Here is a 56,661-nt window from a genome sequence, read left to right as displayed (position 1 = left end):
TGACCAGGCTGCCACGCGGCCCGGCAATGCCCACCCACTGCCCCACGAAGGCGCTGGCCGCCCAGTCGGTGGCCGGGCCGGCGTCGTGCAGGGCCACTTCGATGTCGAGCTCGCCTGTGGCGGCATCAAAGCGTGCAGGGGTGTAGTCGCGCAGCACGGGGCGCGGGTCGGGGAAGACCGGGCGGCCGTCCTGCAGCGACGGCAGCGAGGGGCGCTCTTGCCCCGGCTGCGGCAGGATGAGCTTGAGGTGGTCGTCGAAACCCGCGCTCACGAAACCGGCCAGTTCAGGCCCGGCCAGGGTCAGCCGCACGAAGCCGGGGCTGAGGTCGGTGCGCCGCACCACCTGGAGGTGGCGGGCTTGCAGGGTGTGGCGGACGCGCTCGACGGCGAGGTGCGCGGGTGTGGTGATGGGCAGAGGTGTGTTCATGATCTAGAATGTTGACAAAGTCCACCAAATGATCTTCTCATTGGTTGATTTTGTCAACTACACAACACGATGAATTCCCGAACCGCCGCTCCAAAGGGGCCTTCCGACGTCTTTGACGCCATGCACGACCTGCTGCATGTGTACAAGGCGCACATGGTGCGCACCATGGCGTCGGTGCACCCGGAGCTCACGCTCAACGAAGTGCGGGCGCTGATGTTCGTGGGCCGCCACCCGGGCGCCACGCAAAAGGAGCTGGTGTCCCACAGCGGTGCCGACAAGGCGCAGGTGGCGCGCATGGTGGGCATGCTGCAGGACAAAGGCTGGCTGGAGAGCGCGCCCAATGCCGAGGACAAGCGCAGCCGCTGTCTGAGCCTGAGCGCCCAGGGCTTGGCGCTGCACCAGGCGCTGCGCGAGGCCCGCCGCGGCGTGGCGGCCACGCTGCTGCAGGGGTGCGACAGCGCCACGCAGGCCCAGTTGCTGGCCTTGCTGGCGCAGGTGCGCAGCAGTGTCGATGCGCTGGGTGCTTCGGGGTGCGAGGAAGGCCGGCACGGCCGCCGGTAGGGCGCCAGGGTGCGGCCCTCGCCCCACCGCCGCCCACCTCGGCGATTCAAGAAAAAATGTGCTCTACCGCTGGATGAATAACACTTTTCAGCTATACAAAATATAGCGAATTGATTCCCGGGCTCAACGCCCCTGAATCGCCCGCACCGCCTGTGGCAGGGACTGCACGCCGGGCAGGAAGTGGTCGATGGTCGCGCCCAGCGCCACGGCGCAGATAAGTGCGCCGAGCAGCGGCTTCCAGGTCAGCCGCACGGCGGCGCCCAGCCAGCCCTCGCGCTCCACACCCACGGCGGCGCGCGCCGTGGCCACCGAAAACGCGATCTCCACCGCCACGGTCAGCAGCACGTCCCAGCCGAAGAACAGCATGGCCAGCGAGCCCGCGCCCAGGATGAGCGCCGCGCCGATGAGAAAGATGGCCACCACCGGCACGACCACCACGGCCCCTTCGTCGGCACTGCCCAGCGCATCGGCCGCGCCGCTGGCTAGGTCGTCCAGGGCACTGCCGTCGCTGCCGTCGCTGCTGCCGTAGTCCCCCGACGCACCGCCGCCGCCGAAGTTGCCGCCCCCTGTGCGCGGCATCGGAACATGGCCACCACCGGACGGCGAGCCGCCGCCGGGCCAGGACAGGTCGGGCAGGTCCACGTTGGCATCGACGCTGTCCTCTTCCTCCTCGCGCCTGCGCACCAGCCGCGCTGCCCAGGCGCGCAGCACCAGCAGATACCCCAGGTAGCCGACCGACAGCGTCACCGCATACCGCAGCGCCAGCGACTCCACCCCTGCCAGCATTTGCACGTGCGAGGTGCACCACATGAGCAGCAGCGTGAAGCTGCCGATCAGCAGCCCGTGCAGCCGCAGGCTGTAGCGCTGCTGCAGGGTGCGCGCGACGCTGCCGTGCTGCGGCATGCGCACGGAGCGCCAGCTGGAGCCCTTTTTCGGCTGGTTGGGGTTGCCGTGATGGCTGCTGTTTTTGCTGCCATTGCTGCGGTCGCTGCGGGGAGTGGCCATACAAGGAAACGCGTCGTGAAGGTGGAGGCAGGGCCTGCCGCAGTCCCGGTGCAGGACCGCCGCAGGCGCTGGACTGGTGCTGCGGTGTTTTCTTCTTTGCTTTTGCTTTTGCTTTTGCTTTTGCTTTTGCTTTTGCTTTTGCTTTTGCTGCGCAGCGGCGCCCATTTCACACCACTTTCATGCCGTGCCGGCGCTCCGCCCTGCCCGGCCAGCGGCAGGGCCCGTGAACTTGTCGACGAATCCGCGTGCCACAGCCCGCGGGCGGTGCTGGAAAGGCAAGGCAGGACCGGGCGTCAGCGTTCGCCGTCCACCGCCACCGGCACACGCTGGGCCAGCGCGCACATCAGCTCGTAGCCCACCGTCCCGGCAGCGCGCGCCACCTCGTCGATCGGCAGGATTGCGCCGTTGCTGGCCTGGCCCCACAGCGTGACCTCGGTGCCGAAGCCCACCGGCATGCCGCGCTCGACCAGCGGCGTGAGGTCCACCGTGACCATGTCCATGCTCACGCGGCCCACGAGCTGCGTGCGCACGCCGCCCACCAGCACGGGCGTGCCGGTGTCGCAGTGGCGCGGGTAGCCGTCGGCATAGCCGCAGGCCGCCACGCCGATGGTGAGCGGCCCTTCGGCCGTGAAGCGCGATCCGTAACCCACGGTGTCGCCCTTTTGCAGCTGCTGCACAGCCAGCAGGCGGGTGGACAGCGTCATGGTGGGCGCGAGCTGCCAGTGCGCGGCATCGTTCTCGGGGAAGTCCGGCGCGCTGCCGTACAGCACGATGCCGGCCCGCGCCCAGTCCGAGCGCAGGCGCGCGTCGCCCTGGTGGCGCAGCGTGGCCGCGCTGTTGGCCAGGCTGCGCTCGCCGGGCAGGTCCTGCGTGGTCTGGTTGAACACGTCGATCTGGTGACCGATGCCGCGGGGGCCGTCGGCATCGCTGAAGTGGGTCATGACCGAGATCTCGTCCACCTGCGTCAAGGCGTCGAGCCGCGCCCAGGCCGCGCGGTAGCGCTGGGGCGTGAAGCCCAGGCGGTTCATGCCGGAGTTCATCTTGAGGAACACGCGGTGCGGCACCTGCGTCTTGTGCGCGGCCAGCATGTCGATCTGCTCGTCGCAATGCACGGCGTGCCACAGCGACAGGCGCGAACACAGCTCCAGGTCGCGCGGCTCGAACACGCCTTCGAGCAGGAGGATGGGCCCGCGCCAGCCCAGCTGGCGCAACCGCTCGGCCTCGCCCAGGTCCAGCAGCGCAAAGCCGTCGGCGCTGCGCAGGCCCTCGAACACCCGCTCGATACCGTGCCCATAGGCATTGGCCTTGACCACCGCCCAGACCTTGGCGTCGGGGACCGACTGGCGCACGCGCTCCAGGTTCTGGTGCAGGGCGGCGGTGTGGATGGTGGCTGTGATGGGACGTGGCATGGAAAAGGACCTGATGGAGCGAGGGATTTACCGGGGAATACGCGAAGGATTCTGGCATCGTGGCCGTTTATCCGCGTGATATAACCGTCTGTCACTTGCCAGGGTTCCCCACTTTTAACAGGGCATCAGCCGAACTGATGCACCAACAGCCATTCGATGAAGCGCGGTTTCTACACCATCATGTCGGCGCAGTTTTTCAGCTCGCTGGCCGACAACGCACTTTTCGTCGCCGCCGTGGAACTCCTGCGCTCAGAGGGCGCCCCGGAATGGCAGCGCGCTGCGCTGGTCCCCATGTTCGCGCTGTTCTATGTGGTGCTGGCGCCCTTCGTGGGCGCTTTCGCCGACGCCCTGCCCAAGGGCAAGGTGATGTTCGTCAGCAATGCCATCAAGGTGGTGGGCTGCCTGATGATGCTGTTCGGCTCGCACCCGCTCATCGCCTACGCGGTGGTGGGCCTCGGTGCCGCGGCCTACTCCCCGGCCAAGTACGGCATCCTGACCGAGCTGCTGCCCGCGTCGCAGCTGGTCAAGGCCAACGGCTGGATCGAGGGGCTCACCATCGCATCGATCATCCTGGGCGTGCTGTTCGGCGGCCAGCTCGTGGGCCACCACCTGTCTTCCATGCTGCTGGGTCTCGACATTCCGTTCATCGACACGGGTGTGGACACGCCTGCCGAATCGGCCATCGCCGCGCTGATCGCGGTGTATGCGCTGGCCGCCTGGTTCAACACCCGCATCCCGCACACCGGCGTGGAGATGCGCCCCATGCGTGCCGACCCGTCGCGCGGCGTGCTGTCCAACGCGCTCAGCCTGCTGCCGGACTTCTGGGCCTGCAACAGCCGCCTGTGGCGCGACAAGCTCGGCCAGATCTCGCTGTCCACCACCACGCTGTTCTGGGGCGCGGGCGGCAATCTCAAGTTCATCGTTCTGGCGTGGGCCGCCGTGGCACTGGGCTACAACACCACGCAGGCCTCGGCCCTCACGGGCGTGGTCGCCATCGGCACCGCCGTGGGCGCAGTGGTCGCGTCGATGCGCATGCGCCTGGATGTCGCCACCAAGGTGATCCCGCTGGGCATTGCGATGGGGCTGCTGCTGATCCTGATGGTGTTCATCAACAACATCTGGGTGGCGATACCGTTCCTGATCGTGCTGGGCGGGCTGGGCGGCTACCTCGTGGTGCCCATGAACGCGCTGCTGCAGCACCGGGGCCACAACCTGATGGGCGCGGGCCGCTCCATCGCCGTGCAGAACTTCAACGAGCAGGCCTGCATCCTGGCGCTGGGCGCTTTCTACAGCCTGTCGCTCAAGCTGGGCCTGTCGGTGTTTGGCGCCATCACCGCGTTCGGCCTGGTGGTGGCGGGCGTGATGTGGCTGATCCGGCGCTGGCACCAGGACAACTGCATTCACCACCGCGAAGAGGTGGAGCACCTGCTGCACATTGCGCGGCACGACGCGCATCACTGAGAAGCCCCCCTGAGCGGCCGCGCCGCTTCCCCCGGAGGGGGACGCACCCGGTGGACTGGCGGAGCCAGATCCACGGGTGCACCGGTTTTTAGGGCGCACCAGTTTTTGAGGGCGCATCATTTACTATCAATTTCATAGCTGCTTGCGCTTATCTGTGGCGCGGTAGCGGCCCATTCTTTTCTCATGCCATCGCGTCTGCCCTTTGCTGCCCTGCTGTTCAATGCCTTTGTCTGGGGGCTGGCGTGGTGGCCGTTTCAGCACATGCACCGGGCGGGGCTGCACCCGCTGTGGGCCACGGCGTTCATGTATGCGGTGGTGCTGATGGGGCTGCTGGCCTGGCGGCCGGGCATCCTGGCGCAGGTGCGGGCGCATCCTGCGTTGTGGCTGCTGGCGCTGAGCTCGGGCTTGAACAATGTGGCGTTCAACTGGGCCGTGACCATTGGCGACGTGGTGCGCGTGATCCTTCTGTTCTATCTGATGCCCGCCTGGGCCGTGCTGCTGGCCTGGAGGATCCTGGGCGAGCGCCCCACGGCCTCGGCGCTGCTGCGCCTGGCGCTGGCGTTTGCCGGCGTGGTGCTGGTGCTGCTGCCCGAGGGCGCGCCCGCCGCACGGCTGCTGCAGAACCTGTCGCTGGCCGACGGCCTGGCGCTGCTGGGCGGCTTCATGTTCGCGCTGACCAACGTGACGCTGCGCCGCCTGCATGCCGTACCAGGGCCTGCGCGCATGTTCTCGATGTTCGGCGGCTGCATGCTGATGGCGCTGGCCGTGGCCTGCGTGGGGCTGCAATTGGGTGTGGTCGAGCCGTTCCCGGCGGTGAACAGCACCTGGCTTGTCACCGCGCTGCTGCTGGCCGGTGTGCTCATGCTGGGCAACTGGGCCCTGCAGTTCGGCGCCGCGCGCCTGGCGGCCGGCACCACGGCGCTGGTGATGCTGTCGGAGGTGATGTTCGCCAGCGTGTCATCGGCCCTGCTGGGCGCCGCCACTCTCACGCCCCGCACGGTGGTGGGCGGCGCGCTGATCCTGCTGGCATCGCTGCTGGCGGCACTGCAGTTCCGCCGGCCCGGCGCGGCGCCGCACTGAAAGAACTACCATGGTGCGTCTTCCGTCCACCCTCAGGAGCCTGCGCCATGCCCGACCACAGCATCTACGACTTTGAAGCCCAGCAGATGAACGGCCAGACCGTGCCGCTCTCGCAGTACCAGGGGAAGGTGCTGCTGATCGTGAACACGGCCAGCGCCTGCGGCTTCACGCCCCAGTTCGGCGGGCTCGAAGAGCTGCACAAGCAGTACGCTGACCAGGGCCTGGTGGTGCTGGGCTTTCCGTGCAACCAGTTCGGCAGCCAGGACCCGGGCAGCAATGACGAGATCGCCAGCTTCTGCCAGCTGAACTACGGCGTGAGCTTTCCGATGATGGCCAAGATCGATGTGAACGGCGCCAACGCATCGCCCCTGTACCAGTGGCTCACCGCCGAGGCCCCTGGCCTGCTGGGCAGCAAGGCCATCAAGTGGAACTTCACCAAGTTCCTCGTCGGCAAGGACGGCCGGGTGATACGGCGCTACGCGCCGCAGGATGCACCCAAGAAGCTGGCAGGGGATATCGAGGCCGCGCTGGCCTGAACCGGTCCGTCGCCTTCGCTCCCAGTGTGTGGCGTGTCATCCAGGCCAAAGCACAATCTGCTGCCCATCGCTGACCAAACGCCCATTTCAGTTACCGGATGATGCGATGTGTTCGTTTGTGTGAAAGCTGAATCAAGGGGTTGCCAAACGGTCGGTTGACTTCAAAACATCCGGTAACTGCAGCGACACTCGGCGTCGTTTCAGAGTGACACAGATCGCTCACCGCATGTTCTGCTGTTTGGGAAACCCTCTTTCATGTCTGCACCCGCTTGGTGGCGCGCGTGTCTCTGCACGGCGTCGTTCGCATGGGCCTGCGCCGCACAGGCCCACGACTTCGTAACCATTGCCCCGGCCGCCTGCACGCCCGTCGAGCAAGGCATGGGCCTGCCCGCCGACATGGCGGCCTACCGCGCAGCGGTCAAAGTCTGCCCCCTGGCGCAGCCGACCGCCCCGCACACCGCCCAGGCCCAGGTGCGCCTGCTCAGCGTCTTCACCGACGACTACTACAAGGCCCTGCCGGCCGACGCGCCATGGCAGAACTTTCCGCTGCCCATGCTCATCGACGCCACCGGACGCTGCCTGGGCCGCATCGGCCACCTCTTTCCGGCCGACCCGCCGCAGGAGCTCACCATCAGCGCCGGGCGGTGGCAACGCGGCATTCCGCACGAGTTGCGCCTGAAAGTGCGCTCCCCCGCGGTCGGTGGCGACGCCACCCTGCCCAGCCTCCACTGGAATGCCCGCAGCGGCGGCTATGCCGCCAAGAACACCCACCCCTCTCAGGACAAGACCTCGTGCCCACCGACGTAGCAGACACCGCCCCATCCGTCAGCAAGCTCAAGCAGGCGTGCGACGCGGCCTATGCGCTGTACCCCAACTCCTGCAGCCATGCCGTCTGGCATGTCATCAAGCAGTACCTGCCCAACCAGGCCTGGCTGAGCGCCAATGCGCTCGTCGAGCACATGCGCGGACAGGCCCACTGGAAGATCGTGCCAGCGGGCCAGGTCGGACGACTCGCACGCGAAGGCGCACTCATCGTCGGCGGAAAGTCAGAGACGTCCAACGGGCACGTGATCGTCGTGTACCCCGGTCCCGACACGACCGCGGGCGGCTACAGCTACACCCGCGACGGCAAGTCCGAAACCCTGCGCACGCGCGGCAGTTACGCACCGGCGATGTCCACCTCGCTGGGCTCGTGGCCGGGCGCCAAGAGCCGGGGCGACAAGACCATCTGGGACCCTTGGGCCAACGACGCCAAGTTTGCGCAGGTGACCTTCTGGCAACTGGTGCAATGAGCCGGGCCGGGGCCCAGGCCCTGCGGCGGCTCGGCGCCAACCGTGCGCCCCGCGCGCCGGGCTGGCGGCCCTGCTGACAGAGCCTGAGGCGCAGGGTGACCACCTTCCTTGTCCCATGACCGATCAGCAGGCAGAGCGGGTCACCTGCGGGCTTTCATGGCACCACGCCGGGCCGCAGTGCATACCGCCCGTGGCCGGGGTTTTCTCTTTTGTTCTCTTTCTTTGATAGATAGGTATGTCCATGCTTCACACACGCTTTGTTCCCTGGGGTCTGCTCACCGCAGCAGCGCTGCTCCTGGCCGGTTGCGCAGACACACCGGCGCCCGCGCCGGAGCCCGAAGTCACTGCCGCAACGCCCGTGGCGGAGCCACCACCACCGCCGCCCGAAGCAGCGCCCGCACCCGCCCCGGAAGAGCCGCGCCTGCCCGCCGACGGCATCGTCGCGGAGTTCAAGCCGACGCAGGTGAAACTGTCGCCCGAAACCCAGGCCATCCTGACCCGGCTGGCGTCCACGCGGGAGCCCAATGAACGCCTGGAGATCACTGGCTACTGCCACCGCAAGGACGCCCCCGTGGACGCCCGCGAGATCGCCTTGATGCGCGCAATGGCCGTGCGCAACGAACTTGTCAAGCAAGGCGTGCCCGCCAAGTCGATCCGCGTGAAGTTCAACACGACACAGGCGCTGCACGCTGTGAAGATCACTGCGAAGTAAGAGGCAGGCGCGCTGCGGGCCACAGCGCTGCAGCACGAAGGTCCTCGTGGTCAATCGCGCAAGGAGCCCAGGGGATCGGCCGCAGCGTGCGTTCATCAGCGCGCAGCGCCGTGATTTGATTTGCTGGGGAAGGATGCTGCCCCGTGCTGGGGGCCTCCAGCAACCGTAGTTGGCTTGGCCCCCTAGCTGAAAACGACACCCAACACGACTGCCACCAGGATCAAGACGCCTGCGGCGATCCATCCGGACTTCTGGTCCAACCCACCCACTGCGCGCAGCGCTGCATCACGCTCCGGCCCAGCCAGCCCCTGCGCATCGATGCGGCGGATGCAATGGGCCATCCAGCGCAGGTAGGTGTTCTTGTGGGTGAACGACACAAGGATCGCAATCCCCAACGCCCTGGCCGCACCGCTCTCGCCCGGAAACGCGAGATTCAAGACCAGCAACGCCAACAACAGCATGGCCGCCAGCGGGTACATGCGCCTGGACACAGCCCAGCTCACGCCCAGAAAGGGAATGCCCGTCCAGCACGGGCTGAAATGGGCAAACACACCCTTCTTTTCAGTGCTGGTGACCCGGTCCCACAGCGCCCGATATTTGTCAGCATTTGGGCCGATGGCGGTTTCCATGTCCTGCCAAGAGATTCCAGTCCAATCCGTCTTCGCATTGAGTGTGGCTTTGAACTGTTCTGCGAAGGATTCAGAAAAATTCAGATGGGATTTGCTGGTCAAAATTACTCCTGGGGGGGCTTATGAAATTCACGATCGAAGCACTGGCAAAAATTTCGACACGGTCCATTGATCGTGGCTATTTTCGAAATGACTTTGATTCGGAAATTATATCAGCTATATGCTTGTGATCTTCGAATACTAAATTCACAACCCATCAGCACTGATTGCATCGGGCTGCCTCACCCATGAGAACGTTGCCACCCCATTCAGATTTATGACATGCAGGACTCAATGTCAGCCGAAAGAATGGGCACAGATTCTGCCAAGGCGACGTCAATCCGATTCAAATTGAAGAATGGCATCGGCAAGTAATCTGGCACGGAATTATCGTAGGGATTAATGGCTTTTGCAACGCAGAGGTCAACCTTGACGACCCCTCCCACGCCATTCAATTTTAATTTCGGCCAAGTGCCTTGAGACTCAGTATCCCACCCCTTCAATGCAGTTCCAGGCACGATGGATATCTCTTTGATTTTTTCTTGAAAAACATAGGATCCACTTTGGCACACAGGTAATCCTGCAGTAAAAGACATGCTGACCTCATCACTGTCAAGTGAGTTGATCATATAAACCCACGGAGTTATCCCCCAACAAAGGATCATCAATCCAGCATGGAAGAGGTCATTTGCAATCTCGGTAGTTGTGAAACTGTGCAAAATATCGTGTTTGCCTCGCCCTAGTCTTTCGACGATAAAATTATTAAACAGCGCTTCATCCATGCCAACGAAGCCCAGTTGATCATAGCTTTCGTAAATGAATTGACTTGCCTCCAGACTTGGAGTCGCGACACTTTTTCTTTTGCAGAAGGTTAGATGAATAAAGATTATTTCGGAGTAAGCGACCCCTCTCTTCTCATACTCCTCGCTTGTGCAATTCATACCAATCAATGGCACATATCGAGACGCAGAGACATGCAAGTCAAAGCTCCCACCACGCTTAACTGTCAATGGCAAATCGACATCTGCAGTCAGATTGGAAAACGCAATATCCGCCTGCAAATCAACCTCATAATTTCGATAGTAGGCCGGACTACCCTCAATATATTTTCTACTACTTTCCAACAACGAATCAACGCATTCAATGATCAATACGCATCTATAGTCAAAATCAAAACGATTCAGAAAGCCAAATATATCAACAAATTCCATTCGCCCGCCACGCAAAATATCCAATCGCGCTTCAGACAAGTGTTTAGATGATTGATAGAAATAGCTAATAATTTCCATTTTTATATCGGCTTTTTGGAATGCATCACCGCACCGGAATATTTTATAGTACAGCCCAACGTCCATGTCTAGATACTTTCAAAACATCGCCAGGTCCTACTGGAGTGATGCGGTATCGCTCCCCAATTGATACCGGGTTGGCCAGCTGTGCTGAATCTCTTCCCAGCCCGTGCTGCCCATAGCGTGCCAAGCTGCCACTGTAATAGCTCAGCTTGTTTGGCACCGACGTTGCCATCCCCGTCTTAATCAACCGTGTGTCTCTAACGAAAGAGAAACGTTCTGCATAACGTGAGACTTATATATTCAAGAATATCGACCTATTTTTCATGGTCATATCCAAGGTCGAATACAAAACAAAACCCTTAATTTTATTTATTTTAATTTTATCCACAAGCGTTTTGCTTACAACCAACTCCCTGGGCATTTCAGCGCAAATGGCGATATCCAAACCGCCGATTTCATCATAGAGAACCTGATAGTCGAAATCATACTGCGGATTATTCAAATCAAAATTAGAAATAGAATATTCACTGACAGCCATATTTGTGCAACCAACTTTGTTTAGCGCATTAATTGCGTAAAACCCACCCACAGGTTGACTTCCACACCTGATATCGACCTCAAAAAATTCAACCTCGCCTCTCTCCTCTTGCTCCTTAAAAACCTCTTTAAAATCTTGAGATACCAAAGAAGGTCCGGAGCATTCCACATAATGCACTTTTTTTAGTCTATTTAACTTTTTAACATCTTCAATTTCATATGACAAAAACACCCCCTCTCCCATTAAAGATCGCCCTTCTTTGAAGAGAAGATGGTCACTGGAATATTGGTAATGAAAATCAATTAGATCATATGTATTGACTTTACTACAGAGGATGTACAAAATTTTAATCTCCGAGCAACTTTTACGATTAATTATCATTTGACCACCAGCCTCCACAGCTAACTACCCAGTCATCTGATAGCGCCTGAATTTTAGTATGCACCGCCTCTGAATAATATTTTTAACTCTCGAGACCACATTATTCCGCGTACTGCATCGCAGATTCTGCTCTTGTCGGTTCTCCCCCGGGATATCCCCTTGCGTTTGCCCCTGCACCTTCGCCCCGTGCAGGCGGCGCGCTTCCCAGCGCTCTTCTACCGTGCGTCCCCAAGTCTTGTACTGGGCCTGCCAGACCAGTTGGCCTTGAGCGTTGCTCAGCTCTTCGGGCAGGCCCACCTAGTCGGTATGGAAGTAGTACACCTCGCACAGCGAGGCTTGTGCTGTGGGCCCGTGGGTGCCGGTGCCACCGGAGCTTTGCCGTTGCGCCTGGGTTTCCAGCCCAACAGCCCAATGGGGTCCGGCGTCGTAAACGCCCCCAAGTCCGCATCGTGGTACCGGAACGTGTTGTAGTGCAGCCCCGTCTCTCTGTCCAGGTACTGCCCCTGCATACGCAGGTTCTGCTGCAGTGATGCCGTCTGGCTTGCCAGTTGATGATGGGGTCTGCCTGCCGTGTCAAAGCTCTGCCACTGTTCGCTGACCGTGCTGCCCCACGTGGTGTACTGCGCCCGCCACACCAGGTTGCCGCTGTTGTCGCTCAGTTCCTCCGGCAACCCATTGGGCTGGGTGTGGAAGTAATACACCTGGGCGACGTCTTCGCCACCAGCGCCTTGTCGCACATTCGGTGTGTTTGACCCGCCGGGCTCGTCGTTGGCAGCAGCAGCGACGTTGAACCGGTCCGCCCAGTGCGGGTTGGTGATGGGCACGCTGGCTTGTTTGCCTTGTTCCGCATCTCCCCCCAGGGCGTGCGCAGCCGCCGGGTGCGGTTCTACGCTGCCGCTTCCGTCGATGCGCGCCAAGGGCACGTAGCTGCTTGGCTCATAGATCAGCCTTTGCTGGCAGCCGTAGCGGTAGTGCTGTTAAGTGCGTCTGCCTATGCGATTTATATAGCCAATATTAATCAATAAAATCTAAAGCAAGGACATAAAAGATATTTTTACGCAAAACACTTCAACTGAAACTATTGGCAAAAATAAACCCATCCCTCATCATGAAAATAGAATGCCACCTTCTCACGTTCAAAAACCAAGACAGAGTTACCTGATATGCCGTCCAAAATATCCCCCTTCAACGGCACTTCCCCCTCTCTGAAGTCAATGAACACTCCAGAAAGCAGCTTAAGCTCAGAAATTTTTTGCGCAGCAAATTCCATAGCATTTTTCTGAACAAGGACTGTTTTCTTCTGATCAAGCTGATTTTCCAATTGATTTAAATTCTTGCGAACTTTATCCCAACCCCTTGCTCTTAAATAAAACCATCGATCACGATATTGACTTTGAACAAAGTTACTTACAAAAAACTCGAAAATTTCCATTTCCACTCCAACATTTAAGCACGCCGCTTGGCTGCTCGTCCCCAAGTGTGATGATTATTCACAGCATTACTAATAGGCGCCGGCTTTGCGATATCCGGCTTATTGCCCATATGGTAATGAGACTCGGGATGATCGCTTTTCGGGTGGCGATCTGGCTTGCCGTACTTCTGCTGTTGTTCGTACCTCTCTTGTTTAGCTTTCAAAGCTGCTTTTTGTGCATCGGTGGCCGTTTCTGGTAGAGCTTTTTTAGGCTGAGGTAATTTTTCCCTCCATGCGCATGTTCGGCAGCTTCCTTTGCATCTTTACGGGTTGCATGCGTGGTAGTTTTATTCTGTACCTTGCCACAATGGGTCGTGCGATTCCACTCCCAAGGATCAATCCAGCTAATCGGATTCGGCACATATTGATGTAGATTCAGCCCGCCATTGAGCCCAATCGGGTCCGGCGTCGTAAACGCCCCCAAGTCCGCATCGTAGTACCGGAACGTGTCGTAGTGCAGCCCTGCCTGTCTGTCCAGATACTGCCCCTGCATCCGCAGGTTCTGTTGCAGGGTGCCGTCTGGCTTGCCAGTTGATGCTGGGGGCGGCCTACCGTGTCAAAGCTCCGTCACTCCTTGCGGACCGTGCTGCCCCAAGTGGCGTACTGCGCTTGCCATATGCGCTCGGCGCTGTTGTAGCTTGGATAGTTCGATAGCCGAATCAGCTGGGTCCATACGCCCACTGCAGGTTGGCGGCATAAAGGCTCGTATCTTTGGACTATATCTACTTGGAGCTCATGCATTGTCGCAAAGCGCCTAAGCTGCCTTGAGATGCTCGAAAGGCACTAAATCGTCGACGGCAAAATATTTTTATTACTCAAGAGTCAAACTTGAACTTTTTAAAATATTTCTTAAAACATTTAATCTGGCATTAAGACTGCTAAATATTTCTTTGTTTTTAGATATTTCCTGCGTTCTTCGCAAAAGCGAGTTACACGCAACAGTCAACGATTGGCAAAACTCCATAAAATCAAGATCCTTAGTCGTCAAAATCTTTGAATTTTCCCGTAACTCAATAAGGGATTTTTTATTACCAATCATCTTAATTTCGAATGAAAAATCTCCATCCATGAATCTAAAAACCGAACTCCCCCCATTTTCCAACAAACTCACGGCGCCGTCGACCCACCACTCAAGAATAACCTCTGCAAAATCATCCCATCCGCACTCAGGAAAATATTGATCAACGTTATATTGCAAATATATACAAGCAAATACACTATCGGATAATTTGCTTTCGGAAAATCTGACCGAATCCGACTCCAAAACAACTATCATATTAATTCAATTTTTAGGGTAGGCGGTTTCAATTATTTTAGTTCTTGTGTTAACCCACATTTCAATTGTCTTGCCCCCAGATTTACCTTGTACAAGCACTCGCTCCCCTTGAGTTTGAATTCTTTTGCCATTTCCATATGCTTCCTTGAATGAGCGCTCAATTTGCTTAGGCGTCATATTTTCAGGAAAGAGATCCTTTTTACCACTTTGCTGAGCAGTTTTGCCAGTTGCTGTGTGGCGATCAAGAACGTGGGCCATGTCAACTTTAGTTTTTCGAGCACTTGGAAGGCTTACAGGTTTGGGGCGACTTACCTGTTGTCCGCAGTCTTTTGCCCACCCCCAAGGATCAATCCAGCTGATCGGATTCGGCGCATATTGATGCAGATTCAACCCGCCATTGAGCCCAATCGGGTCCGGCGTAGTAAACGCCCCCAAGTCCGCATCGTAATACCGGAACGTGTTGTAGTGCAGCCCCGTCTCTCTGTCCAGGTACTGGCCCTGCATACGCAGGTTCTGCTGCAGGGATGCCGTCTGGTTTGCCAGTTGATGATGGGGCCGGCCAGCCGTGTCAAAGCTCTGCCATTCCTCACGGACCGTACTGCCCCACGTGGTGTACTGCGCCCGCCACACCAGGTTGCCGCTGTTGTCGCTCAGCTCCTCCGGTAGCCCATTGGGCTGGGTGTGGAAGTAATACACCTGGGCGATGTCTTCGCCACCAGCGCCTTCTCGCACATTCGGTGTGTTTGACCCGCCGGGCTCGTCGTTGGCAGCAGCAGCAGCGACGTTGAACCGGTCCGCCCACTGCGGGTTGGTCGTGGGCACACTGCCTTGTTTGCCTTGTTCTGCATCTCCCCCAAGGGCGTGCGCAGCCGCCGGGTGCGGTTCTACACTGCCGCTTCCGTCGATGCGCGCCAGCGGCACGTAGCTGCCGGGCTCGTAGATGTAGGTGCTGGTCTGCGCTCCTCTGCTTTCCTGCAGCAGCCGCATTCCCTCCCACGTGAATGCAGTCGTGCCAAAGCTGTCTGTCTTGGCGATGCGCCTGCCCAGGGCGTCGTATTGGTAGCTGAAGACCTGGCTTTGCGGCTGGCCGTCTTTGCCTGCCCTCACCACTGCCACCTGGGTCAGCCTGTGCTGGTGGTCGTAGCGGTAGTGCTGTTCGGTGTGGCTGCCTATGCGCTTTCTGATCAGGCGGCCAAAGCCGTCGTAGTCGTAGCGCTTGTCCTGCAGCACTTTGACCCGGTTGTTCTGCACCCAGCCTCTGCCTTGGCTGCTGAGATTGCTTTCTTCCAGCGCGTTGATGCGGTTGCCCGCCAGGTCGTAGTGGAAGTGTTCGTTGCGTTCGGGCTGTGTGGCATGCGTGTGGGTGATGCCCGCCTTGGGCGTAGCGGTGCAAGGTGGCGCCTTGTTGACTGTGCTTGACGCCGGTGAACTCGCTGATTTTATCGATTTAAAATCGTATTTTTATTAATTAAATTCAATTTCAACCTAACAAATTTTTATATTTTTTAAAAATTTTTAGTGCTTGCTCATCTCCGTCAATCAAACGCTCATACATATCAAGACTATCAGCCCACTCGCCAAAAACCAGAAATGATTGACAATGACCACCTGAGCCCTCATCCACCACTAACCTCCAGCATCTCGGAAAACTTTCATCGACTACTTCAAAATATTTGTAACATATAGGCTTTGGATAAAAATCGTCATCATATTCATATATATAATAAAATGGGATATTTTTCCAAAAAACTATGGCTTGAACGACATAATATTTTCCAATCTCTATATTTTCATACAAATTTGAAAATGCCAATTCAACTAAATTTTCACTAAAAAATTTATGGTCGACTTCTTGAGAAATTACCTTAACCTTCATAACTAGAGCTATCTAGGCGAATCGCCCGACGAAACTTTTGGTTCAGTTTTTTTAGCATAATTCCCGGTGCTATCAGAAGTTCGTGCTTTGAACTTGAAATCTGCAGTCTTACCCGACTGAGGATTGCGTACATAATGAACTACTGAATCTCGCCCATCTGCAGACTTGACCTTGTACTCCCATTTTTCCCAGCCTTTATATCGCTCATTCTTCATGTTATCCATAATTTTTGTACCGGCCCCTTTTTTAGCGGCCTCCATGGTCATACGATCTTGAATAGACGATGGCGTTTTTATGCGAGGGTCTTTATCAAATCTCCCAGTCCGATCATTTCTATAACGATCAGACTTTGGACAGTAGCTCCACCCCCAGGGATCAATCCAGCTAATCGGATTAGGCGCATATTGATGCAGATTCAACCCGCCATTGAGCCCAATCGGGTCCGGCGTAGTAAACGCCCCCAAGTCCGCATCGTAGTACCGGAACGTGTTGTAGTGCAGCCCCGTCTCTCTGTCCAGGTACTGCCCCTGCATCCGCAGGTTCTGCTGCAGTGATGCCGTCTGGTTTCCCGGTTGCTGCTGGGGTCGGCCAGCCGTGTCAAAGCTCTGCCACTCCTCACGGACCGTGCTGCCCCACGTGGTGTACTGCGCCCGCCACACCAGGTTGCCGCTGTTGTCGCTCAGCTCCTCCGGTAGCCTATTGGGCTGGGTGTGGAAGTAATGTACCTGCGCTGTGTTTGTTCCTGTTGCTGCGCTCCTTGAGTCAGCTTTTGCAGGAACATGGGTTGGCACGTCGTTGGGAGCAGCAGCGACGTTGAACCGGTCCGCCCACTGTGGGTTGGTCGTGGGCACGCTGCCTTGCTTGCCTTGTTCCGCATCTCCCCCCAGGGCGTGCGCAGCCGCCGGATGCGGTTCTACGCTGCCGCTTCCGTCGATGCGGGCCAGCGCGTTGACGCGGTTGCCCGCCAAGTCGTACAGGAAGTGTTCGTTGCGTTCAGGCTGCTGACCCGGGTGTGGGTGATGCCCGCCTTGGTCTAGCAGTGTTAGGCAACGTCCAACAATTCATACTAATGAAGCAGGCCCATTTTTTTGAACAAAGACAATAAGTCTTTCCCTTTTTCTGAAAGCGCAAGTTTTCTCAGTTGAATTTCTATTGCTTCTGACGATTGCTTAAAAAATAACTCGGGGTGCTTAAAATCATCCTCAATATCATCATCCTTAAAAGGTATTTTCGGATTATCAAAATCATCCTCAGAACTTTCTTCATCTTCATCGCAATTTGTTACCAATTTTAGAAAATCTTCAAACGATCTACAAATCAATACCAAATCACAATTTTGCGGTTTATATTTATTGGGCGACGAAGGATCAAAATACAAATCATTCTTATATCTTTGCCACAAATAAATCATTGCCTCCGGACCAAAGCAGGCATAATCAACTTCATTCAACTGGCATATCGCAGAAAATCCTTTGGGGATTCTTTCTTCATACATCTGATTAATCTTTAGGTAATCTTTTTCATCGTCCTTGGATCGTCCCAAAAAGAAGTCAACACTCAAACTCTTTCCATTCAACACTATGCACGAAGGATCTTCAGGCGTTGCTATATTATTTTTTTCAAAAAACGCTAAAAATTTTTCATCTTCGGTGAAATTCTTGAGATGAACAATATAGTCTTCGACACCGATACGAGTCTTTAATGATTTAAATTTCATGCAATTATCCATGTATAAGAACCGAGGCACTCCCAGTGTGCGGGAAATTGTCGTGCACGCCTTTATCTATAAGGATCATCTTGTCTTTTGACACATGGTGCCAAACCTTACCATCAGGCGCTTTATCCCCAAGATCGCCTCTCCCAATTTTCTTATTAGCAATTCTGTTGTCATGTGCTCTATTTCCGTTATAGGACCCGGAACGCGCCGTGGCTTCAGCGTACTTTGAAAAATCGGGAACTCCGTTTTTATCGTATGTAACAGAATTTCCCTTTTTGTCAAAATAGGTAGTCGATCCATCAGGATTTTTTGTAGTTCGTGAATGATCAATATTTTTATTTGTAGGTGATGGTGTCCGATTTTTTCTTTGCGAACCACATGGAGCCCAGCCCCAAGGATCGACCCAAGAAATCGGATTCGGCGCATACTGATGCAGATTCAACCCGCCATTGAGCCCAATCGGGTCCGGCGTCGTAAACGCCCCCAAGTCCGCATCGTAATACCGGAACGTGTTGTAGTGCAGCCCCGTCTCTCTGTCCAGGTACTGGCCCTGCATACGCAGGTTCTGCTGCAGGGATGCCGTCTGGTTTGCCAGTTGATGATGGGGCCGGCCAGCCGTGTCAAAGCTCTGCCATTCCTCACGGACCGTACTGCCCCACGTGGTGTACTGCGCCCGCCACACCAGGTTGCCGCTGTTGTCGCTCAGCTCCTCCGGTAGCCCATTGGGCTGGGTGTGGAAGTAATACACCTGGGCGATGTCTTCGCCACCAGCGCCTTCTCGCACATTCGGTGTGTTTGACCCGCCGGGCTCGTCGTTGGCAGCAGCAGCAGCGACGTTGAACCGGTCCGCCCACTGCGGGTTGGTCGTGGGCACACTGCCTTGTTTGCCTTGTTCTGCATCTCCCCCAAGGGCGTGCGCAGCCGCCGGGTGCGGTTCTACACTGCCGCTTCCGTCGATGCGCGCCAGCGGCACGTAGCTGCCGGGCTCGTAGATGTAGGTGCTGGTCTGCGCTCCTCTGCTTTCCTGCAGCAGCCGCATTCCCTCCCACGTGAATGCAGTCGTGCCAAAGCTGTCTGTCTTGGCGATGCGCCTGCCCAGGGCGTCGTATTGGTAGCTGAAGACCTGGCTTTGCGGCTGGCCGTCTTTGCCTGCCCTCACCACTGCCACCTGGGTCAGCCTGTGCTGGTGGTCGTAGCGGTAGTGCTGTTCGGTGTGGCTGCCTATGCGCTTTCTGATCAGGCGGCCAAAGCCGTCGTAGTCGTAGCGCTTGTCCTGTAGGACCTTGACCCGGTTGTTTTGCACCCAGCCTCTGCCTTGGCTGCTGAGATTGCTTTCTTCCAGTGCGTTGATGCGGTTGCCCGCCAGGTCGTAGTGGAAGTGTTCGTTGCGTTCGGGCTGTGTGGCATGCGTGTGGGTGATGCGCCCGCCCTGGTCGTACTGGTGCCTTGTCTGCCCTTGCTGGCTGTGCTCGACACTGGTGAGCTCGCCATTCTTGTCGTAGCCGTAGCGCTTGAGCAGCGTGTCTTCTGGGTTGCGGCGCTGTAGGCGTTGGCTCCAGTCGCCGCTGTAGGGGCTCCACCGGCTGTCGGCACGTTGGTCACTGCCGATGCCATGGCCCACGCGCAGCATGGCGGGGCGCACCCACGTGGCGGCCTTGCGACCCACCGGGTCGTAGGCAAAGCGGCTGGTTAGGCGGCCCTGCGTGCGCAGCACTTCGCGATGCAGGTCGTCGCGCTCGATGTCAGCCAGGACTGCGCCGTCCAGGTTGATCTGGTGCAGGTGGCCGCTGCCGTAGTACAGGTGGTTGAGCGTGCGCCCGTCTGGCAGCGTGATGCCGGTGCGGTTGCCCAGGGCGTCGTATTGGTAGTGCAGCACGGTGCTGCACTGCTGGCCTTGCACAGTGTGCTCAGCGGTCTCTTGCAACACCTGTCCCAGCTTGTCGTATTGCCATGCCTGGCGAGACTGGGGTTCTCCCTGCGGATTGCTTTGCAGGGCTTGATGCAGATCGCCTGTCGGGGTGTAGGCGTAGTCGATGCAAGTTTGCAGTTCGGGCGGCTGGGCCTCTGTTGTGCCGGTGCCAGCGCCAGGCAGATAGATTTTTTTCTGGATGAGCTGACCCGCAGCGTCTCGCACCAGTTGCGTATGGATCGGCTTCACATCGGCATGCCCTGGCACGGCATCGCCCATGCCCATAGGCATGGGGTGTTCCGTCACGCCGACGACCTGGCCTGCAGCATCATGGTGCAGCACTTGGCGGGTACCGTCGATGCGGGTTTCCATCAGCAGCCGGTTGGCCGCGTCGTAGGTGAATTGGTAGGCTTGGCGGTTTTCGTTAATCACCGCGGCAAGGCGCATTGCAGAGTCATAGCCGAGTTGAATGTTGCTGCTGAAGCTGCCGATCGCTTTGCTGCGCCCGGTGAGTTGACCGCGCAGGTTGTAGCTGTAGCTGGTGCTGTGGCCCAGGGCATCCTGTGCAAGCACGCACTGTCCCGACGGGTCATAGCGGTAATGATGTGCGGCGCCATCAGGCAGCGTCAGTGTCAGCAGCCTTCCCTGCGCGTCGTGCGTCAATGTGGTGATGTGGCCCAGTGCATCAACCTCTTGGTGCAGGTAGCCGCGCTGGTCGTACGTGTAGCGCGTGGTTTTGCCACTGCAGTCCGTGTAGCTGGTAAGCAGCCCGCGAACGTCCCAGGCCAGTTGCTTGCGTCCCCCGTGCGCGTCAGTGATGACCACTGGCAAACCACGCTCGTTATTGGCGTACAACGTGGTATGCCCCAGGGGGTCGATTTCGGCAGTCAGGTTGCCGTCGTTGTCATAGTGATAGCGCCAGCTGGCGCCAGCTGCATCGCTGGTAGACAAGAGCAGGCTAGCGGGGGCCGGGCTCCACTGGGTGCTCTCTGTACGACCCAGCGCATCGGTTGTCTGGATCAGATTGCCGGCCTCATCGTATGCGTAGGTGGTGGTCTGGCCCAACGGATCAGTGTGGCTCAGCAATTGCCTTGTGTCACTCCACGTCTGCGTGTATCGGTTACCCAGTGCGTCGGTGTAGGCCGTGATTTCGTGATCGGAATTCCAAGCCCAGATGCGCGTGCGGATTTGGGGGCTCTCGCCGGAACCCAGCCGCTCTGTCACCGTCGTGGTGCCTGCCGCCAAGTCATACTGAAACTGATAGTTTTCTCCGTCGTCTGTCCAGTGCTGTACAACGCGCGGATGAGGCCCCGATCTTTTTCCCAAGTTCTGAGAAAAATTTTGCCAGCGGTAGTGGCAGGTCAAGCCGGTCGAAAGGCGGTGCTGGGCCATCAGTCCGTCCGCATAACCAAACAGGCGCTGAATCTGACCGTCCCGCCCAATCACTTCGGTCAGCTGACCCTGGCCGTCATAGCGATAGCGCGCCAGCACTTCGGGAATTTCTGGCACCTCATGCGCTGCGGTGTTGGCGCCCGTCACCAAACGGATTTGTGCGATGCGGTTCCCTTCGCCCTCGTAGTCGAAGGCGAGCAAACGGCCCGTGTTGTCGGCCAGATGGGTCAGCCGATGAAGTTCGTCGTAGCGTAGCGCCTGAAAATTGCTGTTGCGGTCTTCAATACGACGCAACGGAAGCACACGACTTCCCAGACCCAAAACAAAAGCGTCATCGGGCTTTCCAAACCACTGGTGGGTGCCGTCTGGCAGCACCACGAAGAAGTCTCCGCCCTCGCTGCATAAGACTGCGATTCCTTCGGCCACGCTGTAGTGGCTTTCACCAGGCGCCGGCACCGGGTACTCAATATCACGGCCATCGTCACCGTAGTAGGTAACGGTGGGAATACCCTGCACATCAGTCCCTAGGTGCAACTCGGCCGTGTAAGGGCTGCTCCAGCCCTGGCCGAAGTGGGTGCGCGAACGCAGGTCCAAGCTGTTGTAGACCCGTTGAAAGACGACAGGCAAACCACCAGGGAGTACGAAATCCAGGTCTTCGTCACCGGCGAGCAGCTTCGCTCCCGTCGCGATGTGAACCGGGTTGGCCACGATGTCCGCGATTTCATTCAACGACATTCCGGCCTGTACCATCTGAACGATACATTTCGCGTTCTTGAGAACTGCGCGTGGGTCTTTCAGCAGCTTTGGTAAGCACCTGAGGCTTTTGATCGCGCTGTAAATTCCATAGCCGGTGATGGCGGCTCGCAGGAAGATGTTGCCTTCTGCGTCATATTTCCGAACGGTCGCGGGCGGGCCGCCGATGAAGACGTTGGGGGACCCTTCGTGGATGTAGGCTCCACATTCAACCTTGTCGTCCTTTCGGGCGGCAAGGGCATGGTTGATAATCGTCTGCTCAGGGCGATCGGCGGCTCCCTGAGCAATGAAATTGGTTGGGCGACTTGTGTGTTTGCTGCAAATGACGCTGTCCAGCGGCATCGCATTGGTCGCGCGCGCGGCTTTCTTGCCGTTGATTTTGACGTTCTCTGACCCCGTGATGATCTTGCCAGTGATCGTGGGCGGGAATAGAAAATCGGCCGCCGCGGTTCCCAACGCTTGACCAGCCTGCATGCCGTAATGCGTCCCGGCAAGCGTTGCTGCAGCAGTAATCACCGGTGCAGCAGGCGCAGCAAAGCCACCTGTAATGAAGGTCAGGCCGGCAGAAACAGCTCCGCCAATCGCGCCTCCTACAAAACCGCCCAACATGCCGCCACCCACCACCCCAGCCAATTGCAAAAGCATTCTTGCATTGGCACTCGTATGGGCAATGGGGTCGTCAATACGGGCCGCGGCGGGATAGGTGCTCATGAAGGAGGGAATGCACTAGGCTGTTGAATCAAGGCAGGTAGCAAAAAGCCGGGGACTGGAATCGGTTTTGCACGGGCTGCGGGTGAGGGCGAGTTGGCAACTCGCTACCGGTCATGCAGGCTTGAAACTGGCGCGTATGGCGCGCCACTGCGTCAGTTGGGCGTCTGAGAGAGGAGCTTGGGCAGCCGCTGTCATCACCACGACGTTGCCCGTGTTGCCCAAGAGATAGCCCACTTGGCGCTGGTAGACCATCACGCCGTCTTGTTTGAACTGCACGGCGTATTCGATAGCCCGCAGTTGACCGGACGCGGAGTCTTTGTGCTCGCTTCGATCAGTGAACTCAGCCATGCTGAACTGCTGGCCCAGCAACTGCAATTGCCGGTTTACCAACTGCTCGAACGTTTCGCCAGGCTCAAGTCTGGACCTGGTCACCACCACACTGAATCCAAGCCCACTATGCCCTGCGAGTAGCACGTTGATGCTGTTGTCTTGCATGCCGTCGGGAACGCTGAACGACCCTTCATTGATTTGGTACTGCATCGAAATTCCGGTTCAGTTCATAGAGATGTCTAGGCCCAAAGCGCGATGCGCTCTGCAGTGCACTAGGGGCAATTGAGCTGTATGGGCGCCCCGTGCACATCCAGCAGTTCACTGAGCTTGATCAGCCCGTTCTTGCCCTTGATGACCACCTCGCCCTTGTCGGTGAGCTTGAGCGAGGCGACGCCCTCCCCCTCCCCAATCGTCAGCGTGATGCTCTCACCTGCCTGCAGGCGGATGTGTTTGGCAGCCTTCACCAGCACCGAGTCTTTGGTCGCCTGGATGTTGACGTTCTGGTCGCCCACCACGGTCGCGGTGTCCGTCTTGGAAGCCAGCGTTATGTTCTGCTGCGCGGTCAGGTTCATGTTGCCCGTCTGCGCTTCCGACGCAATGTCGCCCTTGGTCACGGTGTTGCGCTGGCCGCCCTCTGACACGTGCGTCAGCATGCCGCCCTTGGCCAGCTGGGTCAGCTGCGCGCCGCTGGACAGCGTGATGTGTTGCTTGGCATGCATCGAAACGCTCTGCCCTGAACTGACCACGATGGGCTTGGGGCTGATCATCGAATGCCCCTCGGGGCTGACGATGGAGACGACCGGCTTGCTGATGTCTTTGGACAGCTCTCGCAACGCCTGCGACTGAGGCATTGCGGGGTCGGTGTTGGTCGGCATCGATGTCTCTGCCCCAGCGCCACCACCCCCTCCGCCACCACCGCCGGCAAGCGCAGCGATGGCCGCAGCTGCTTTGGACAATGTCGCCATCGCCGCCTTGCCACCGGTCATGGCAGCAATGCCAGAGCTCAGCTCCATCATGTGCGAGGTCTTCAAGCCGTTGATGGCCTCAATCGCACTGTTCATGGCAGACACCGCCTCACCGGCTTCCTCCATCAGCGACGCAGTGTTGGCCAAGCCTTCACCCAGGCCATCGAACCCATCGGGGTTCTCATGCGATATCTTCTGCTTGAAGTCCTGCGTATACGTCGTGATCAGCAACCCCTTGTCCGCCCGAATCGCACCCCACTCATTCGTGCGCAGCTCGAAGCCATAGCTGCGCTTGGCCTCGGTGCTCTGGTTCATCAGGTAACCCATGTGCAGGTGGGTGTTGCCGTGGTCCGTGGACAGCTCGATGTGCTCGATGCCCTTCTGGTCCTCGAACCGCAGCATGTGCTTGCCGCCGCCGCCCTTGCTCCAGTTGGTCTGAAAGCCCGACTGCGTCTTGTGCTTGGGCAGCTCCCACGGGGGCATCTGGTCGTTGTTGTAGACGCGGCCGGTGATGATCGGGTAGTCGGGGTCGCCGTTCAGGAAGTCGACGATGACTTCCTGGCCGATGCGGGGCGTGAAGATGCCGCCGTATTTGGCGCCCGCCCAGGGGTGCGACACGCGGATCCAGCAGCTGGAGTTTTCGTCCATGGCACCGATGCGGTCCCAGTGGAACTGCACCTTGACCCGGCCGTACTTGTCGGTCCAGATTTCCTCGCCGGGCGGGCCGACAACCACGGCCGTCTGCGGGCCCTGGCTGCGGGGCTTGGGCGTGACGCGCGGCGGCGTGAAGGCCAGGCTGGTGGGCTGCGCCTTCAGCACGAAGCGCTGGATGGAGCCCACTTCGTCCTTGGTGGTCTTGGGCGTGGGTTTGGCGATGCTGCTGACTTCGGGGTTTTCCTGAAAGTGGTACTGAACCGCGGTAATCAGGTACTGCTGGTTCTGGTCCTCGCGCGGATAGTTCTCCAGGCTGAAGGTGTAACCCGGCGTCAGCGCGCGGCAGCTCGATTTACCCTGCACCACGCTTTCGCGGGTGAGATTTTCCTGCAGGCGCACCCGCACGTACGTTTCGCCATCGCCGTACTCGGTATAGCCGCCCGGCCATTCATAAACTTCATGGCTGTCGTGCGCGTGGCCCATGGGCATCTTGCGCATATTCGACAGATCGGCCTTGGGCTTCTTGAAGTCGTAGTCGTCGTTGTAGTGGCGGCCCGACTTGATCTCTTCGGCCTGCTCCCACGCAAAGACACATTCCCGGTCGGAGATGGCGGCCTTCTCGGGCGGGTAGAACGGCAGCGTGGCGGCGCCTGGCAGCGGACTGTGCGATGCCACGATGTCGTCCGCCAGCGTCAGCACGTGTTGGCCGGGCGAATGCTGGTGGTAGTAATAAATGCCCTCGTGCTCCATGAGCCGGGACACGAACTGGCAGTCGGACTCGTTGTATTGAACGCAATAATCCCAGGTACGATAAGTGCGGGTCAGCTTTTTCTCCAGCGGGTACCCATATTTACCGAGCACTTCTTCAATAATCTCTGGAACCGTCTTGTTCTGGAATATCTTGAAATCGCTTTTGCGTGTGGCCAGCCACAGCCAGGGGCTCAGGCGGGCCTTGTACGAGAACATGCGATGGTCCTGGCCCTGCATGCCGAAGCGGGTGACGATGGCGTCGATGTAGCGCTTGCCACCGCCTTCGGTCTCGACCACGACGGTGGCGTTCTTGCCCAGCAAGGCCTTGGGGTCGATGCTTTTGCTGTCGCTGAGCAAATCCACGTCCAGAGCGAATATCTGGCTGATTTCCTCAGTGCCCTGCAGCTGCCTGAACTTGAGTTGGTCGCCCAATGGCGTTTGAATGGTGACGCGGCGTGTCATGTGCTGCAGACTTTGGAGCCCGTTGGTTCTGAGTGCTGCGGATGATAGCCATGAGAGCAGCAAATTCTCTTGACAACTGCGCTCAATAACTCCAAAAAATTACCGCAAAAGGTAACCAAGGTAACCAAGTTGGAATAATGGCGACGGTTTGCAACCATTCTGGAGCGCCGTCGTGGTGTGGCACCGCAGGTTCGCGCAGGGCGGGCTATGGCGCGGCGCCGGGCCAACTGCACAGCACCCTCTCGCGGCCGGTCGCCGGATGAACGCTGGTCGCGCCCTCCACCAGCCCGCAGCGGGCATAGAACCGCCGAGCGCGTTCGTTGGCCGTTGCCACGTGCAAGGTCCAGCCGTCAGGGCACAGGCGCTGGCAGATCTCCTGCACCATCGCGCCACCCATGCCCTGGCTTTGCGCGCCGGGCGCCACGAAAAGCTGGTGCAGATGGCGGCTCGGGATGTCCACCACCATGAAGGCCAGCAGGGCTCCGTCGGCGCGCTCGGCCAGCAGCGCGGTGCAGGGTGGGCCGAATTCGGCCCGCACCCGGTCTTCCCAGTGCGCTTGCGGTGCCACGGTGGCCACCGCAGGGTTGGCAGAACGCCAGGCCTCGCGCCAGAGGCGGGCCAGCCGGGGCGCATCCTGGCGCTGGGCGGGGCGCAGCACCACCGGCGGCACCAGGTCGGACAGGCGAAGGATCATCGCCGCATTGTGCCGGCGGCCGCGCCGCAGCGGGGTTGATGCGGGCAGGCTCCAGCCTGATCAGGCGTTCAGGCCCGGGGTCTCCGCGGGCGGCCATTCGCTCGGCCGCGAGCCCATCTCGGCCTCCACCTTGCGCAGCATGTCGGCCAGGGTCTTGCCGGGCTCCAGGCGGAACTGCTCGTCCGTCACCACCAGGTCCACGATGCGGTCGATGCGAAAGCCCCGGAAGTCGCCGCGCAGTTCGCACCAGGCCGACAGCGTCCAGACCTTGCCCCAGTAGAAGCAGCCCAGCGGGCGCAGGCGGCGCAGGCTCGCGCGGCCCTGCACGTCGGCGTAGTTGACCTGCACCACGTGGCGGCTTTGCACCGCCTCGCGCAGCGACTGCAGGGTGGCCTGGGCCTGGGGGCCCAGCCCCACCGACGGCGCGTACAGCGCCTGCGACTCGGCCGCCACGCGCGCGGCCGGGGGCAGCACTGACAGGATCTTGCCCAGGGCGCCCTCCACCTCGCGCGCCAGCCCGGCATCGAGCCAGGCCTGCGCCAGCCGCGCGGCGGCCACCAGCGCGTTCGCCTCGCCCTGGCTGAACATGAGCGGCGGCAGCTCGAAGCCTGCGCCCAGGCGGTAGCCCACACCGGCTTCGCCCTCGATGGGCACGCCTTGGTGCTGCAGGTCCGCCACGTCGCGGTAGATGGTGCGCGCCGAGACTTCGAGCCGTTCGGCCAGGAAGGCTGCCGTGGACAGGCGCCGGCCGCGGATGAGCTGGACGATCTGGAAAAGGCGGTCAGCGCGGCGCATGGAGAGAGTTCATTTTCAAAGCATTTCGGGCTGTGGCGCTCGCCTGGAAAGCGCCAGCAACTATCAACAATATAGCGCCAGTTGCACCACCGAACCCCACCGCCACGGCCGCGCGCGCGGCGCTGGGGCGGGGGCGACATCCGGCACCATGCTAGGGCTTGACGCCGATGTGGATGGCCACCTGGTCCGGGCCCTCGTAGGCCTCGAAGTCGGTGCCGAAGCGGCGCTGCACCTGGGGGTTTTCGGCGAAGTATTGCCAGATGCGCACCCAGGTGTCGATCACCATCTGGGGCATCTCGCCGGCCCCCGTGAAGACGAGGTAGTCGCCCGCCTGGATGTCGACGCGGGCGGCGCCCGGCACTGCCTGCGCCTGCGCCATGTCCGGCTCGGCGACGGCCACGCCGGCGGTCACGTCAAAGGCACCATGCTCGTTGGATTCGTAGCCGCTGTACACGCCGAAGATGCGGCCGTCGTCGCCCCGGCTGGGCAGCTTGCGCTCCCAGCTCTGGCTGAAGAAGCGGTTCCACAGGCCCCCAAGGCGTGCGATGGCGGGGTTCATCTCTTCGCTGTTGCGCGTGCGCACGGCGATGCCGGCCACGCTGAAGGCGGGAATGCGGGTGGTAGCGGGATGGGTCATGAGGGGTGCTCTCTCTTGTCGGGTTGGATGTGGTCAGCCGGCGGGCCCGATTTGCGGACCGGCCGGGGGTGTGCAGCTGCAAGACCCGCATGGTGCCGACCTGCTGCTGACACCCTGATGTCAGTAGCCTGCAGCCGCGCCGGTGGCAGGCGTACGGGGCTGCTGACGCCCGGCGTCAGCAGCGGGTGGGCGTGTGGCTACCTGGGGTCCACGATGGCCGCCGTGGCCCGGCGCACCAGCGGCAGCACCAGCAGCAGTGTCGGAAAGGCCGCCATCCAGGACAGCGCCCACGAACTCATCCACAGGCGCAGGACGTCCACCGAGAGGCCCGCCACACGCAGGGTGCTGATGAGCGAGACGATGAAGGTCATGAGCAGCGACAGCAGCAGCGGCATGACCCAGGCTGCCGAGCGCGCAGGCAGCTTGCGCAGGCCGAGGAATGTCTTGGAGGAAGGCGTGGCAGCCGAAGGCCCCCCCGGAGAGCAGGGAGATGCGGGAGAAGATGCAGAAGATAGCGGAGGTGCGGACCCCGTGGATGGCGCGTAGGGCGTGGAGGGCCCGGTGCGGGGGGACGAAGGTTGGTTCATTGAAGTTCCATGAAGCAGGCCGGTCAGTCAAGGTGCCGTCCCCGCTGGCCTGCACGGCTGGCGGGAAACCACCACCCCGGCAGGGCCGGCGTTGGTTGGCACGTTGATTGACGTAAACGCTTACGGCAACCCATGAACCGGGCCGCAGCAGGATTCTATGCGGCTGGCGCGTCGCCGCGCAGTGGGGGTGTTGGTGATGGTGGCGCACCGCCCGCCAGCAGATGGCGTGTGATGTGCGCGGCCACTGAAGCTGCGTGCGTCTGGGCCAGGTCGTGGGCGCCGCCCGGCAGCACGTGCAGCTGCGCACGCGGCAGCAGGCTCTGCAGGCGCTCGCCCACCGCCACGGGGCTGATGGGGTCGGCATCGCCCCACAGCAGCAGCGCAGGCGTGCGCAGCGATGCCAGTTGGGGGGTCAGGTCCCAGCGCTCGCGGGCCATCCACGCGGGGAAGGCGGGGTTCGTGCGCATGAAATCCGGGCGCCAGTCGTGGGGGTGCAGGTCGTCGATGGGCACGCCGCCGGACGTGGCCACCAGCACCAGGTGCGTGAGGTGCTCGGAGCGCTGCAGGGCGGCCAGCACCGCCACCACGCCGCCCATGGACTGGGCGATCAGGGTACAGGGCTGGTCCATGTGCGGCGTGACCGCATCGACCAGGTCCTGCATGCAGCCGGCGGTGTGGGCGGGCATGTCCGCCGCCGCTGCCACGCCAAACCAGGGCCAGCCCGGCAGCACCCGCTCGGCCGGGAGCGCGACCGCGTCCGAGGCGGCGCGCCAGAACGCCGGGTTGCCGCCCACGCCGGGCAGAAAGATCAGCCGTGTGGGCGCGGTGGCGGTGGACACGATGACGCTCGTGCCCGCCGTTCAGTGGTCCTGGGCCGGGGCGGCCGCGGCAGCCGCTGCTGCATCCGCGTGCTCGGCCGGTGCTGCGGATTCAGCCGATGCCGCGGGAGCGGCGGGGGCCGCAGAGGCCGACGCCGCGGCGGCGGCCTGCTGCGCACGCGCGGCATTCAGGCGGCGTGCGCGTTCGAGCTGCTGGCCCACCGTGCGCGCCACCATGCCGTACATGTCGGCGAAGGCTTCCAGGGTCTGGCCGCTGGCCTCGAAGGCGCGCAGCAGCGCTTCGTCCTTGGCGTTGCGGGCGGACCATTCGGCAAAGGCTTCTTCGAGGATGGCGTTGGCGGCATCGTCGCGGCCCCGCACGAGTTCGGTGTAGGTCTCGCGCGACATGCCCGATGCCTCGAACGCAGCCATCATGCGGTTGCGCAGCTTGGGCAACAGGTCTTCGGTGGCGCGGGCCTTGTTGTTCTTGCGGCGGCGGTAGACCTCCAGCAGTGCGTGGTGCACATGCTCGGGCGCCATGGCTTCCACCGGCTGGCCGGCCAGGTCGTGGCGCTTGTCGCCGGCTGCCACGCTTTGCAGGTAGCGCGTGGAGCGGGTGTGAAGGCCCAGCGCCACCTTGAGCGCGTCGCGGTCGAAGGCTTCAGGATGCGCCGCCAGCAGGTCCTGGAAGACACCGCGCTTGAGCGGACGGAACACCGCGCCGAACAGATGCGGGTACAGGTCTGCCAGTTGCTCCAGCAGCGGGTGGGTGGTGCGTGGCGGCGTACGGGCAGCGCCGTCGCCGGCCGGCCCTTGCGCGGTTGCAGCATCGCCCTGCGGCGCTGCGCCCTGGCGCGGCGCGCCGCCCCGGCCACCACGGCGGTCACCACCGCCGCGGCGCTGGCCGCCCGAACGGCGGGCCCGCTCTGACGCTGGCACACCCGCCGGCACAGCCGACACGGCGCCAGCGGCTGCAGCGGCGGCCTCGGTGGACACGGGCTCAGCGGCAGCAGCAGGCGCCGTCGTCGCTGCGTTCGGTTGTTGTTCTTGTGCGGACACGGAATCGGTCATGGCGGTGCGAAAAAAGGGTGAGGTGTGGGGCGACAAAACCCTCAATCATGCCAGCGTTGGCAAAAATGCCCGCCAGTGGATGTAACCGGCATCACGCCAAGGCCTCGTCCAGCACCTCGATCCAGTGCCGCACCGGCGTGCCCGTGCCGCTTTGCAGATGGGTGATGCAGCCGATGTTGGCCGACAGGATCATGTCCGGCGGCTGCTCGCCGAAGGCCTCGGCCAGCACGCCCAGCTTGCGGTCGCGCAGCTGGTAGGACAGCCCGGGGTTCAGCACCGAATACGTGCCCGCCGAGCCGCAGCACAGGTGCGCTTCGTTGCGCGCAGCGCGCAGCTTGAAGCCCAGGCGCGCCAGGTGCACCTCCACGCCGCCCCGCAACTTTTGCCCGTGCTGCAGCGTGCAGGGCGGGTGGTAGGCGTACAGCACGTCGGCCGCAGGCTGCGCGCGGCCTGCGAGCTTGTCGGCCAGCTCGGGCAGCAGCTCGGACAGGTCGCGCGTGAGTGCGCTGATGCGCGCAGCCTTGGCCGCGTACTGCGCGTCATCCTTGAGGATGTGGCCGTACTCCTTCACGGTGACGCCGCAGCCCGAGGCGTTCATGACGATGGCCTCCACCCCGCCCTGCTCCACCAGCGGCCACCAGGCGTCGATGTTGGCGCGCATCTCGGCCATGCCGCCTGTCTGGTCGTTGAGGTGGAACTTCACCGCGCCGCAGCAGCCCGCCTTGGCGGCGACCACGGTCTGGATGCCCGCCGCGTCCAGCACGCGCGCGGTGGCGGTGTTGATGTTGGGCATCATGGCCGGCTGCACGCAGCCCGCCAGCATCAGCACCTTGCGCGCATGTTCGCGCGTGGGCCACGCGCCGGCGGGCTGCGGCGCGGGCACCTTGGCCTTGAGCGCCCCAGGCAGCAGGCCGCGCACCATCTGCCCGGCCTTCATCGCGGGGCCGAACAGGGGCGACGGCAAGCCTTCTTTCAACGCCCAGCGCAGCGCCTTCTCGCCCAGGGGGCGCGGCACTTTCTCATCCACGATCTTGCGGCCGATGTCCACCAGGTGGCCGTACTCCACGCCGCTCGGGCAGGTGCTTTCGCAGTTGCGGCAGGTCAGGCACCGGTCCAGGTGCATCTGGGTGCTGCGCGTGGGCTCGGCCCCTTCGAGCACCTGCTTGATGAGGTAGATGCGGCCGCGCGGGCCGTCCAGCTCGTCGCCCAGCAACTGGTAAGTGGGGCAGGTGGCGGTGCAAAAGCCGCAGTGCACGCACTTGCGCAGGATGGCTTCGGCCTCCAGGCCATCGGCGCGGGCGCGGTATTCAGGGGAGAGTTGGGTTTGCATCGAGCATGCCTGGACGAAGGGACAACGAGGGATTGGGGGGCGCTGAACAGTGCGGGCTCACAGCGCCGGGGGCGGAGCCAGCGGCAACGTCTTGCGCTGCGGGCGGCGCAGCCGCGCGCGGTCGGCCCACAGCGGCGGCAGCGAGAGCACCAGCAGCACGAGCGCCAGCGGCACCACGAAGACAAAACCCACATGGCTGAAGCCCGCCGCGCCCGCGATGCCGCCCACCAGGAACATGCCCAGCAGCCCCGCGAAGAGCCGCAGGCGCATCTGGTTGGCCCGCACCTGCGACTCGGGCGCGGTGCCGGTGCGGTTCCAGTAGAGCATCTTGCCCAGCTCGATGCCCAGGTCGGTCACCACGCCGGTCATGTGCGTGGTGCGGATCTGCGACGACGACATCTTGGTCACCGTGGCGTTCTGCAGGCCCATGATGAACGACAGCAGCAGCACCGTGACCGGCACCGCGAACGGCGTGGGCCAGCTCAGCGTGATCGCGCCCACCAGGCCGAACACCAGCATGAGCACGGCCACCAGCAGCAGGGGCAGCGCATAGCTGCTGTGCAGGCGCCGCTGCCGCGCCCAGTTCACCATCACCGACGTGGTCGCCGCGCCGCACAGGAAGGCCAGCAGCGCACCCACGGCGCCCAGCACCAAGGCCATGTTGCCCAGCACCAGGCTGTCGGCCAGCATGGAGACGAAGCCCGTCATGTGCGATGTGTACAGGTGCACCACCAGGAAGCCCCCGGCATTGACCGCGCCCGCGTTGAAGGCCAGCAGCAGGCCCAGCACGCGGTTGCTCGCCACCGTGCGGTGGTGCCCCGTCAGGTGGCGCAGATGTCGTCGCATGGCGTTGGCAGCAAGCACGTCCCGGGCCTACCAGGCCTGCGCCATGCGGCCGGGGTTGAAGATGCCCGCCGGGTCGAAGCTGTGCTTGAGGCGGGCGTGGATCTGCTCCAGCGCGCGGGATGGCGAGCCAGAATGGCCGCTACCGCTTTCTGGATCAGCGCCAGAAGCTATGAAAACAGTAGCACTCCCGCCCACGGCACGCGCAGCGTCGCGCAAGGCGTCGCCCGCCGAATCCGGTGCCTGCACCCAGCGCAGCGCGCCATGCCACTCGATGAGCGGCTGGGCCGCGGCGGGCAGGCTGAGCACCGGCGCGGTCTGCGGCACCGACAGGCGCCACAGCGCGTGGCCGGGGCGCTGCGCGCGGTCGGTGAACCACGGCAGGGTCTGATCGCGGCAGGCGGTCCAGTCGGGCGCCGTGGTGGTGTTGTCAAGGCGCGTGCCGCCCATGCTGCGGCAGGCGGCCTCCACGGCCGCCACGGCGCCCCGCAGGCGCACGTAGAGCGTGCCGGTGCTGCCGTCCTGCACCCAGCAGCTGGCGTTCAAAGGCAGCGGCTGGCCGCCCCAGGCGTGCAGCTTGCGCAGCGCGTCGGCCTGGTTGCATTCAAAGCGCAGCGTAGCCTCGGCCGGGGCCACCGGCAGCACCTTGAGGCTGACCTCGGTGAGCAGCCCGAGCGTGCCCCAGGCGCCCGCCATGAGGCGTGACACGTCGTAGCCCGCCACGTTCTTCATCACCTGGCCGCCAAAGCTGAGCAGCTCCGCGCGGCCGTTGAGCAGCGTGACGCCCAGCATGTAGTCGCGCACCGCGCCCACGCTGGCACGCGCCGGGCCCGACAATCCCGCCGCGACCATGCCGCCCACGGTGGCGGCGTCCGAAGGCGCCTGGGCGAAATGCGGGGGCTCGAACGGCAGGCACTGGCCCTGTGCGGCCAATGCGGCCTCCAACTCGACCAGCGGGGTGCCGGCGCGCACGGTGACGACCAGTTCGCTGGGCTCGTAGCTCACGATGCCGCGCAAGGTGCGGGTGTCGAGCACCTCGCCATGCAGCGCCAGGCCATGGAAGTCCTTGGTGCCTCCACCGCGGATGCGCAAGGGCGTCTGGTCGGCGGCGGCTGCGCGCACACGGTCGGCGATCTGGGCAAGGGCGTGGTCCATGCCTGGGATCGTAGCGGCAGGCACCTGCCGTGCGACGGCCTGGGCGCGTGAATTTTTTGAACAGCGCGCTGCAATTCGGCGGAGGTTGCCTTGGCCGCTGGAGATGCGGCGCTTGCCTTGGCGGCGTTCAAGCGGGCGTTCAGGGCGCGTTCAAGGGGCGTTCAAGGGGCGTTCAGGTGGTCAGCGTGCGGGGCTGCACGGGTCTGCAGGCCCCGCCGCACGCGAAAAAAGCCCGCCAGGGCGGCGGGCTGAAGAACCAAGAGGAGTCACTCGCTTGTTCTTGTTGCAACGCTGCGGTGCCACCAGACACCGCAGCGCATCGGGCTGACGGGATCAGCGGTTGTACGCCGTCTCGCCGTGCGACGTGATGTCCAGACCTTCGCGCTCGGCTTCTTCCGAGACACGCAGGCCCACCAGCAGGTCGGCGATCTTGTAGGCGATGAACGCCACGACGCCGGACCACACGATGGTGAACAGCACGCTCTTGACCTGGATCCACACCTGGGCACCCATCGAGAACGTGTCGGGCGTCAGGCCGCCGGTACCACCCAGGCTTTGCGATGCGAACACACCGGTCAGGATGGCACCCAGGATGCCGCCCACACCGTGCACGCCGAACACGTCGAATGCATCGTCCACGTTGAGCAGGCGCTTGAGGCCACCCACACCCCACAGGCAGACCACACCGGCCAGCAGGCCCAGCACGATGGAGCCCATGGGGCCCACGAAGCCAGCGGCAGGCGTCACGGCCACGAGGCCGGCCACGGCACCGGAGGCGGCGCCCAGCATGGAAGCCTTGCCCTTGTGCAGTGCTTCACCAGCGATCCAGCTCAGCGTGGCAGCGGCAGTGGCCAGCACGGTGTTCACGAAGGCCAGGCCGGCACCAGCGTTGGCGGCACCTGCGGAGCCGGCGTTGAAGCCGAACCAGCCTACCCACAGCAGCGAGGCACCGACCATGGTCAGCGTCAGGCTGTGGGGCGTGAGGGCTTCCTTGCCGAAGCCGATGCGCTTGCCCACCATGTAAGCGCCCACCAGGCCGGCGATACCGGCGTTGATGTGCACCACGGTGCCGCCTGCGAAGTCCAGTGCGCCGTCAGCCGCCAGCAGGCCGCCGCCCCACACGATGTGGGCCATGGGCACGTAGCTGAAGGTGAACCACAGCACCGAGAAGATCAGCACGGCGGAGAACTTGATGCGCTCTGCGAACGAACCGACGACCAGCGCCACGGTGATGGCCGCGAACGTGCCCTGGAACGCGATGAACACGTACTCGGGGATGGTGATCAGCGCGCCGAAGGTCTCCTGGGTCACGCCCTTGAGGAAGATCTTCTGGAAGCCGCCGAAGAACTTGCCCTCGCCGGAGAACGCCAGGCTGTAGCCGTAGATGGCCCACAGCAGGGAGATCAGCGAGAACACCACGAAGACCTGCATCAGCACCGACAGCATGTTCTTGCTGCGGCCCAGGCCGCCGTAGAACAGCGCCAGGCCGGGGATGGTCATCAGGATCACGAGCAGCGTGGAGGTCAGCATCCAGGCGGTGTCGCCGGAGTCGATCTTGGGCACGGGTGCGGCAGGGGCGGCCTCGGAGGCCGCAGCGGCGGGTGCCGGTGCAGCGACAGGTGCGGCGGCGGGGGCTGGCGCAGCGGCAGCAGGCGCGGCTTCTGCGGGGGCCGATGCCGCGGCATCAGCAGCAGGGGCCTGGGCCAGCACGGCAGAGCCGCCGGACAGCAGACTCAACCCCAGTACGAAGGAAGCAAGCAGTTTTTTCATGGCATTTCTCTGGTGTCTGTGGCAACCGGGCCCTTTACAGGGCTTCCTTGCCGGTTTCGCCGGTACGGATGCGCACCACCTGCTCCAGGTGGGTCACGAAAATCTTGCCGTCGCCGATCTTGCCGGTGCGGGCGGCGGTTTCGATGGACTCGATCACGCGGTCCACCAGGTCGTCGGCCACCGCGGCTTCGATCTTGACCTTGGGAAGAAAGTCGACCACGTACTCTGCACCGCGGTACAGCTCGGTGTGGCCCTTCTGGCGGCCAAAGCCCTTGACCTCGGTTACCGTGATGCCTTGCACGCCGATGTCCGAGAGCGCTTCGCGCACCTCGTCGAGCTTGAAGGGCTTGATGATGGCTGTCACCATTTTCATTTTGGGATCCTCCGACAACGGGCGCAGCCTGCGCCCATCGAGACTGCTTACAGGGTTTTGGTGAGCGTGACGATCACGCGCGACTTGTTCACGTGGCCGAAGAAGGCCTTCTTGTTGGCGCCCACCACGGCAGCGCCGAGCGACAGGCCGCTGCCGAAGTCATACGCGCCGCCCACGCTGTAGTCCATGTAGTTGGGCACGCCCGTGTCCTTGATGTCGCTGGCAAAGCGGGTGAAGCCCACCGATGCCTTCAGCGTGATGCTGGGGGCCACTTCCTGGGCGAACGCCAGGTTCAGGTAGCCGGTGTTGGTGCCCTTCAGGCCCGAGCCCGCCTTGGCGCCTGCGAACCCGAAGTAGTCCTTGGAGATGGTGTGCGAGTACTTGGCGGTGAAGGGGCCCATGGTGGCCGCGCCGTACAGCTCGGTGGTGTTGCCGTTGCTGTTGCCGGGGTAGATGTAGGTCAGCGCGCCCACGTCGAAGTCGGCGCCGGCGGCCTTGAACTTGTAGCCGCCGTACAGGTCGGACTCGAGCGAGTTGTTGGCCAGCCAGTCCACGCTGGAGTTCCAGTTGCCCACGTACCAGCCGGTTTCGCCGAAGGTGTAGTCGAAGCCGCCTTGCAGGGCGGGCTTGACGGCCTTGGCCTTGGAGGCGTCCTGGTCCTGGCCACGGAACTTGTAGTTGGTGGTCAGGCTGACGTTGCCGGTGAGCTGGGCGCTGGCCAGCATGGGAAGGGTTGCAACAAGGGCAACGCCCAGGGTCTTGATGATGGCGCGGGTCATGTTTCCTCCGGTTGGACAAAGTAGGGACAGGGGCTCTAAGCACGGACCGTGCCACTGGCACGCCATGCCGCGCCGGGCCGTTGCTTCGCGTTACATGGATCCCCCGGTACAGTGAGGGGTTGTTCGCTCCGCGCCATGCACTTACTTGGTGCAAGGCGCGCACTACGCGCAACTAAAAACCACAAAACGCACCCATCTGGGGAGAATCTGCTTCATGAGTCTTGCTTTGGTGCAAAGCCGCGCCCTTCTGGGGCTGCAAGCGCCTTCGGTGACGGTCGAGGTGCATCTGGCCAACGGCCTGCCCAGCTTCACGCTGGTCGGCCTGGCCGAGGTGGAAGTGAAGGAAGCCCGCGAACGGGTGCGGTCGGCGCTGCAGAACGCGGGGCTCGAATTTCCGCACAACAAACGCATCACGGTGAACTTGGCGCCCGCGGATCTGCCCAAGGATTCCGGGCGGTTCGACCTGCCCATCGCTCTGGGCATCCTCGCGGCCAGCGGGCAGGTCGATGCCAGCAAGCTCAAGGGCTATGAATTCGCCGGCGAACTGTCGCTCTCGGGCGAGCTGCGCGCCGTGCGCGGCGCACTGGCCACCAGCCTGGCGCTGCAGGCCCAGCAGATCGACGTGCAACTGGTGCTGCCGCCCGGCAGTGCCGAAGAAGCCGCCCTGGTGCCCGACGCCCGCGTAGTGCGGGCCCGCCACCTGCTCGACGTGGTGCGTGCCTTCTTGCCGCCCGGCAGCGCGGCAGGGGGCGATGCCGACGTCGACAACGACGGCTGGAGCCGGCTGGAGCCCCAGCCGCTGACCGCCCACACCACGGGCCCCGACATGGCCGACGTGAAGGGCCAGGCCACGGCCAAGCGTGCGATGGAGATCGCCGCGGCCGGCGCGCACAGCCTGCTGATGGCCGGGCCGCCGGGCTCCGGCAAGTCGATGCTCGCACTGCGGTTTGCGGGCCTGCTGCCCGCGATGACGGTGCAGGAGGCGCTGGAGAGCGCGGCCATCGCCAGCCTGGCGGGGCGCTTTCACCCCGAGCGCTGGGGGCAAAGGCCGACCGGCAGCCCGCACCACACGGCCAGTGCGGTGGCGCTGGTGGGAGGGGGGTCACCCCCGAAGCCGGGCGAAATCTCGCTGGCACACCACGGCGTGTTGTTCCTCGATGAACTCCCCGAATTCCCCCGCGCCGCGCTGGAGGCCCTGCGCGAGCCGCTGGAGACCGGCCACATCACGATATCGCGGGCCGCGCAGCGCGCGGACTTTCCGGCGCGGTTCCAGATGATCGCTGCGATGAACCCCTGCCCCTGCGGCTTTTTGGGCTCCACGCAGCGCGCCTGCCGCTGCACGCCGGACCAGATCAGCCGTTACCAGGGCAAGCTCAGCGGGCCGCTGCTGGACCGCATCGACCTGCATGTGGAAGTGCCCGCCCTGCCTGCCGAGCAACTGGTGCAGGCGCCCGCCGGGGAGTCGACCACCGCCATCCGCGAGCGGGTGGAGCGCGCCCGCGCTGTGGCCCTGGCACGCCAGGGCAAGACCAACCAGGCGCTGCAGGGCCAGGAGATCGACACGCACGTGCAGCTGGACGACACGGCCGTGAAATTCCTCAACACCGCCGCCGCCCGCCTGGGCTGGTCGGCGCGCAGCACGCACCGCGCCCTCAAGGTGGCGCGCACCATCGCCGACCTGGCGGGCGCGCCCACCACCGCAGTCAGCCACGTGGCCGAGGCGGTGCAGTACCGGCGCGTGCTGCGCAGCCCGGCGTAGCGCTGTGCGCAGGGGCCCGACACGGCAGCGACGGCATCACCCTGCCAAAACTATAAAATCCATAGCAAACAAGGCTTTCAGAACCTGCGGCTGGGCCTGATCTACATCAACCACTGCGTTTGCTTCGGCCTCTGGCCCGCCTCCCACTCTGCACAATCGCCCCATGCCCAGCGCTCGCCCCTCCAAGAAAACCGCCGCCGCAGCAGCACCCGCCACCCCCTCGGCCGAGCCCTTCACCGAGTCGGTGGACACGGGCTTTCTGCGCACGCTGGTGGGCTACAACGCGCGCCGTGCGTCGCTGGCCGTGATCGAGGTCTTCATGGAGCGCATGGCGGTGTACCGCCTGAAGGTGGTGGATTTCTCGGTGCTGTCGCTGGTGGCGCACAACCCGGGCATCACGTCGCGCCAGCTGTGCGCCACGCTCAACGTGCTGCCGCCTAACCTGGTGGGGCTGATCGCCGCGCTGGAGCGGCGCGGGCTGATCGAGCGCCGCCCGCACCCGAGCGACGGGCGCGCGATGGGGGTGCACCTCACGCCCGCAGGGGCCGAGCTGACCGCCCAGGCCGAGCAGACCGCCGCGCAGCTGGAGGTGGACGCCACCTCCAGACTGACCACCGCCGAGCGCACCACGCTGATCCGGCTGCTGCAAAAGGTCTACACGCAAAGCGCTTCGTAGCGCGCAGGTTGGGAACACGGCCACAGGGGCACAGGGCCCCACCGCCACACCGCAGCGGCAGCCCGGCACGGCAAAAAGCCAGCGCACCTTCGCTGGGCCGCTGGCTTTTTGCTTTGTGGGTGTTGGCGCCGGGTCCGGCCCATGCCGTCGGACGGCGCCTGGGCGTGAACGCCCCTCAGCCCTGCGCAGCCTTCGCCGCCATGGCCTGCGCCAGGCCGCCCCACTGCGCGCGGAACAGGCCCGGGTCCATGGTCTTCACGTTGCGCATGATGGGCTTGAAGCCCATGTGCGCCAGCACGTCGCGTTCGAGGTCGATGCCGGGCGCGATCTCGGTCAGCTCCAACCCCTCTGTGGTCAGGTGGAACACCGCACGCTCGGTGACGAACAGCACGTTCTGCTCGCGCTGCGCGGCGTCCAGCCCGTTGAAGGTGATCTGCTCGACCTTCTCGATGAACTTGCGCGAACGGCCTTCCTTGACGATGGTGAGCGTCCCATCAGCCACCTTCACCTCCAGCCCGCCCGCGGTGAAGGTGCCGCAGAACACCAGGTGCTTGGTAGACCGCGTGATGTTCACAAAACCGCCGCAGCCCACCGGCCGGCCGTTGAACTTGCTCACGTTCACGTTGCCGTGGTTGTCGGCCTGCGCCAGGCCCAGGAAGCTCGCGTCCAGACCGCCGCCGTCATAGAAGTCGAACTGCAGCGACTGCTCGATGATCGCGTCGGCGTTGTACGCCGTGCCGAAGTCCCCCAGCTGCGCCGGGATGCCGCCGGTGATGCCGCTTTCCACACTCAGCGTGAACTGGTCGGACACACCCTCTTCCGCCGCCACCGACGGCACGCCCGCAGGGATGCCGATACCCAGGTTGGTGATGGCGCCGGGCGTGAGCTCCAGCGCCGTGCGGCGCGCGATCACCTTGCGCTCGTCCAGCGGCATGGGCGCCAGCGAGTTGAGCGGCACGCGCACATCGCCACACAGCGCGGGGTTGAACTGCGTGGTGATGGTCTGCATGTGGTTCTCGGGCTGGCTGACCACCACGTAGTCCACCGACACGCCCGGCACCTTGACCGACTTGGGGTGCAGGCTGCCGGCCTTCACGATGCGCTCCACCTGCGCGATCACGATGCCGCCGCTGGCCTTGGCCGCGTGGGCGATGTTGATCTGCTCCAGCAGCACGCCTTCCTTGTCCAGCGTGATGTTGCCGTTCTCATCGGCCAGCGTGCCGCGGATGATGGCCACATCGACCTTGGGCGCGGGATAGAACAGCCACTCCTCGCCGTTGAACTCCACCAGTTTGACCAGGTCTTCGGTGGACTTGCTGTTGAGCTTGCCGCCTTCGATGCGCGGGTCCACAAACGTGCCCAGGCCCACCTTGGTCAGCAGCCCGGGGCTGCGGCTGGCGATGTGGCGCGTGAGGTGCGACAGGCTGCCCTGCGGGAAGTTGTAGGCCTCGACCTCGCCGTCGAACACCATCTTCATCATCTCGGCGCCGGTCTGGCCGAAGTGGCCTGCCACGGTGCGCTTGATCATGCCCGGGTGGGCAAAGTGCACCATGCCTGCGTCCTTGCTGTTGCCGATGGCGCCGCAGGCCCAGGTGGTCACATTGCGCGGGTGGCCGGTGTCGAGGAAATTCTTTTCCACGCCCTTGAGCACTTCCTCGGGCAGGCTGGAGACGGCCAGGCCGCCCAGGAAGATGGTGGCGTTGTCGGGGATCAGGGCCCCAGCTTCAGCGGCGGTGATGATTTTCATGGTCTGTGTGCTCTTGCGAAAAAAGGGGATGACTGGTTCAGGCGTCAGGGTTCTCGATCAGCAGCGCCATGCCCTGCCCGCCGCCCACGCAGGCACTCGAGATGCCGTAGCGCAAGCCGCGCCGGCGCAGCTCGCGCGCCAGCGTCACCGTCAGGCGCACGCCGGTAGCCGCTAGCGGATGGCCCAGCGCAATCGCGCCGCCGTTCACGTTGAGCTTGTTGCGGTCGAGACCCAGCTCGCGCTCCACGGCGATGGTCTGCGCGCCCTGCGCTTCGTTGATTTCAAACAGGCCGATGTCATCCAGCGTAAGCCCGGTGCGCGCCAGCAGCGCGCGGATGGCGGGCGCGGGGCCGATACCCATGAATTCCGGCGCCACACCCACTGCAGCCGCACCGCGCAGGCGCGCCAAGGGTTTGAGGCCGCGCCGCTGCACATAGGCATCGCTGGCCACCACGGCGCCCACGGCCGCATCCACCAGGGCCGAGCTGTTGCCTGCCGTCTGCACGCCGCCGGGGTACACCGTGCGCAGCCCCGCCAGCGCCTCGATGGGCGAGGGGCGCGGGTGCGTGTCGCGGTCGAGCTGCGCCACCTTGCGCGGCAGCGTGATGCCGCGCGTGGCGTAGCCTGCCAGCTCGAACTTCTCGCTCGTCACCGGCACGATCTCGCCGGCCAGGAAGCCTTCGGCCTGGGCTTGCAGCGCCCGCTCGAACGAACGCGCCGCGTAGGCGTCCACGTCTTCGCGGGTGATGCCGTACTTCTTGGCCAGGTTCTCGGCGGTCTCGATCATCGTGACCGGGCCGGCGGTGTCGATCAGCGCCTCCATCAGAAAGTCCTTGAACTCCACCGGCGCACCGAGCTTGAAGCCCGTGCGGTGCGTGTACGCGGCGATCGGGTTGCGCGTCATGGACTCGGTGCCCACCACCAGCGCCACGTCGGCATAGCCGAGCGCGATCTGGTCCGCAGCCTGGCGGAACAGCTCGAAGCCCGTGCCGCAGATGCGCTGCACCAGGATGGCCGGCACCGCTTGCGGCACGCCTGCATACAGGCCGATGTGGCGCGGCAGCACGAAGGCGTCGAAGTCGGCCTGCGCCATCGACCCGGTGATGACCGAGTTCACGTCGGCCGCAGGCACGCCGGCGCGCTCCAGCACGGCGCGGGCCACCTTGATGCCCATGTCGGTGGGCGACACATGCCCGAGCGGCCCGCAGTAGTCGACCATGGGCGTGCGCACGCCGTCCACCAGCCAGGCGTTCAAGAGGGCGGAGAAAGAGCTTGTCGAAGCGGTCGTCATGGTCAGGCCTTGGAAGTGGTTTTGCTGTCCGTCACGCGCAGCACGGTGGCGTAGCCGGTGTCGCCCGCGGCGCAGCCGGTGAACAGACCCACGCCGCCGCCGCGCAGCACCAGCTCTTCGATGAGTTCGATGATGGCGCGCATCCCGGTGGGCGCCTGCGGGTGGCCCCAGATGATGGAGCTGCCGTAGTTGTTCATGCGCTCCCACGCAAAGCCGGTGTCGCGCGCCAGCGCGATGTCGTTTACCGCGAACGGGTTGTGCGTCTTGATGGCGTGCACATCGGCAATCGACAGGCCTGCGTGCTTCAAGGCGTTGAACGCCGCTGGCGACGGTGCCATGGGCATGAAGCCGGCTTCCACCCGCGACATGCCAAAGCCCAGGATCTCGACCTCGATGCCGGGGTCGGTGGCCACGGCACGCGCGCGGTCACGCGTGGTGACGATGGCGCCCGCATTGCCATCGGCTGGGTGCGTCTGGCCGCCGAAGGTCACGGTGCCGCCTTCTTTCACCGGCTTGAGTTTGGCCAGGCCTTCGGCGGTGGTGGGGAAGATGCCTTCGTCGGCGCTGAGCGTGCCGGTCTGCTTGCGGAATTTCGAGTCCGTGACCGGCACATCGGCCATGTAGCGCTTTTGAAAGGCACGGTCATCGGCCAGCGCCGCCTGGTACTGCGTGTAGCGGTGCAGCTTGAGCGCGTGCTGCTCTTCGGTGGTGATGCCGTAGCGCGCGGCCACGTTTTCGCCGGTCTGCAGCATGGGGTTCTTGGCATACGGGTCGTGGCCCATGTTGTCGGGCACCCAGTGCTCGGTGATGCCATAGCCGCCGGTGCCGCTCGAATCGGGGTAGTACACCACCGGGCCGTTGGATTGACGGTCGGCCATCACCAGCAGCGCGCTGGTGGCGGTGCCGCAGGCCACCTCTTGCGCGGCCATCTGCAGCGCGCGCACACTGGTGGCGCAGGCCTGCTGCACCGTGGGGCCGGCCACGCGGTCGATGCCCATCATGCCGGTGACCCAGGGCAGCCCGTAGAAGCTGCCCTTTTGCGGGTTGGTGATGCCAAGAATCGCCAGGTCCACCGCCGCCAGGTCGTACCCGCGCGCGGCCAGCGCCTGCTTGCCCACCGTGGCCGCCAGCGGCAGCGCGTTGAGGTTGGCCAGCGAGCCCTGCCACTTGGCGAACGGGGACGACCAGTAGATGCCGTAGGGGATGAAGGCGTTCATGACGGTTCCTTGCTGTGAATCGGTGCCACTTTAGTTATTTATCATAATCATGTGAGCGCCCGGAAAAGCTAGGGAAAGCACCTAGCAAAGACCGCCTCCACGGCCTTGTTTTAGTTATTTTTGATAACCATAATTTCTCCAACTCACCTCGACGACCATGACCAAGCACTCCGACATCTCCCTCGAAATCCGCGGCGAACGCGAGGACATCGCGGTCATCCGCCTGTCCCGCCCTGCCAAGCGCAATGCCCTGAACGACGGCCTGATCCTGGCGCTGCGGGACGTGATGGACAACCTGCCCGCCACCGTGGGCGCGGCCGTGATCGATGGCGAGGGCGAGCACTTCTGCTCGGGCCTGGACCTGTCCGAACTCAAGGAGCGCGATGCCGGCCAGGGCCTGCACCACTCGCGCATGTGGCATGCGGCGCTGGACCGCGTGCAGTTCGGCCCCGTGCCCGTGGTGGCCGCGCTGCACGGCGCGGTGGTGGGCGGCGGCCTGGAGCTGGCCAGCGCCTGCCACATCCGCGTGGCTGATGAATCGACCTTCTACGCGCTGCCCGAAGGCTCGCGCGGCATCTTCGTGGGCGGCGGCGGTGCGGTGCGCATTCCGCGCCTGATCGGCACGGCGCGCATGACCGACATGATGATGACCGGCCGCGTCTACAACGCGGCGGACGGCGAGCGCGTGGGCTTTGCGCAGTACCTCGTGCCCACCGGCACGGCGTTCGACAAGGCCTTCGAGCTGGCCCAGCGCATTGCGCAGAACGCGCCGCTGACCAACTACGCGCTGATGCACGCGCTGCCGCGCATTGCCGAGCAGCCGTCGGACCAGGGCCTGATGACCGAAGCCATGATGGCCGCCATCGCGCAGAGCGCCCCCGAGGCCAAGGCGCGCGTGCGCGCCTTCCTGGACGGCAAGGCCGCCAAGGTCAAGAAGGACTGACCGACCGACACGCTCCCCACGGCGCCACCCCAGCCCCACCGAGACGCTTTTTCCATGACGGCAACCAACCCCTCTCCCCGCTACCGGCCGCTGCGCTTCGGCGTGACCGAAGTCAGCACCCGCCGGGCCGACGACGGCGTGGTCTATGTGCGGGCCACGCAGGACCTGGAGGCCTACCCGCTGCGCCTGACCGACCGGCTCGCGCACTGGGCCGAGACCGTGCCCGACCGCACCTGGATGGCCCAGCGCGTGAAGAACGCCGACGGCAGCCTGGGCGAGTGGCGCCACATCACCTACGGCCAGGCCTGGCAGGCCGCGCGCAGCATTGCCCAGGCCCTGCTCGACATGCACCTGAGCGCCGAGCGCCCCGTGGCCATCCTGAGCGAGAACGATCTGGACCACGCGCTGCTGTCGCTGGGGTGCCTGGTGGCCGGCGTGCCGCAGTGCACGGTGTCCACCGCGTACTCCACCATCAGCCAGGACTTCGACAAGCTGCGCCACGTGCTGGACACGCTGACCCCCGGCCTGGTGTTCGCCAGCGACGCCGCGCGCTTTGCGCGCGCCATCGAGGCCACCGTGGCCGACGACGTAAAGGTGGTGCTGGGCACCGGCAGCATCCCGGGCCGCAGCACCGTGGCCTTCAGCGACCTGCTGGCCACCCCTGCCACGCCGGCTGTGGATGCGGCGCACGGCGCCATCACGGCCGACAGCATCGCCAAGTTCATGTTCACCTCGGGCTCCACCAAGCTGCCCAAGGCCGTGATCGTGACGCACGGCATGTGGGCCGCCAACCTGCAGCAGATGAACCAGTCGATGCCGGTGCTGGCCGAGGAGCCCCTGGTGCTGGTGGACTGGCTGCCGTGGAACCACACCTTCGGCGGCAACCACAACTTCGGCATCGTCATCTACAACGGCGGCACGCTCTACCTGGACGAGGGCAAGCCCACGCCCAAGGGCATGGCCGAGACCATCCGCAACCTGCGCGAGATCGCGCCCACGGTGTACTTCAACGTGCCCACGGGTTTCGAGGTGATCGCGCAGACCATGAAGACAGACGCGCAACTGCGCAAGAACCTGCTCAGCCGCGTGAAGATGTTCTTCTTTGCCGCTGCTGCGCTCTCGCAGCCGATCTGGGACTCGCTGTTCGAGAGCGCCGAGCGCGAGGTGGGCGAGCGCATCGTGATGAACACGGGCCTGGGCATGACCGAGGGCTGCCCCTTCTGCGTGGCGGTGAACAGCCCCGACGTGCAGGCCGGCGACATCGGCGTGCCCACGCCGGGGCTCGAGCTCAAGCTCGTGCCCGTCGACGGCAAGGTCGAGGTGCGCTACCGCGGCCCCAACATCACGCCCGGATACTGGCGCAATGCCGAAGCCACGCGCGACGCCTTCGACGACGAGGGCTTCTACTGCTCGGGCGACGCGGTGAAGTGGATCGACGAGAACGACCTGAACAAGGGCCTGAAGTTCGACGGCCGCATTGCCGAGGACTTCAAGCTCAGCACCGGCACCTTCGTGAGTGTGGGCCCCATGCGCGCCAAGATCATCGCCGCCTGCGCGCCCTACGTGCAGGACGCGGTCATCACCGGCATCAACCTCAAAGAGATCGGCGCGCTGCTGGTGCCCACCCCCACCATCCGCACGCTCAGCGACCTGCCCGAGAGCGCCAGCCTGCACGAGGTGCTGCAAAGCGCCCCGGTGCAGCAGCACTTCCAGCAGGTGCTGGACAAGCTTTCGGCAGAGTCCACCGGCAGCGCCACCCGCGTGGCCCGTGCGCACCTGATGGCCGAGCCGCCCTCGCTCGACAAGGGCGAGGTCACCGACAAGGGCTCCATCAACCAGCGCGCCGTGCTGCAACACCGCGCGGACGTGGTGGACGCACTGCACGGCGGCACGCTGCCCGGCACGCTGGTGCCGCGCCACTGAACGCCCAAGACACACCCACCATTTTTCTCAAGGACACACAGCATGGACATCCAAGGACAAGCCGCCATCGTGACCGGCGGCGCATCGGGCCTCGGTGAAGCCACCGCCCGCGAACTCGCCCGCCTGGGCGCCAAGGTCGCCGTGCTCGACCGCAATGCCGAGCTGGCCGAGAAGGTCGCGGCCGATATTGGCAAGGAATTTGGAGACGGCTGCGCCGTGGCCTGCGCCTGCGACATCACCGACCCCGCCAGCGTCACCGCTGCGCTGGAGAAGGCCGCTGCGGCCCACGGCCCCGCGCGCATCCTGATGAACGTGGCCGGCATCGGCAGCGCCAAGCGCATCGTGCAGCGCGACGGCAGCGCCGCGCCGCTGGAGGACTTCACGCGCGTCGTCACCATCAACCTGATCGGCAGCTACAACGTGAGCCGCCTGTTCGCCGCCGCCTGCGCCAAGCTCGACGCCCTGCCCAATGGCGAGCGCGGCGTGATGATGTTCACCGCCTCGGCCGCCGCGTTCGACGGCCAGGTGGGGCAGCAGGCCTACAGCGCCTCCAAGGGTGGCCTGGTGGGGATGACGCTGCCCATGGCGCGCGACCTGGCGCAGCACGGCATCCGCGTGTGCACCGTGGCGCCGGGCCTGTTCGCCACGCCGCTGATGAAGGAGCTGCCCGAGGCCGTGCAGCAGTCGCTGGCCGCGAGCATCCCCTTTCCCCCGCGCCTGGGCAAGCCCGAGGAGTTTGCCGAGCTGGCCTGCCACATCGTGACCAACGGGCACCTGAACGGCGAAGTCATCCGCCTGGATGGCGCCCTCCGTATGGCACCACGATGAGAAGCCCCCCTGAGCCGCTTCGCGTCATCCCCCCAGGGGGACGCCACCGGTGGCCTGGCAAAGCCAGTTCCACGGTGGCGCTGGCTTGCGCAGCGCCAGTTTCAAGCGCCGTGGGAGGCGCGCCCAGTCGATAACGAGAGGGTGTGCAAGCACCCCAGTTGATTTTTGAAATTTCCGTCAGATTCACATCAGGAGACAAACCATGACCACCACACGCCGTCAATTCGTTCAGGCCCTTGGCGCCAGCGCCGCATTGGGCGCCCTGCACCCCTTCGCCGCCCATGCGCAGGTGGACCAAGTCAAGGTGTATTTCGGCTTTCCGGCCGGCAGCTCGGGCGACACCGTGGCACGCCGCGTGGCCGAGAAGTGGGGTGGCTCGGCCTTCAGCAAGAACGCCGGTGTGGTGGAGAACAAGCCCGGTGCGGGCGGGCGCATTGCGCTGGAGACCCTGAAGTCGGCCCCGGCCGACGGCTCGGTCCTGGCGGTGGCGCAGGTGTCGGCCCTGGCCAACTACCCGCACATCTACAGCAAGATGAACTACACCGACAAGGACTTCGCGCCCGTGTCGATCGCCGCCGTGATGCACCACGGCCTGGCCGTGGGCCCCATGGTGCCTGCCAGCGTGAAGTCGGTGAAGGACTTCCTGGCCTGGGCCAAGGCCAACCCCAAGGACGCAAGCTACGGCTCGCCCGGTGCGGGCTCGACGCCCCACTTCCTGGGTGCGCTCTTGGGTATCAACAGCGGCGTGGAACTGCGCCACGTGCCCTACCGTGGCTCCATCCCCGGTGTGACGGACGTGGTGGGCGGGCAGATCGCCGCCATGGTCACGCCGCACGGTGACTTCATCGCCAACTACAAGGCCGGCAAGATCCGCATCCTGGCCACCTCGGGCCCCAAGCGTTCGATCTACGTGCCGGACGTGCCCACGTTCGCCGAGCAGGGCTTCCCGGAACTGACGACCGAAGAATGGTTCGGCTTCTACGCCCCGGCCGCCACGCCCAAGCCCGTGATCGCCGCCGCCAATGCCGCGATCAACGCCGCGCTGAAGGAAAAGTCGGTCATCGACAGCCTGGCCATCGTGGGCCTGATGCCGCACGGCTCCACGCCCGAGGAACAGGCGCGCTGGCAGAAGGCCGAGTACGACACCTGGGGGCCGCTGATCAAGAAGATCGGGTTCACGGCGGAGTCCTAGGCTCCCCCCTGAGGCGCTTACGCGCCCTCCCCCTGAGGGGGGACGCCACCCCTGGACTGGCGGAGCCAGATCCACGGTGGCGCTGGCCTGGGGGCGCGCCGGTTGCCAAGGGTGCTGGTGGTGATGGCCGGGTTTTGAGGGGGGCGAGTCGATGGTGGTTGCTTACTGATGTTGCGCGACCGATGCCGAGATGTGGACGCTGATTGTCTCTCCTGGCCGCGCCCCTTCTTCCCCAACCCGTTCGGGCTGAGCCTGTCGAAGCCAGGGCCAGCGCATACAGCCAGCCCGCCAGCATGACGAAGTGCCGACCCCCGAACCGTTCGGGCTGAGCTTGTCGAAGCCAGGGCGCACCGCTTGCGCCGCCCTCTACAGGTTCAGGGTGAACAGTCCGGTACCGAAGCTTCCGAATTCAAGAAAAAACAGCCCCTGTCGCTTATCCAGCAAGCGCTAACAGCTATCAAACTAAGAGCAACCCATGCCAGCACGCCAGTCCCTCGCCGACATCGAGTTCCTGCTGACCGAGGTGCTGCAGGCGCCCGCCCGGTGGCAGGCGCTCGCGCCGTTTGCGGACACCGATGGCGATCTGGCCACGCAGGTGCTCGATGAGGCCGCGAAGTTCGTCGACAGCGCCATCGCACCGCTGCAGCGCAGCGGCGACGAAGAAGGCTGCCGCTTCGACGCGGGCCAGGTGCAGACGCCCGCGGGGTTTCGCGAGGCGTACCAGGCGTTCTGGCAGGCGGGCTGGCCGTCGTTGTCGTGCGACCCGGCTGATGGCGGGCAGGGCCTGCCGGCGGTGCTCGAATGCGTGCTGTTCGAATGGCTGGCCGGTGCCAACCACGGCTGGACCATGGCGCCCGGGCTGCTGCACGGCGCATACGAGTGCATCAAGCACCACGCCAGCGACGACCTGAAGGCGCGGTACCTGCCCAAGATCGCCAGCGGCGAATGGCTGGCCACCATGTGCCTGACCGAAGCCCACGCGGGCAGCGACCTGGGCCTGGTGCGCACGCGCGGCGTGCCGCAGGCGGACGGCAGCGTGCGGGTGAACGGCAGCAAGATCTTCATCTCCGGCGGCGAGCACGATCTGACCGACAACATCGTGCACCTGGTGCTGGCGCGCCTGCCTGATGCACCTGCGGGTCCCAAAGGCCTGTCGCTGTTCCTGGTGCCCAAGATGTTGGAGAGCGGAGACGGCCGCCGCGCCGGGCAGCCCCAAGCAAGGCCAGCCCCCTCGGGGGGCAGCGAACCACACGAAGTGGGGAGCGTGGGGGTACCGAATGCGGTGGTCTGCGAGCGCATCGAAGAGAAGATGGGCCTGCACGGCAGCCCCACCTGCGTGATGCGTTTTGACGATGCCACGGGCTGGCTGGTGGGCGAGCCGAACAAGGGTTTAAACGCCATGTTCGTGATGATGAACGCAGCCCGCCTGCACGTGGGCCTGCAGGGCATCGGCCTGCTGGACGCCGCATGGCAAAAGGCCAGCGCCTACGCCGCCGAGCGGCGCCAGATGCGCGCACCCGGCGCCAAGGACACGAGCCTCATCCAGGACCACCCCGCCATCCGCCGCATCCTCGCCACGCAGCGCGCCTGGATCGACGGCGGGCGGGTGCTGGCGTACCACACGGCGCTGCAACTGGACGCCGCCCAACACAGCACCGATGCAGCCGAGCGCGCCGCTGCGCAGCGCTGGTGCGCGCTGGTCACGCCGGTGCTCAAGGCCGCGCTCACCGACCAGGCGTTCCACGGCGCGAGCGCCTGCCTGCAGGTGTTCGGCGGCCACGGGTATGTGCGCGAGTGGGGCATCGAGCAGATCGTGCGCGACGCGCGGGTGGCCATGATCTACGAGGGCACTAACGAGATCCAGGCGATCGACCTGCTGGTGCGCAAGGTGCTGGCCGACGGCGGCGAGGGCCTGGCCGCGCTGCTGGAGGCACTGCCCGCCACGCCCGCCGCCCGCGCCCGGCACACGGCGCTGATCGACATCACCCACCAGCTCGCCCGCGCCGCGCGGGCCGACCCCGAGCTGCCCTACTGGGTGGCCGACGACTACCTGCGTGCCGTGGCGCTGGTGCTGCTGGAATGGGCCTGGGGGCGCATCGATTCCGCCAGCCGCGCCGAGCGCTGGAGCAGCCCCGCCCAGGCGTTCGCCCGCTGGGTGCTGCCCGAATTCGACATGCGCGCCGGCATTCTGCGCGAGCGCATCGCGCAGGCACGCAATACCAAGGCCGAATCGGCCGCTGCCGTTTGACAGATGCGCGCCAGCAGCTCCTGATTCAGTAGCACCCACCCGGGTTACGCACCGCTCCGCTCACATCCCCCACAGCGTGTCGAGGCTGCGCTGCGGGCTTTCCTGCGCCTCGAAAAAATGGAGACATCACCATGAGCATCGCGAAGAAAAGAAGAATGCCCATCCACCCGCTCGCTTTGGCGGCGCTGCCCGCAGCGCTACTCCTCGGCTGCGGCGGCGGCTCGTCCGACACGGCGCTGCCGCAGCTGGCAGCCGCGTCGCCGGGCAAGCTGGCCACCTGTGCCGAGCTGGCCAGCCGGTTCAGCCACCCGGGCACCCAGATCACCCAGGCCGAGCAGGTCGCGGCGGGCGTGCTCACCCGAGGCAACTCGGCAGTGGCCGCCCACTGCCTGGTGCGCGGCGAGATGAACGCCCGCACCAGCCCGCAGGACGGCCGCCGCTACGCCGTGGGTTTTGAAATGCGCATGCCCCTCGACTGGAACGGGCGGTTCTTCTACCAGGCCAACGGCGGTTCGGACGGCGAGGTGCTCACGGCCCTCGGCGGCGGCGGCCCCGCACCCACCACGGCGCTGCAGCAGGGCTTTGCGGTCATCAGCTCGGACGCCGGGCACAAGGGCGGACAGGACCTGTTCTTCGGCATCGACGCGCAGGCCCGGCTCGACTATGGCTACCAGGCCGTGGCCAAGCTGACCCCCATGGCCAAGGACCTGATCGCAGCCGCCTACGGCCGGCGGCCCGACCGCTCGTACATCGGAGGCTGCTCCAACGGCGGGCGCCACACCTTCGTCGCCATGACGCGCATGCCCGGCGAATACGACGGCTACCTGGCGGGCGCACCTGGCTACCGGCTGCCGCTGGCAGCCATCGCCAACCAGTTCGGTGCCAAGCAGTACGCCAGCATCGCGACCAACCCGGCCGACCTGTCCACCGCGTTCACGGGTGCGGAGCGCGCCATGGTCTCGGCCAAGGTGCTGGACAAGTGCGACGCTCTGGATGGCGTGAAGGACGGCATCATCCAAGACACCGCCGCCTGCCAGGCCAGCTTCGACTTCCAGCGCGATGTGCCCTCATGCTCCGGTGCGAGGGACGGCAGCTGCCTGACATCGGCCCAGAAGACGGCGATTGCGCCCATCTTCTCGGGCGCGGTGGACAGCAAGGGCAACAGGTTCTATGCAAGCTTCCCTTTCGACAGCGGCCACAACGCGGCAGACTCGTCGTTCTGGGAGTTCTTCGTCTCCACCAACATCGACCCGGCCATGACGGCGATGACCTGGGGCTCGCCACCGGTGTCGCCCACAGGCTTCAGCGGCGCGGCCTATGCGCTCAACACCTCCATCGACACCATGCTCGCATCGGTGGCGGCCACGAGTGGCGTGTACACCGAGTCGGGGCTCTCATTCATGCAGCCGGTGAACCCGACCCAGCTGTCGACGCTCAAGCAGCGCGGTGCCAAGGTCATGGTCTACCACGGCGTGAGCGACCCGATCTTCTCGGCCAACGACACGGCCAGCTGGTATGAAGGTGTGCGCACCAACAACAGCGGCGATGCATCGAACTTCGCACGCTACTACCCCGTGCCCGGCATGTCCCACTGCACCGTGGGCCCCGCCACTGACCAGTTCGATATGCTGACGCCGCTCGTGAACTGGGTCGAGAAGGGCCAAGCCCCCGACAGCGTGGTCGCGGGCGTGCGGACCGCCGGCAATGTGGCCGGCCCCAACCCAGACGTGCCCGCCAGCTGGTCCGCCCAGCGCACGCGCCCTGTTTGCGCCTACCCCAAGGTGGCGCGCTACAACGGCACGGGTGACATCGAAAGCGCCAGCAGCTTCAGTTGCAAGTAGCCCTGCCCGCCGTGGGTGGCCGGCCTGCAGGTCGGCCCATTTGCGGCGCTGAGCGGCATTTCAGTTGCACGCGGCACGCGCCGCTGCCAGGATTGCGGCAGGCCAACGCCGCGATTTCACTTTTTGAGGAGACATCGCATGAACACCCGCAACCCTCTGCGCACCCGCCCCGCCGTCCTGGGTGCCGCCGCACTGGCCGCCCTGCTCGCAGGCTGCGGCACCGTTCCGCGCAGCGCCCTGCCCCAGCTGGCGGCCGCCACGCCCGCCACACTGAAAACCTGCGCCGACCTCGCGGGCAGCCTGGCACTGCCGGACACGCGCCTCACATCGTCGGAGCTCGTGGCGGCCGGGCCGATCACGCTGCAGAACGTGACGACCCAGGCACCCGCGCACTGCCTGGTTAAAGGCCGGATGAAAGAGCGCACCAGCTCCGTGGACGGTGCCACCTACGCCATCGGGTTCGAGATCCGCATGCCCGTGGCCTGGAACGGCCGCTTCCTGCACCAGGTCAACGGCGGGCTGGACGGCAGTGTGGTCACGGCGCTGGGTTCGGTCAGCGGCGCAGCGCCGGTGGCGCCGGCCTTGGTGCAGGGCTTCGCGGTGCTCAGTTCCGACGCAGGCCACGGTGCGCCCACGCCGTTCTTCGGGCTGGACCCACAGGCTCGACTGGACTACGGTTACCAGGCAGTCGGCACGCTCACACCCATGGCCAAGGACCTGATCCGCGGCGCCTACGGCAAGGCGCCCGACCGCTCCTACATCGCCGGCTGCTCCAACGGTGGGCGCCACGCCATGGTGGCCGCGTCGCGCTATGCCGACCAGTACGACGGCGTGCTGGCAGGCAACCCGGGCTTCAGCCTGCCCAAGGCCGCCACGGCGCAACTGTGGAAGGCGCAGCAATACGCCAGCGTGGCCACGCCAGGCGCCAACGGCCAGCCCGATCTGGCCAGCGCCATCTCACCCGCGGAGTTCAAGCTCATCGGCCGCAAGATCGTCGAGCGGTGCGATGCGCTCGATGGCGCGACAGACGGACAGGTGAACGATGTGAAAGCCTGCCAGGCCACCTTTCAGCTGCAGACCGATGTACCCAGCTGCACCGGCGCACGCGATGGCAGCTGCCTGTCGCCGGCGCAAAAGACCGTGCTGTCCCGCATTTTCGCGGGGCCGAAGAACAGCCAGGGCGAGGCGCTGTACACCGGCACCTGGTTCGACCCCGGCATCGCGGGCAGCAACTTTGCGTTCTGGCACTTCAACGCCCCGACCACACGCGACGCGGGGGCGGTGGCGTTCCTTTTCACCACGCCACCGGCCACGCTGGAGGCCTTCAAGGCCACCACGGGCCTGCAATACGCCATGGATTTCAGCATGGACAAGGACTACCCCAAAATGTTCGCCACCACGGCGCAGTACGCCGAGTCCCCCTGGTCGTACATGACGCCGCCCAACCCGGCGGACCTGGGCGCGCTCCGCAACCGCGGCGCCAAGATGATGGTCTTTCACGGCGTGGCCGATGGCGTGTTCTCGCCCGTGGACACGGCACACTGGATGGACCGCCTGCAGGCCCGCCATGGCGGCCAGGCCGATGCATTCGCCCGCCTTTTCCTGGTGCCGGGCATGAACCACTGCTCCGGCGGCCCCGCCACCGATCAGTTCGAAATGCTGGCGCCCCTGGTGGCCTGGGTGGAGCAAGGCCAGGCGCCCGACAGCGTGACCGCCCGCGCCCGCGGTGCCGGCAGCAACCTGGTCAACGCCGAGTTGCCCTCCAGCTGGTCGGCCAACCGCACCCGGCCGCTGTGCGTGTACCCCAAGGTGGCGCGCTACAACGGCAGCGGCGACGTGGAGAGCGCGAGCAGCTTCAGCTGCAAGTAGCGGCCCGCCCTCGCCCCACCCACCCCACTTCGGCTGGAGGCCGGGACGGGTGGCTCGGCGTGGGCGTGAGGGCCCCGACCACCAGGTCGAGCACTGCAAGCACGGCACATGCTCGGCGAGCGAGGGCTTCCCCTTCAGCTACCGCGTGTTGTGGCGGGAATCAAGCGGTGTGCAGCGCGAGGCGTCCACACTGCCTTCCAGCCACGCTGGAGAAGCGGTTCCAAATCCGAGATGGCGGCAGGGTCTGACACGCCGCCCTTCGGGAGCGTGCCTACACTGCGCCGATCCCATGCACCGGAGAACCACCATGGAAACGCAGGAACTGCACCGCGGCCGCCTCATCGACCACATCCAGCTGGTTGTGCGCGACCTGCCGGCCAGCCAGGCCTTCTACACCGCCGTGTTCGCAGTGCTCGACGTGCCGATGGGCGGCACGGGCGAAGGCTACTTCTGGGCCGACGAGCTTTTTGTCTCCACCGCCGACAGCGCGGCGGCCCAGGGCCACCTGACGGGCCGGCACCACCTGGCCTTCCAGGCAAAAGACCGGGCGATGGTCGAAGCGTTCTACCGCGCCGCACTCGCGCACGGCGGCAAGGACAATGGCGCGCCGGGCGAGCGCCCCTACCACCCCGGCTACTACGCCGCCTTTGTGCTGGACCCGGACGGCAACAACATCGAGGCGGTGTTCCACGGCGAGGCGCAGCGCAGCGCCGCGTCGGTCAAAGTGACGTTCTAGATCACAGCGGGGCTCAATCTCTGACCCAGCGTTGACAGAACCCCGCTGGGATCACCGCCCTCACGCCACAGGCTGCCCACCAGCCCCCGCCACACGCTGGCCCGGCGCGATGGTGGATGGCGCCGCGTTGAGCGTCTCGATCGCAAAGCCCGCCGCCTGCTTGTAGCGCGCCATGAAGGCCTCGCGCTCTTCGCGCGGCAGCACGTCGTCGATGTTGTCGAACACGCCGCCGCAGCGCTCGTCCACCAGCCCCAGCAGGCCGAAGGGGCCCGACCCCCGATTGCGCAGCACCAGCGCGGAGATGTCCTGGCAGAGCTTGTCGTCGTAGGCGCGCAGCGCCTGGGGCCCCACGCCCTGTGCCAGCAGCTGTGCGCCCAGCACCCGTGCGTCCACGATGGCCTGGCTCGCACCGTTGGAGCCCACGGGGTACATCACGTGCGCCGCATCGCCCAGCAGGGCCACGCGGCCATCCACCCAGGTGGGCACGGGGTCGCGGTCGATCATGGGGTATTCGAAGATGTCCGTCGCGCCGCGCAGCATCGCCGGCACATCCAGCCAGCTGTAGTTCCAGCCCTCGAAGTTGTGGATGAACTCTTCCAGCGCCACGCGCCGGTTCCAGTCGCCCTGCTGCCAGCCGCCCTGGTTGTCCACGGTGATCTCGGCGATCCAGTTGATGGTGGCCAGGCCCGTGACCGGGTCTGGCGGGGAGATCGGGTAGAACACCACGCGGTGGCGCAGCGAGCCCACCCCCACGAAGGACGCACCGGTGCGCACCGGCACCCCGGGCGTGGTGCCGCGCCACATGATGGCGCCGCCCCACTGGATGGGCGGCTGCGCAGGGTGCATCTGCGCGCGCACGGCCGAGTGCAGGCCGTCGGCCGCGATCAGCAGCGAACCCGGTACTTCCAGGCGTTCGCCGCTGCGGGTCTCGACCAACGCCGTGACGCCCTCGGCATCCTGCCGGTAGCCCGTCACCCGCTGGCCCAGCCGCACGGCACCGTCGCCCAGGCGGTCTTTCACCGCGTTGAACAGCAGCATCTGCAGCTGCCCCCGGTGCACCGAGTACTGCGGCCAGCGGTAGCCGGCCTGCAGGCCGCGGGGTTCGGCGTAGATCTCGCTGCCGTTGCGGCCCACCAGCGCCCATTCGCGTGCCTGCAGGCCGATGGTGTCCAGCACGTCGTTGCCGAACCCCAGGTCGTGCAGCTCGCGCACGGCATTGGGCTGCAGGTTGATGCCGACGCCCAGCGGCTGCAGCTCGGGCACCGATTCGAACACGACGCAGGGCACGCCGATCTGGTGCAGCGTGAGGGCGGTGGCCATGCCGCCGATACCGCCACCGGCGATCAGGACGGGGCGGGACAAAGATGGGGGTGAAACATTACCGGACATAACGATATTGTCCCCGCAGTGAGGGCCCGGAAGGATTCCTTCATGGCCAACTGGCTCCGGCGGCACGCTACTGACATGCCGTTGTCAGTACGCCCCAAGCACCATCAGGGCTTCAACAACAACACGTGCCTGTCGGCACATAGATGGAGCCCTGTCATGAAGAACGCTATCGCCTGGTTTGAGATCCCCACCACCCAACTGGACCGCGCCCAAGCCTTTTACGAAGCCGTGCTCGGCCAGGCCATGCGCCGTGAAAACATGGGGCCGAGCGAAGGCGCCGTCTTTCCGTACGACAACGCTGCCGACGGCGTGGGCGGCGCGCTGATGCAAGGCCCCACGGCCCCGCGCGTGTCGGACGGCGGCACGCTGGTGTACCTGGACGCATCGCCATCGCTCGACGCCGCCCTGGAGCGCGCCGTGGCAGAGGGCGGCCGCGTGGCCGTACCGCGCACGGCCCTGCCGCCAGGCATGGGGTTCTTTGCGCAGATCCACGACCTGGACGGCAACCGCGTGGGCCTGCAT

At 64.1% G+C, this 56,661-nt stretch carries 52 protein-coding genes (2 of these 52 only partly in view); 18 read left to right on the top strand and 34 right to left on the bottom strand.

The features are described from left to right. Window positions 1-427 carry the 5' portion of a siderophore-interacting protein gene (locus ACSQ3D_RS14745; RefSeq protein WP_436127408.1) on the bottom strand. It extends 377 nt beyond the left edge of the window, so only the first 427 of its 804 coding nucleotides appear in the window; it begins with the start codon at window positions 425-427; the stop codon falls past the left edge of the window. Window positions 428-496: 69 nt separating this feature from the next. On the opposite strand from ACSQ3D_RS14745, the gene ACSQ3D_RS14740 reads away from it, so the two are divergent. Next, complete coding sequence (locus tag ACSQ3D_RS14740; protein WP_056163341.1) at window positions 497-988, top strand: MarR family winged helix-turn-helix transcriptional regulator; 492 nt, start codon at window positions 497-499, stop codon at window positions 986-988. Between the two features lie 123 nt (window positions 989-1,111). Here ACSQ3D_RS14740 and ACSQ3D_RS14735 read toward each other — a convergent pair whose 3' ends face one another. Both ACSQ3D_RS14735 and alr read right to left on the bottom strand, forming a co-directional pair. Then, the gene (locus ACSQ3D_RS14735; protein WP_436127407.1) at window positions 1,112-1,993 is read right to left on the bottom strand and encodes a hypothetical protein; all 882 of its coding nucleotides are present in this window, start codon (window positions 1,991-1,993) and stop codon (window positions 1,112-1,114) included. Window positions 1,994-2,286: 293 nt separating this feature from the next. After that, the gene (alr, locus tag ACSQ3D_RS14730) at window positions 2,287-3,402 is read right to left on the bottom strand and encodes an alanine racemase (protein ID WP_436127406.1); all 1,116 of its coding nucleotides are present in this window, start codon (window positions 3,400-3,402) and stop codon (window positions 2,287-2,289) included. Window positions 3,403-3,558: 156 nt separating this feature from the next. Between alr and lplT the strand changes: the two genes are divergently transcribed. From lplT to ACSQ3D_RS14700, 6 genes are all read left to right on the top strand, one after another. Continuing rightward, complete coding sequence (gene lplT / locus ACSQ3D_RS14725) at window positions 3,559-4,863, top strand: lysophospholipid transporter LplT (RefSeq protein ID WP_436127405.1); 1,305 nt, start codon at window positions 3,559-3,561, stop codon at window positions 4,861-4,863. A gap of 183 nt (window positions 4,864-5,046) precedes the next feature. After that, window positions 5,047-5,943 (top strand): DMT family transporter, encoded by an 897-nt coding sequence (locus tag ACSQ3D_RS14720; protein ID WP_056410280.1) that lies wholly within the window; start codon window positions 5,047-5,049, stop codon window positions 5,941-5,943. A 47-nt stretch (window positions 5,944-5,990) separates the two neighbouring features. Further along, the gene (locus ACSQ3D_RS14715; protein WP_056410282.1) at window positions 5,991-6,479 is read left to right on the top strand and encodes a glutathione peroxidase; all 489 of its coding nucleotides are present in this window, start codon (window positions 5,991-5,993) and stop codon (window positions 6,477-6,479) included. Window positions 6,480-6,734: 255 nt separating this feature from the next. Then, window positions 6,735-7,286: a hypothetical protein gene (locus tag ACSQ3D_RS14710; RefSeq protein ID WP_436127404.1), complete on the top strand. Its 552-nt coding sequence runs from the start codon at window positions 6,735-6,737 to the stop codon at window positions 7,284-7,286. Then, window positions 7,271-7,771: a hypothetical protein gene (locus ACSQ3D_RS14705; protein WP_056410286.1), complete on the top strand. Its 501-nt coding sequence runs from the start codon at window positions 7,271-7,273 to the stop codon at window positions 7,769-7,771. The genes ACSQ3D_RS14710 and ACSQ3D_RS14705 overlap by 16 nt, the downstream gene beginning before the upstream one ends. Before the next feature lie 241 nt (window positions 7,772-8,012). Further along, complete coding sequence (locus tag ACSQ3D_RS14700) at window positions 8,013-8,483, top strand: OmpA family protein (RefSeq protein WP_436127403.1); 471 nt, start codon at window positions 8,013-8,015, stop codon at window positions 8,481-8,483. Between the two features lie 182 nt (window positions 8,484-8,665). Here the strand turns inward: ACSQ3D_RS14700 and ACSQ3D_RS14695 are convergent, their stop codons facing one another. The 27 genes from ACSQ3D_RS14695 to ACSQ3D_RS14565 all read right to left on the bottom strand — a co-directional run bounded on the left by ACSQ3D_RS14695 (window position 8,666) and on the right by ACSQ3D_RS14565 (window position 36,480). Next, a complete protein-coding gene (locus tag ACSQ3D_RS14695) occupies window positions 8,666-9,214 on the bottom strand; it encodes a hypothetical protein (protein ID WP_436127402.1) in 549 nt (182 codons plus the stop codon). 212 nt (window positions 9,215-9,426) lie between these two features. After that, window positions 9,427-10,506: a hypothetical protein gene (locus ACSQ3D_RS14690; protein ID WP_436127401.1), complete on the bottom strand. Its 1,080-nt coding sequence runs from the start codon at window positions 10,504-10,506 to the stop codon at window positions 9,427-9,429. Window positions 10,507-10,735: 229 nt separating this feature from the next. Further along, complete coding sequence (locus tag ACSQ3D_RS14685; RefSeq protein WP_436127400.1) at window positions 10,736-11,323, bottom strand: imm11 family protein; 588 nt, start codon at window positions 11,321-11,323, stop codon at window positions 10,736-10,738. Window positions 11,324-11,386: 63 nt separating this feature from the next. After that, a complete protein-coding gene (locus tag ACSQ3D_RS14680) occupies window positions 11,387-11,659 on the bottom strand; it encodes an RHS domain-containing protein (RefSeq protein WP_436127399.1) in 273 nt (90 codons plus the stop codon). Then, a complete protein-coding gene (locus ACSQ3D_RS14675; protein WP_436127398.1) occupies window positions 11,638-12,279 on the bottom strand; it encodes an RHS repeat-associated core domain-containing protein in 642 nt (213 codons plus the stop codon). Before ACSQ3D_RS14675 ends, ACSQ3D_RS14680 begins: the two co-directional genes overlap by 22 nt. Window positions 12,280-12,440: 161 nt before the next feature. Continuing rightward, complete coding sequence (locus ACSQ3D_RS14670; RefSeq protein ID WP_436127397.1) at window positions 12,441-12,794, bottom strand: hypothetical protein; 354 nt, start codon at window positions 12,792-12,794, stop codon at window positions 12,441-12,443. Window positions 12,795-12,993: 199 nt separating this feature from the next. Continuing rightward, on the bottom strand, window positions 12,994-13,326 hold the full coding sequence (locus tag ACSQ3D_RS14665) for an RHS repeat-associated core domain-containing protein (protein WP_436127396.1): 333 nt from the start codon (window positions 13,324-13,326) through the stop codon (window positions 12,994-12,996). A gap of 318 nt (window positions 13,327-13,644) precedes the next feature. Beyond that, on the bottom strand, window positions 13,645-14,109 hold the full coding sequence (locus ACSQ3D_RS14660) for a hypothetical protein (RefSeq protein WP_436127395.1): 465 nt from the start codon (window positions 14,107-14,109) through the stop codon (window positions 13,645-13,647). A gap of 6 nt (window positions 14,110-14,115) precedes the next feature. Continuing rightward, window positions 14,116-15,360, bottom strand: a complete 1,245-nt coding sequence (locus ACSQ3D_RS14655; protein WP_436127394.1) for an RHS repeat-associated core domain-containing protein — start codon at window positions 15,358-15,360, stop codon at window positions 14,116-14,118. Window positions 15,361-15,589: 229 nt separating this feature from the next. Beyond that, window positions 15,590-15,985, bottom strand: a complete 396-nt coding sequence (locus ACSQ3D_RS14650; protein WP_436127393.1) for a hypothetical protein — start codon at window positions 15,983-15,985, stop codon at window positions 15,590-15,592. Window positions 15,986-15,993: 8 nt separating this feature from the next. Beyond that, on the bottom strand, window positions 15,994-16,953 hold the full coding sequence (locus ACSQ3D_RS14645) for an RHS repeat-associated core domain-containing protein (RefSeq protein ID WP_436127392.1): 960 nt from the start codon (window positions 16,951-16,953) through the stop codon (window positions 15,994-15,996). 98 nt (window positions 16,954-17,051) lie between these two features. Next, window positions 17,052-17,702 carry a hypothetical protein gene (locus ACSQ3D_RS14640; protein ID WP_436127391.1) on the bottom strand — a complete coding sequence of 217 codons (651 nt, stop codon included), beginning with the start codon at window positions 17,700-17,702 and terminating at the stop codon, window positions 17,052-17,054. A gap of 4 nt (window positions 17,703-17,706) precedes the next feature. Next, on the bottom strand, window positions 17,707-22,467 hold the full coding sequence (locus ACSQ3D_RS14635; RefSeq protein ID WP_436127390.1) for an RHS repeat-associated core domain-containing protein: 4,761 nt from the start codon (window positions 22,465-22,467) through the stop codon (window positions 17,707-17,709). Window positions 22,468-22,578: 111 nt separating this feature from the next. Further along, window positions 22,579-23,007, bottom strand: coding sequence for a DcrB-related protein (locus tag ACSQ3D_RS14630; protein WP_436127389.1), 429 nt, complete (start codon window positions 23,005-23,007; stop codon window positions 22,579-22,581). Between the two features lie 62 nt (window positions 23,008-23,069). Next, window positions 23,070-25,628, bottom strand: a complete 2,559-nt coding sequence (tssI, locus tag ACSQ3D_RS14625; RefSeq protein ID WP_436127388.1) for a type VI secretion system tip protein TssI/VgrG — start codon at window positions 25,626-25,628, stop codon at window positions 23,070-23,072. 205 nt (window positions 25,629-25,833) lie between these two features. After that, window positions 25,834-26,322: a GNAT family N-acetyltransferase gene (locus ACSQ3D_RS14620; protein WP_056422160.1), complete on the bottom strand. Its 489-nt coding sequence runs from the start codon at window positions 26,320-26,322 to the stop codon at window positions 25,834-25,836. 60 nt (window positions 26,323-26,382) lie between these two features. After that, window positions 26,383-27,117, bottom strand: coding sequence for a helix-turn-helix transcriptional regulator (locus ACSQ3D_RS14615; RefSeq protein WP_436127387.1), 735 nt, complete (start codon window positions 27,115-27,117; stop codon window positions 26,383-26,385). 151 nt (window positions 27,118-27,268) lie between these two features. After that, window positions 27,269-27,754, bottom strand: coding sequence for a GyrI-like domain-containing protein (locus tag ACSQ3D_RS14610; protein ID WP_436127386.1), 486 nt, complete (start codon window positions 27,752-27,754; stop codon window positions 27,269-27,271). A gap of 197 nt (window positions 27,755-27,951) precedes the next feature. Next, window positions 27,952-28,341, bottom strand: a complete 390-nt coding sequence (locus ACSQ3D_RS14605) for a DUF2798 domain-containing protein (RefSeq protein WP_436127385.1) — start codon at window positions 28,339-28,341, stop codon at window positions 27,952-27,954. Between the two features lie 155 nt (window positions 28,342-28,496). After that, a complete protein-coding gene (locus ACSQ3D_RS14600) occupies window positions 28,497-29,180 on the bottom strand; it encodes an alpha/beta fold hydrolase (protein WP_436127384.1) in 684 nt (227 codons plus the stop codon). Window positions 29,181-29,201: 21 nt separating this feature from the next. After that, complete coding sequence (locus tag ACSQ3D_RS14595; protein WP_436127383.1) at window positions 29,202-30,230, bottom strand: ProQ/FINO family protein; 1,029 nt, start codon at window positions 30,228-30,230, stop codon at window positions 29,202-29,204. 91 nt (window positions 30,231-30,321) lie between these two features. Next, window positions 30,322-31,560, bottom strand: a complete 1,239-nt coding sequence (glcF, locus tag ACSQ3D_RS14590) for a glycolate oxidase subunit GlcF (protein WP_436127382.1) — start codon at window positions 31,558-31,560, stop codon at window positions 30,322-30,324. A 57-nt stretch (window positions 31,561-31,617) separates the two neighbouring features. Further along, window positions 31,618-32,406: a YoaK family protein gene (locus ACSQ3D_RS14585; RefSeq protein ID WP_436127381.1), complete on the bottom strand. Its 789-nt coding sequence runs from the start codon at window positions 32,404-32,406 to the stop codon at window positions 31,618-31,620. A gap of 27 nt (window positions 32,407-32,433) precedes the next feature. Beyond that, window positions 32,434-33,558: a glycolate oxidase subunit GlcE gene (gene glcE / locus ACSQ3D_RS14580; RefSeq protein ID WP_436127380.1), complete on the bottom strand. Its 1,125-nt coding sequence runs from the start codon at window positions 33,556-33,558 to the stop codon at window positions 32,434-32,436. 333 nt (window positions 33,559-33,891) lie between these two features. After that, a complete protein-coding gene (locus ACSQ3D_RS14575; RefSeq protein ID WP_056410313.1) occupies window positions 33,892-35,328 on the bottom strand; it encodes an ammonium transporter in 1,437 nt (478 codons plus the stop codon). A 34-nt stretch (window positions 35,329-35,362) separates the two neighbouring features. Then, window positions 35,363-35,701: a P-II family nitrogen regulator gene (glnK, locus tag ACSQ3D_RS14570; RefSeq protein ID WP_015012094.1), complete on the bottom strand. Its 339-nt coding sequence runs from the start codon at window positions 35,699-35,701 to the stop codon at window positions 35,363-35,365. A 47-nt stretch (window positions 35,702-35,748) separates the two neighbouring features. Then, window positions 35,749-36,480 (bottom strand): TorF family putative porin, encoded by a 732-nt coding sequence (locus ACSQ3D_RS14565; protein WP_436127379.1) that lies wholly within the window; start codon window positions 36,478-36,480, stop codon window positions 35,749-35,751. Between the two features lie 214 nt (window positions 36,481-36,694). Here ACSQ3D_RS14565 and ACSQ3D_RS14560 point away from each other — a divergent pair, with 214 nt between their 5' ends. Next, entirely contained in the window at window positions 36,695-38,239 is a 1,545-nt protein-coding gene (locus ACSQ3D_RS14560; protein WP_436127378.1) for a YifB family Mg chelatase-like AAA ATPase, read from the top strand. 163 nt (window positions 38,240-38,402) lie between these two features. Next, window positions 38,403-38,915: a MarR family winged helix-turn-helix transcriptional regulator gene (locus tag ACSQ3D_RS14555; protein ID WP_436127377.1), complete on the top strand. Its 513-nt coding sequence runs from the start codon at window positions 38,403-38,405 to the stop codon at window positions 38,913-38,915. A gap of 175 nt (window positions 38,916-39,090) precedes the next feature. Here the strand turns inward: ACSQ3D_RS14555 and ACSQ3D_RS14550 are convergent, their stop codons facing one another. The 3 genes from ACSQ3D_RS14550 to ACSQ3D_RS14540 are packed head-to-tail and all read right to left on the bottom strand — an operon-like array spanning window position 39,091 to window position 43,170. Then, window positions 39,091-40,662, bottom strand: coding sequence for an acyl CoA:acetate/3-ketoacid CoA transferase (locus ACSQ3D_RS14550; protein WP_396504335.1), 1,572 nt, complete (start codon window positions 40,660-40,662; stop codon window positions 39,091-39,093). A 37-nt stretch (window positions 40,663-40,699) separates the two neighbouring features. Further along, complete coding sequence (locus ACSQ3D_RS14545; RefSeq protein WP_436127376.1) at window positions 40,700-41,953, bottom strand: thiolase family protein; 1,254 nt, start codon at window positions 41,951-41,953, stop codon at window positions 40,700-40,702. Window positions 41,954-41,955: 2 nt separating this feature from the next. Then, a complete protein-coding gene (locus ACSQ3D_RS14540; protein ID WP_436127375.1) occupies window positions 41,956-43,170 on the bottom strand; it encodes a thiolase family protein in 1,215 nt (404 codons plus the stop codon). A gap of 157 nt (window positions 43,171-43,327) precedes the next feature. Here ACSQ3D_RS14540 and ACSQ3D_RS14535 point away from each other — a divergent pair, with 157 nt between their 5' ends. The 8 genes from ACSQ3D_RS14535 to ACSQ3D_RS14500 all read left to right on the top strand — a co-directional run bounded on the left by ACSQ3D_RS14535 (window position 43,328) and on the right by ACSQ3D_RS14500 (window position 54,750). Then, window positions 43,328-44,113, top strand: a complete 786-nt coding sequence (locus ACSQ3D_RS14535) for a crotonase/enoyl-CoA hydratase family protein (RefSeq protein WP_056410327.1) — start codon at window positions 43,328-43,330, stop codon at window positions 44,111-44,113. A 54-nt stretch (window positions 44,114-44,167) separates the two neighbouring features. Next, window positions 44,168-46,036, top strand: coding sequence for a feruloyl-CoA synthase (locus ACSQ3D_RS14530; protein ID WP_436127374.1), 1,869 nt, complete (start codon window positions 44,168-44,170; stop codon window positions 46,034-46,036). A gap of 42 nt (window positions 46,037-46,078) precedes the next feature. After that, window positions 46,079-46,864, top strand: a complete 786-nt coding sequence (locus ACSQ3D_RS14525; protein WP_396504331.1) for an SDR family NAD(P)-dependent oxidoreductase — start codon at window positions 46,079-46,081, stop codon at window positions 46,862-46,864. Window positions 46,865-47,066: 202 nt separating this feature from the next. Beyond that, on the top strand, window positions 47,067-48,056 hold the full coding sequence (locus tag ACSQ3D_RS14520; protein WP_056410335.1) for a Bug family tripartite tricarboxylate transporter substrate binding protein: 990 nt from the start codon (window positions 47,067-47,069) through the stop codon (window positions 48,054-48,056). A gap of 475 nt (window positions 48,057-48,531) precedes the next feature. After that, a complete protein-coding gene (locus ACSQ3D_RS14515) occupies window positions 48,532-50,304 on the top strand; it encodes an acyl-CoA dehydrogenase family protein (RefSeq protein ID WP_436127373.1) in 1,773 nt (590 codons plus the stop codon). Between the two features lie 131 nt (window positions 50,305-50,435). After that, a complete protein-coding gene (locus ACSQ3D_RS14510) occupies window positions 50,436-52,145 on the top strand; it encodes a tannase/feruloyl esterase family alpha/beta hydrolase (protein WP_436127372.1) in 1,710 nt (569 codons plus the stop codon). Window positions 52,146-52,283: 138 nt separating this feature from the next. Beyond that, window positions 52,284-54,014 carry a tannase/feruloyl esterase family alpha/beta hydrolase gene (locus tag ACSQ3D_RS14505; protein WP_436127371.1) on the top strand — a complete coding sequence of 577 codons (1,731 nt, stop codon included), beginning with the start codon at window positions 52,284-52,286 and terminating at the stop codon, window positions 54,012-54,014. 307 nt (window positions 54,015-54,321) lie between these two features. Then, the gene (locus ACSQ3D_RS14500; RefSeq protein WP_056163248.1) at window positions 54,322-54,750 is read left to right on the top strand and encodes a VOC family protein; all 429 of its coding nucleotides are present in this window, start codon (window positions 54,322-54,324) and stop codon (window positions 54,748-54,750) included. Window positions 54,751-54,810: 60 nt separating this feature from the next. Here ACSQ3D_RS14500 and ACSQ3D_RS14495 read toward each other — a convergent pair whose 3' ends face one another. Continuing rightward, on the bottom strand, window positions 54,811-56,139 hold the full coding sequence (locus ACSQ3D_RS14495; RefSeq protein ID WP_436127370.1) for a flavin-dependent oxidoreductase: 1,329 nt from the start codon (window positions 56,137-56,139) through the stop codon (window positions 54,811-54,813). A gap of 156 nt (window positions 56,140-56,295) precedes the next feature. On the opposite strand from ACSQ3D_RS14495, the gene ACSQ3D_RS14490 reads away from it, so the two are divergent. After that, window positions 56,296-56,661: the 5' portion of a VOC family protein gene (locus tag ACSQ3D_RS14490; RefSeq protein ID WP_436127369.1), read on the top strand. 12 nt of this gene lie beyond the right edge of the window; 366 of the gene's 378 nt are visible here — the first part of the coding sequence; its start codon is at window positions 56,296-56,298; the stop codon falls past the right edge of the window.

It is taken from the genome of Acidovorax sp. LjRoot117, assembly GCF_964252695.1.
Classification (GTDB): Bacteria; Pseudomonadota; Gammaproteobacteria; order Burkholderiales; family Burkholderiaceae_C; genus Acidovorax.
The sequence above is the reverse complement of the archived record's forward strand: the minus strand, read 5'-3'. Positions and strand labels throughout refer to the sequence as shown.

What these genes read in the sequence shown, in the direction of transcription:
- ACSQ3D_RS14740 (WP_056163341.1), top strand. Translation starts at nt 497, where the DNA reads ATGAATTCCCGAACCGCCGCTCCAAAGGGGCCTTCCGACGTCTTTGAC.
- ACSQ3D_RS14735 (WP_436127407.1), bottom strand. Translation starts at nt 1,993, where the DNA reads ATGGCCACTCCCCGCAGCGACCGCAGCAATGGCAGCAAAAACAGCAGC.
- alr (WP_436127406.1), bottom strand. Translation starts at nt 3,402, where the DNA reads ATGCCACGTCCCATCACAGCCACCATCCACACCGCCGCCCTGCACCAG.
- lplT (WP_436127405.1), top strand. Translation starts at nt 3,559, where the DNA reads ATGAAGCGCGGTTTCTACACCATCATGTCGGCGCAGTTTTTCAGCTCG.
- ACSQ3D_RS14720 (WP_056410280.1), top strand. Translation starts at nt 5,047, where the DNA reads ATGCCATCGCGTCTGCCCTTTGCTGCCCTGCTGTTCAATGCCTTTGTC.
- ACSQ3D_RS14715 (WP_056410282.1), top strand. Translation starts at nt 5,991, where the DNA reads ATGCCCGACCACAGCATCTACGACTTTGAAGCCCAGCAGATGAACGGC.
- ACSQ3D_RS14710 (WP_436127404.1), top strand. Translation starts at nt 6,735, where the DNA reads ATGTCTGCACCCGCTTGGTGGCGCGCGTGTCTCTGCACGGCGTCGTTC.
- ACSQ3D_RS14700 (WP_436127403.1), top strand. Translation starts at nt 8,013, where the DNA reads ATGCTTCACACACGCTTTGTTCCCTGGGGTCTGCTCACCGCAGCAGCG.
- ACSQ3D_RS14690 (WP_436127401.1), bottom strand. Translation starts at nt 10,506, where the DNA reads ATGGACGTTGGGCTGTACTATAAAATATTCCGGTGCGGTGATGCATTC.
- ACSQ3D_RS14670 (WP_436127397.1), bottom strand. Translation starts at nt 12,794, where the DNA reads ATGGAAATTTTCGAGTTTTTTGTAAGTAACTTTGTTCAAAGTCAATAT.
- ACSQ3D_RS14665 (WP_436127396.1), bottom strand. Translation starts at nt 13,326, where the DNA reads ATGCAGGGGCAGTATCTGGACAGACAGGCAGGGCTGCACTACGACACG.
- ACSQ3D_RS14660 (WP_436127395.1), bottom strand. Translation starts at nt 14,109, where the DNA reads ATGATAGTTGTTTTGGAGTCGGATTCGGTCAGATTTTCCGAAAGCAAA.
- ACSQ3D_RS14650 (WP_436127393.1), bottom strand. Translation starts at nt 15,985, where the DNA reads ATGAAGGTTAAGGTAATTTCTCAAGAAGTCGACCATAAATTTTTTAGT.
- ACSQ3D_RS14640 (WP_436127391.1), bottom strand. Translation starts at nt 17,702, where the DNA reads ATGAAATTTAAATCATTAAAGACTCGTATCGGTGTCGAAGACTATATT.
- ACSQ3D_RS14635 (WP_436127390.1), bottom strand. Translation starts at nt 22,467, where the DNA reads ATGAGCACCTATCCCGCCGCGGCCCGTATTGACGACCCCATTGCCCAT.
- ACSQ3D_RS14630 (WP_436127389.1), bottom strand. Translation starts at nt 23,007, where the DNA reads ATGCAGTACCAAATCAATGAAGGGTCGTTCAGCGTTCCCGACGGCATG.
- tssI (WP_436127388.1), bottom strand. Translation starts at nt 25,628, where the DNA reads ATGACACGCCGCGTCACCATTCAAACGCCATTGGGCGACCAACTCAAG.
- ACSQ3D_RS14620 (WP_056422160.1), bottom strand. Translation starts at nt 26,322, where the DNA reads ATGATCCTTCGCCTGTCCGACCTGGTGCCGCCGGTGGTGCTGCGCCCC.
- ACSQ3D_RS14615 (WP_436127387.1), bottom strand. Translation starts at nt 27,117, where the DNA reads ATGCGCCGCGCTGACCGCCTTTTCCAGATCGTCCAGCTCATCCGCGGC.
- ACSQ3D_RS14610 (WP_436127386.1), bottom strand. Translation starts at nt 27,754, where the DNA reads ATGACCCATCCCGCTACCACCCGCATTCCCGCCTTCAGCGTGGCCGGC.
- ACSQ3D_RS14605 (WP_436127385.1), bottom strand. Translation starts at nt 28,341, where the DNA reads ATGAACCAACCTTCGTCCCCCCGCACCGGGCCCTCCACGCCCTACGCG.
- ACSQ3D_RS14595 (WP_436127383.1), bottom strand. Translation starts at nt 30,230, where the DNA reads ATGACCGATTCCGTGTCCGCACAAGAACAACAACCGAACGCAGCGACG.
- glcF (WP_436127382.1), bottom strand. Translation starts at nt 31,560, where the DNA reads ATGCAAACCCAACTCTCCCCTGAATACCGCGCCCGCGCCGATGGCCTG.
- ACSQ3D_RS14585 (WP_436127381.1), bottom strand. Translation starts at nt 32,406, where the DNA reads ATGCGACGACATCTGCGCCACCTGACGGGGCACCACCGCACGGTGGCG.
- glcE (WP_436127380.1), bottom strand. Translation starts at nt 33,558, where the DNA reads ATGGACCACGCCCTTGCCCAGATCGCCGACCGTGTGCGCGCAGCCGCC.
- ACSQ3D_RS14575 (WP_056410313.1), bottom strand. Translation starts at nt 35,328, where the DNA reads ATGAAAAAACTGCTTGCTTCCTTCGTACTGGGGTTGAGTCTGCTGTCC.
- glnK (WP_015012094.1), bottom strand. Translation starts at nt 35,701, where the DNA reads ATGAAAATGGTGACAGCCATCATCAAGCCCTTCAAGCTCGACGAGGTG.
- ACSQ3D_RS14565 (WP_436127379.1), bottom strand. Translation starts at nt 36,480, where the DNA reads ATGACCCGCGCCATCATCAAGACCCTGGGCGTTGCCCTTGTTGCAACC.
- ACSQ3D_RS14560 (WP_436127378.1), top strand. Translation starts at nt 36,695, where the DNA reads ATGAGTCTTGCTTTGGTGCAAAGCCGCGCCCTTCTGGGGCTGCAAGCG.
- ACSQ3D_RS14555 (WP_436127377.1), top strand. Translation starts at nt 38,403, where the DNA reads ATGCCCAGCGCTCGCCCCTCCAAGAAAACCGCCGCCGCAGCAGCACCC.
- ACSQ3D_RS14550 (WP_396504335.1), bottom strand. Translation starts at nt 40,662, where the DNA reads ATGAAAATCATCACCGCCGCTGAAGCTGGGGCCCTGATCCCCGACAAC.
- ACSQ3D_RS14545 (WP_436127376.1), bottom strand. Translation starts at nt 41,953, where the DNA reads ATGACGACCGCTTCGACAAGCTCTTTCTCCGCCCTCTTGAACGCCTGG.
- ACSQ3D_RS14540 (WP_436127375.1), bottom strand. Translation starts at nt 43,170, where the DNA reads ATGAACGCCTTCATCCCCTACGGCATCTACTGGTCGTCCCCGTTCGCC.
- ACSQ3D_RS14535 (WP_056410327.1), top strand. Translation starts at nt 43,328, where the DNA reads ATGACCAAGCACTCCGACATCTCCCTCGAAATCCGCGGCGAACGCGAG.
- ACSQ3D_RS14530 (WP_436127374.1), top strand. Translation starts at nt 44,168, where the DNA reads ATGACGGCAACCAACCCCTCTCCCCGCTACCGGCCGCTGCGCTTCGGC.
- ACSQ3D_RS14525 (WP_396504331.1), top strand. Translation starts at nt 46,079, where the DNA reads ATGGACATCCAAGGACAAGCCGCCATCGTGACCGGCGGCGCATCGGGC.
- ACSQ3D_RS14520 (WP_056410335.1), top strand. Translation starts at nt 47,067, where the DNA reads ATGACCACCACACGCCGTCAATTCGTTCAGGCCCTTGGCGCCAGCGCC.
- ACSQ3D_RS14515 (WP_436127373.1), top strand. Translation starts at nt 48,532, where the DNA reads ATGCCAGCACGCCAGTCCCTCGCCGACATCGAGTTCCTGCTGACCGAG.
- ACSQ3D_RS14510 (WP_436127372.1), top strand. Translation starts at nt 50,436, where the DNA reads ATGAGCATCGCGAAGAAAAGAAGAATGCCCATCCACCCGCTCGCTTTG.
- ACSQ3D_RS14505 (WP_436127371.1), top strand. Translation starts at nt 52,284, where the DNA reads ATGAACACCCGCAACCCTCTGCGCACCCGCCCCGCCGTCCTGGGTGCC.
- ACSQ3D_RS14500 (WP_056163248.1), top strand. Translation starts at nt 54,322, where the DNA reads ATGGAAACGCAGGAACTGCACCGCGGCCGCCTCATCGACCACATCCAG.
- ACSQ3D_RS14495 (WP_436127370.1), bottom strand. Translation starts at nt 56,139, where the DNA reads ATGTCCGGTAATGTTTCACCCCCATCTTTGTCCCGCCCCGTCCTGATC.